Origin of the sequence: Pseudoalteromonas sp. SA25 (assembly GCF_011378705.1) — a bacterium.
Classification (GTDB): domain Bacteria; phylum Pseudomonadota; class Gammaproteobacteria; order Enterobacterales; family Alteromonadaceae; genus Pseudoalteromonas; species Pseudoalteromonas arctica.
Genome location: NZ_WTKV01000026.1, coordinates 1 through 57,671, shown reverse-complemented (window position 1 = coordinate 57,671; position 57,671 = coordinate 1). Strand labels below are relative to the sequence as shown.

50 protein-coding genes, 17 tRNA genes and 1 pseudogene (1 of these 68 running past the window's edge) are annotated in these 57,671 nt (G+C 39.9%); 45 read left to right on the top strand and 23 right to left on the bottom strand.

The genetic code is table 11. The features are described 5' to 3' along the window. Nucleotides 1–1,392, bottom strand: partial view of a LysM peptidoglycan-binding domain-containing protein gene (locus tag GQR45_RS18205; RefSeq protein WP_007586008.1) — the 5' portion only. 189 nt of this gene lie to the left of the window's left edge; the window shows 1,392 of its 1,581 coding nt (coding positions 1–1,392); it begins with the start codon at nucleotides 1,390–1,392; its stop codon lies beyond the left edge, outside the window. A 155-nt stretch (nucleotides 1,393–1,547) separates the two neighbouring features. Then, nucleotides 1,548–2,321, bottom strand: coding sequence for a hydroxyacylglutathione hydrolase (gene gloB / locus GQR45_RS18200; protein WP_165726661.1), 774 nt, complete (start codon nucleotides 2,319–2,321; stop codon nucleotides 1,548–1,550). A gap of 53 nt (nucleotides 2,322–2,374) precedes the next feature. Between gloB and GQR45_RS18195 the strand changes: the two genes are divergently transcribed. Next, nucleotides 2,375–3,160, top strand: coding sequence for a class I SAM-dependent methyltransferase (locus GQR45_RS18195; protein WP_101217180.1), 786 nt, complete (start codon nucleotides 2,375–2,377; stop codon nucleotides 3,158–3,160). 164 nt (nucleotides 3,161–3,324) lie between these two features. On the opposite strand, the gene rnhA is transcribed toward GQR45_RS18195, so the two are convergent. Further along, complete coding sequence (rnhA, locus tag GQR45_RS18190; protein ID WP_007378210.1) at nucleotides 3,325–3,789, bottom strand: ribonuclease HI; 465 nt, start codon at nucleotides 3,787–3,789, stop codon at nucleotides 3,325–3,327. A gap of 68 nt (nucleotides 3,790–3,857) precedes the next feature. Here rnhA and dnaQ point away from each other — a divergent pair, with 68 nt between their 5' ends. The 13 genes and pseudogenes from dnaQ to GQR45_RS18130 all read left to right on the top strand — a co-directional run bounded on the left by dnaQ (nucleotide 3,858) and on the right by GQR45_RS18130 (nucleotide 9,180). After that, nucleotides 3,858–4,571 carry a DNA polymerase III subunit epsilon gene (dnaQ, locus tag GQR45_RS18185; RefSeq protein WP_165726660.1) on the top strand — a complete coding sequence of 238 codons (714 nt, stop codon included), beginning with the start codon at nucleotides 3,858–3,860 and terminating at the stop codon, nucleotides 4,569–4,571. A gap of 9 nt (nucleotides 4,572–4,580) precedes the next feature. Further along, a complete protein-coding gene (locus GQR45_RS18180) occupies nucleotides 4,581–5,951 on the top strand; it encodes a TIGR03503 family protein (protein ID WP_165726659.1) in 1,371 nt (456 codons plus the stop codon). Nucleotides 5,952–6,048: 97 nt separating this feature from the next. After that, a tRNA-Asp gene (locus GQR45_RS18175) sits at nucleotides 6,049–6,125 on the top strand. A 27-nt stretch (nucleotides 6,126–6,152) separates the two neighbouring features. Continuing rightward, nucleotides 6,153–6,229, top strand: a tRNA-Asp gene (locus tag GQR45_RS18170). A 41-nt stretch (nucleotides 6,230–6,270) separates the two neighbouring features. Further along, nucleotides 6,271–6,347, top strand: a tRNA-Asp gene (locus GQR45_RS18165). A gap of 31 nt (nucleotides 6,348–6,378) precedes the next feature. Further along, nucleotides 6,379–6,455 (top strand) — tRNA-Asp (locus GQR45_RS18160). 37 nt (nucleotides 6,456–6,492) lie between these two features. Further along, nucleotides 6,493–6,569, top strand: a tRNA-Asp gene (locus GQR45_RS18155). A gap of 38 nt (nucleotides 6,570–6,607) precedes the next feature. Then, a tRNA-Asp gene (locus GQR45_RS18150) sits at nucleotides 6,608–6,684 on the top strand. A 37-nt stretch (nucleotides 6,685–6,721) separates the two neighbouring features. Next, a tRNA-Asp gene (locus GQR45_RS18145) sits at nucleotides 6,722–6,798 on the top strand. 54 nt (nucleotides 6,799–6,852) lie between these two features. After that, a tRNA-Asp gene (locus GQR45_RS18140) sits at nucleotides 6,853–6,929 on the top strand. 554 nt (nucleotides 6,930–7,483) lie between these two features. Beyond that, a pseudogene (locus GQR45_RS18135) lies at nucleotides 7,484–8,073 on the top strand (ATP-binding cassette domain-containing protein). Continuing rightward, a complete protein-coding gene (locus GQR45_RS21530; RefSeq protein WP_277344615.1) occupies nucleotides 8,070–8,366 on the top strand; it encodes a DUF6136 family protein in 297 nt (98 codons plus the stop codon). The pseudogene GQR45_RS18135 and the gene GQR45_RS21530 overlap by 4 nt, the downstream one beginning before the upstream one ends. A gap of 10 nt (nucleotides 8,367–8,376) precedes the next feature. Continuing rightward, the gene (locus tag GQR45_RS18130) at nucleotides 8,377–9,180 is read left to right on the top strand and encodes a DUF6136 family protein (protein WP_277344616.1); all 804 of its coding nucleotides are present in this window, start codon (nucleotides 8,377–8,379) and stop codon (nucleotides 9,178–9,180) included. A 5-nt stretch (nucleotides 9,181–9,185) separates the two neighbouring features. Here the strand turns inward: GQR45_RS18130 and fadE are convergent, their stop codons facing one another. Next, nucleotides 9,186–11,642 (bottom strand): acyl-CoA dehydrogenase FadE, encoded by a 2,457-nt coding sequence (fadE, locus tag GQR45_RS18125; RefSeq protein ID WP_007586946.1) that lies wholly within the window; start codon nucleotides 11,640–11,642, stop codon nucleotides 9,186–9,188. A gap of 324 nt (nucleotides 11,643–11,966) precedes the next feature. Between fadE and GQR45_RS18120 the strand changes: the two genes are divergently transcribed. Beyond that, the gene (locus GQR45_RS18120; protein WP_165726658.1) at nucleotides 11,967–12,731 is read left to right on the top strand and encodes a class II glutamine amidotransferase; all 765 of its coding nucleotides are present in this window, start codon (nucleotides 11,967–11,969) and stop codon (nucleotides 12,729–12,731) included. A gap of 38 nt (nucleotides 12,732–12,769) precedes the next feature. Here GQR45_RS18120 and GQR45_RS18115 read toward each other — a convergent pair whose 3' ends face one another. The 5 genes from GQR45_RS18115 to cmoA all read right to left on the bottom strand — a co-directional run bounded on the left by GQR45_RS18115 (nucleotide 12,770) and on the right by cmoA (nucleotide 17,117). Beyond that, entirely contained in the window at nucleotides 12,770–13,504 is a 735-nt protein-coding gene (locus GQR45_RS18115; RefSeq protein ID WP_007586948.1) for a DUF3108 domain-containing protein, read from the bottom strand. A 16-nt stretch (nucleotides 13,505–13,520) separates the two neighbouring features. Further along, entirely contained in the window at nucleotides 13,521–14,168 is a 648-nt protein-coding gene (gene purN, locus GQR45_RS18110; RefSeq protein ID WP_007586949.1) for a phosphoribosylglycinamide formyltransferase, read from the bottom strand. Then, nucleotides 14,168–15,220 (bottom strand): phosphoribosylformylglycinamidine cyclo-ligase, encoded by a 1,053-nt coding sequence (purM, locus tag GQR45_RS18105; protein WP_002959993.1) that lies wholly within the window; start codon nucleotides 15,218–15,220, stop codon nucleotides 14,168–14,170. Before purM ends, purN begins: the two co-directional genes overlap by 1 nt. A gap of 190 nt (nucleotides 15,221–15,410) precedes the next feature. After that, nucleotides 15,411–16,379 carry a tRNA 5-methoxyuridine(34)/uridine 5-oxyacetic acid(34) synthase CmoB gene (cmoB, locus tag GQR45_RS18100; RefSeq protein ID WP_007586955.1) on the bottom strand — a complete coding sequence of 323 codons (969 nt, stop codon included), beginning with the start codon at nucleotides 16,377–16,379 and terminating at the stop codon, nucleotides 15,411–15,413. Between the two features lie 12 nt (nucleotides 16,380–16,391). Then, a complete protein-coding gene (cmoA, locus tag GQR45_RS18095) occupies nucleotides 16,392–17,117 on the bottom strand; it encodes a carboxy-S-adenosyl-L-methionine synthase CmoA (RefSeq protein WP_007378000.1) in 726 nt (241 codons plus the stop codon). A 116-nt stretch (nucleotides 17,118–17,233) separates the two neighbouring features. Between cmoA and GQR45_RS18090 the strand changes: the two genes are divergently transcribed. Beyond that, on the top strand, nucleotides 17,234–17,920 hold the full coding sequence (locus GQR45_RS18090; RefSeq protein WP_007586957.1) for a DUF3334 family protein: 687 nt from the start codon (nucleotides 17,234–17,236) through the stop codon (nucleotides 17,918–17,920). 152 nt (nucleotides 17,921–18,072) lie between these two features. Here GQR45_RS18090 and GQR45_RS18085 read toward each other — a convergent pair whose 3' ends face one another. From GQR45_RS18085 to GQR45_RS18060, 6 genes are all read right to left on the bottom strand, one after another. After that, complete coding sequence (locus GQR45_RS18085; protein WP_165726657.1) at nucleotides 18,073–18,750, bottom strand: response regulator; 678 nt, start codon at nucleotides 18,748–18,750, stop codon at nucleotides 18,073–18,075. Between the two features lie 4 nt (nucleotides 18,751–18,754). Then, a complete protein-coding gene (locus GQR45_RS18080) occupies nucleotides 18,755–20,113 on the bottom strand; it encodes an ATP-binding protein (RefSeq protein ID WP_240920271.1) in 1,359 nt (452 codons plus the stop codon). A 222-nt stretch (nucleotides 20,114–20,335) separates the two neighbouring features. After that, nucleotides 20,336–20,842: a hypothetical protein gene (locus GQR45_RS18075; RefSeq protein ID WP_165726655.1), complete on the bottom strand. Its 507-nt coding sequence runs from the start codon at nucleotides 20,840–20,842 to the stop codon at nucleotides 20,336–20,338. Between the two features lie 37 nt (nucleotides 20,843–20,879). After that, the gene (locus tag GQR45_RS18070; protein ID WP_206008707.1) at nucleotides 20,880–23,063 is read right to left on the bottom strand and encodes a YHYH protein; all 2,184 of its coding nucleotides are present in this window, start codon (nucleotides 23,061–23,063) and stop codon (nucleotides 20,880–20,882) included. Between the two features lie 231 nt (nucleotides 23,064–23,294). Then, nucleotides 23,295–23,795 carry a YgjP-like metallopeptidase domain-containing protein gene (locus tag GQR45_RS18065; RefSeq protein WP_165726654.1) on the bottom strand — a complete coding sequence of 167 codons (501 nt, stop codon included), beginning with the start codon at nucleotides 23,793–23,795 and terminating at the stop codon, nucleotides 23,295–23,297. A gap of 24 nt (nucleotides 23,796–23,819) precedes the next feature. Next, nucleotides 23,820–24,668 carry a DUF72 domain-containing protein gene (locus tag GQR45_RS18060; protein ID WP_165726653.1) on the bottom strand — a complete coding sequence of 283 codons (849 nt, stop codon included), beginning with the start codon at nucleotides 24,666–24,668 and terminating at the stop codon, nucleotides 23,820–23,822. Nucleotides 24,669–24,915: 247 nt separating this feature from the next. Here GQR45_RS18060 and aspS point away from each other — a divergent pair, with 247 nt between their 5' ends. The 3 genes from aspS (at nucleotide 24,916) to GQR45_RS18045 (ending at nucleotide 27,656) form a co-directional block, all read left to right on the top strand. Then, complete coding sequence (gene aspS, locus GQR45_RS18055) at nucleotides 24,916–26,694, top strand: aspartate--tRNA ligase (protein ID WP_165726652.1); 1,779 nt, start codon at nucleotides 24,916–24,918, stop codon at nucleotides 26,692–26,694. Nucleotides 26,695–26,812: 118 nt separating this feature from the next. Continuing rightward, a complete protein-coding gene (locus GQR45_RS18050; RefSeq protein ID WP_007586979.1) occupies nucleotides 26,813–27,043 on the top strand; it encodes a hypothetical protein in 231 nt (76 codons plus the stop codon). 16 nt (nucleotides 27,044–27,059) lie between these two features. Beyond that, nucleotides 27,060–27,656: a pentapeptide repeat-containing protein gene (locus GQR45_RS18045; protein ID WP_165726651.1), complete on the top strand. Its 597-nt coding sequence runs from the start codon at nucleotides 27,060–27,062 to the stop codon at nucleotides 27,654–27,656. Nucleotides 27,657–27,728: 72 nt separating this feature from the next. Here GQR45_RS18045 and GQR45_RS18040 read toward each other — a convergent pair whose 3' ends face one another. After that, a complete protein-coding gene (locus GQR45_RS18040; protein ID WP_010555318.1) occupies nucleotides 27,729–28,052 on the bottom strand; it encodes a hypothetical protein in 324 nt (107 codons plus the stop codon). A 129-nt stretch (nucleotides 28,053–28,181) separates the two neighbouring features. On the opposite strand from GQR45_RS18040, the gene GQR45_RS18035 reads away from it, so the two are divergent. Next, entirely contained in the window at nucleotides 28,182–28,952 is a 771-nt protein-coding gene (locus GQR45_RS18035; protein WP_165726650.1) for an alpha/beta hydrolase, read from the top strand. Between the two features lie 12 nt (nucleotides 28,953–28,964). Continuing rightward, nucleotides 28,965–29,483, top strand: a complete 519-nt coding sequence (locus GQR45_RS18030; RefSeq protein WP_165726649.1) for a hypothetical protein — start codon at nucleotides 28,965–28,967, stop codon at nucleotides 29,481–29,483. Between the two features lie 60 nt (nucleotides 29,484–29,543). On the opposite strand, the gene GQR45_RS18025 is transcribed toward GQR45_RS18030, so the two are convergent. Then, entirely contained in the window at nucleotides 29,544–30,746 is a 1,203-nt protein-coding gene (locus GQR45_RS18025; RefSeq protein ID WP_165726648.1) for a bifunctional alpha/beta hydrolase/OsmC family protein, read from the bottom strand. A 580-nt stretch (nucleotides 30,747–31,326) separates the two neighbouring features. Here GQR45_RS18025 and GQR45_RS18020 point away from each other — a divergent pair. Both GQR45_RS18020 and GQR45_RS18015 read left to right on the top strand, forming a co-directional pair. After that, on the top strand, nucleotides 31,327–32,166 hold the full coding sequence (locus tag GQR45_RS18020; RefSeq protein ID WP_007586986.1) for a 2OG-Fe(II) oxygenase family protein: 840 nt from the start codon (nucleotides 31,327–31,329) through the stop codon (nucleotides 32,164–32,166). Nucleotides 32,167–32,366: 200 nt separating this feature from the next. Beyond that, a complete protein-coding gene (locus tag GQR45_RS18015; protein WP_165726647.1) occupies nucleotides 32,367–33,761 on the top strand; it encodes a DEAD/DEAH box helicase in 1,395 nt (464 codons plus the stop codon). Between the two features lie 137 nt (nucleotides 33,762–33,898). Here GQR45_RS18015 and GQR45_RS18010 read toward each other — a convergent pair whose 3' ends face one another. Then, nucleotides 33,899–34,642: a DUF3307 domain-containing protein gene (locus GQR45_RS18010; RefSeq protein ID WP_165726646.1), complete on the bottom strand. Its 744-nt coding sequence runs from the start codon at nucleotides 34,640–34,642 to the stop codon at nucleotides 33,899–33,901. Then, nucleotides 34,642–35,265, bottom strand: a complete 624-nt coding sequence (locus tag GQR45_RS18005) for a hypothetical protein (RefSeq protein ID WP_165726645.1) — start codon at nucleotides 35,263–35,265, stop codon at nucleotides 34,642–34,644. The genes GQR45_RS18010 and GQR45_RS18005 overlap by 1 nt, the downstream gene beginning before the upstream one ends. A gap of 150 nt (nucleotides 35,266–35,415) precedes the next feature. Here GQR45_RS18005 and GQR45_RS18000 point away from each other — a divergent pair, with 150 nt between their 5' ends. The 8 genes from GQR45_RS18000 (at nucleotide 35,416) to GQR45_RS17965 (ending at nucleotide 42,920) form a co-directional block, all read left to right on the top strand. Beyond that, on the top strand, nucleotides 35,416–35,919 hold the full coding sequence (locus GQR45_RS18000) for an NYN domain-containing protein (protein WP_024594121.1): 504 nt from the start codon (nucleotides 35,416–35,418) through the stop codon (nucleotides 35,917–35,919). A gap of 174 nt (nucleotides 35,920–36,093) precedes the next feature. Then, on the top strand, nucleotides 36,094–37,014 hold the full coding sequence (gene nudC / locus GQR45_RS17995) for an NAD(+) diphosphatase (protein WP_165726669.1): 921 nt from the start codon (nucleotides 36,094–36,096) through the stop codon (nucleotides 37,012–37,014). A gap of 9 nt (nucleotides 37,015–37,023) precedes the next feature. Further along, the gene (locus GQR45_RS17990) at nucleotides 37,024–38,205 is read left to right on the top strand and encodes a cystathionine beta-lyase (RefSeq protein ID WP_024608065.1); all 1,182 of its coding nucleotides are present in this window, start codon (nucleotides 37,024–37,026) and stop codon (nucleotides 38,203–38,205) included. 143 nt (nucleotides 38,206–38,348) lie between these two features. After that, complete coding sequence (locus GQR45_RS17985; RefSeq protein WP_165726644.1) at nucleotides 38,349–39,176, top strand: ABC transporter permease subunit; 828 nt, start codon at nucleotides 38,349–38,351, stop codon at nucleotides 39,174–39,176. Further along, nucleotides 39,173–40,081: an ABC transporter ATP-binding protein gene (locus GQR45_RS17980; protein ID WP_165726643.1), complete on the top strand. Its 909-nt coding sequence runs from the start codon at nucleotides 39,173–39,175 to the stop codon at nucleotides 40,079–40,081. The genes GQR45_RS17985 and GQR45_RS17980 overlap by 4 nt, the downstream gene beginning before the upstream one ends. Next, the gene (locus tag GQR45_RS17975; protein ID WP_007377979.1) at nucleotides 40,081–40,455 is read left to right on the top strand and encodes a PH domain-containing protein; all 375 of its coding nucleotides are present in this window, start codon (nucleotides 40,081–40,083) and stop codon (nucleotides 40,453–40,455) included. The genes GQR45_RS17980 and GQR45_RS17975 overlap by 1 nt, the downstream gene beginning before the upstream one ends. 201 nt (nucleotides 40,456–40,656) lie before the next feature. Then, on the top strand, nucleotides 40,657–41,451 hold the full coding sequence (locus tag GQR45_RS17970; RefSeq protein WP_024591302.1) for a putative porin: 795 nt from the start codon (nucleotides 40,657–40,659) through the stop codon (nucleotides 41,449–41,451). Between the two features lie 665 nt (nucleotides 41,452–42,116). Further along, entirely contained in the window at nucleotides 42,117–42,920 is an 804-nt protein-coding gene (locus tag GQR45_RS17965) for a putative porin (RefSeq protein ID WP_165726642.1), read from the top strand. A gap of 67 nt (nucleotides 42,921–42,987) precedes the next feature. Here GQR45_RS17965 and GQR45_RS17960 read toward each other — a convergent pair whose 3' ends face one another. Next, nucleotides 42,988–44,835 carry a M2 family metallopeptidase gene (locus tag GQR45_RS17960; RefSeq protein WP_165726641.1) on the bottom strand — a complete coding sequence of 616 codons (1,848 nt, stop codon included), beginning with the start codon at nucleotides 44,833–44,835 and terminating at the stop codon, nucleotides 42,988–42,990. Between the two features lie 167 nt (nucleotides 44,836–45,002). Between GQR45_RS17960 and GQR45_RS17955 the strand changes: the two genes are divergently transcribed. After that, on the top strand, nucleotides 45,003–47,279 hold the full coding sequence (locus tag GQR45_RS17955; RefSeq protein ID WP_165726640.1) for an acyl-CoA dehydrogenase: 2,277 nt from the start codon (nucleotides 45,003–45,005) through the stop codon (nucleotides 47,277–47,279). A gap of 76 nt (nucleotides 47,280–47,355) precedes the next feature. Here GQR45_RS17955 and GQR45_RS17950 read toward each other — a convergent pair whose 3' ends face one another. Together GQR45_RS17950 and cysK are read right to left on the bottom strand one after the other, a co-directional pair. Continuing rightward, nucleotides 47,356–47,790, bottom strand: coding sequence for a hypothetical protein (locus GQR45_RS17950; RefSeq protein WP_007587009.1), 435 nt, complete (start codon nucleotides 47,788–47,790; stop codon nucleotides 47,356–47,358). 142 nt (nucleotides 47,791–47,932) lie between these two features. Further along, nucleotides 47,933–48,901 (bottom strand): cysteine synthase A, encoded by a 969-nt coding sequence (cysK, locus tag GQR45_RS17945; protein WP_002963138.1) that lies wholly within the window; start codon nucleotides 48,899–48,901, stop codon nucleotides 47,933–47,935. A gap of 362 nt (nucleotides 48,902–49,263) precedes the next feature. Here cysK and GQR45_RS17940 point away from each other — a divergent pair, with 362 nt between their 5' ends. The 13 genes from GQR45_RS17940 (at nucleotide 49,264) to GQR45_RS17880 (ending at nucleotide 54,827) form a co-directional block, all read left to right on the top strand. Further along, entirely contained in the window at nucleotides 49,264–50,415 is a 1,152-nt protein-coding gene (locus GQR45_RS17940; protein WP_007587010.1) for a dicarboxylate/amino acid:cation symporter, read from the top strand. Nucleotides 50,416–50,523: 108 nt separating this feature from the next. Then, complete coding sequence (gene uvrY / locus GQR45_RS17935; protein ID WP_002963136.1) at nucleotides 50,524–51,174, top strand: UvrY/SirA/GacA family response regulator transcription factor; 651 nt, start codon at nucleotides 50,524–50,526, stop codon at nucleotides 51,172–51,174. 9 nt (nucleotides 51,175–51,183) lie between these two features. Continuing rightward, nucleotides 51,184–53,007: an excinuclease ABC subunit UvrC gene (gene uvrC / locus GQR45_RS17930; protein WP_165726639.1), complete on the top strand. Its 1,824-nt coding sequence runs from the start codon at nucleotides 51,184–51,186 to the stop codon at nucleotides 53,005–53,007. Nucleotides 53,008–53,049: 42 nt separating this feature from the next. Next, nucleotides 53,050–53,595, top strand: coding sequence for a CDP-diacylglycerol--glycerol-3-phosphate 3-phosphatidyltransferase (pgsA, locus tag GQR45_RS17925; protein WP_165726638.1), 546 nt, complete (start codon nucleotides 53,050–53,052; stop codon nucleotides 53,593–53,595). Between the two features lie 212 nt (nucleotides 53,596–53,807). Then, a tRNA-Gly gene (locus GQR45_RS17920) sits at nucleotides 53,808–53,883 on the top strand. 32 nt (nucleotides 53,884–53,915) lie between these two features. Continuing rightward, nucleotides 53,916–53,989 (top strand) — tRNA-Cys (locus GQR45_RS17915). 37 nt (nucleotides 53,990–54,026) lie between these two features. Next, a tRNA-Leu gene (locus GQR45_RS17910) sits at nucleotides 54,027–54,113 on the top strand. A 64-nt stretch (nucleotides 54,114–54,177) separates the two neighbouring features. Further along, nucleotides 54,178–54,253: transfer RNA gene (locus GQR45_RS17905), tRNA-Gly, on the top strand. 32 nt (nucleotides 54,254–54,285) lie between these two features. After that, a tRNA-Cys gene (locus GQR45_RS17900) sits at nucleotides 54,286–54,359 on the top strand. A gap of 38 nt (nucleotides 54,360–54,397) precedes the next feature. Further along, nucleotides 54,398–54,484, top strand: a tRNA-Leu gene (locus GQR45_RS17895). A 49-nt stretch (nucleotides 54,485–54,533) separates the two neighbouring features. Continuing rightward, a tRNA-Gly gene (locus GQR45_RS17890) sits at nucleotides 54,534–54,609 on the top strand. A gap of 19 nt (nucleotides 54,610–54,628) precedes the next feature. Further along, a tRNA-Cys gene (locus GQR45_RS17885) sits at nucleotides 54,629–54,702 on the top strand. A 38-nt stretch (nucleotides 54,703–54,740) separates the two neighbouring features. Continuing rightward, nucleotides 54,741–54,827 (top strand) — tRNA-Leu (locus GQR45_RS17880). A 926-nt stretch (nucleotides 54,828–55,753) separates the two neighbouring features. Here GQR45_RS17880 and GQR45_RS17875 read toward each other — a convergent pair. After that, nucleotides 55,754–57,169, bottom strand: a complete 1,416-nt coding sequence (locus tag GQR45_RS17875; protein ID WP_165726637.1) for a sodium:alanine symporter family protein — start codon at nucleotides 57,167–57,169, stop codon at nucleotides 55,754–55,756. Between the last annotated feature and the right edge of the window lie 502 nt (nucleotides 57,170–57,671).

Below are 57,671 nucleotides of genomic sequence, written 5' to 3'. Positions count from 1 at the left end.
TTTATTAGCTGACTTATACACAGTTAGTTTTTGATTTAGGCGCAGTACAGAGTTTTTCTTTAGCTTATTCCATTTAGCCAGCTCATCCATAGTTACGTCATATTCGCGGCTAATGTCCCATAATGTATCGCCACTTTTAACTGTGTGCGAAAGCTTTGTGCGAGTTGCTTTATTAGCAGCTAAACGCATCTGCTTTGGTAAATGCTCGCTATTTATAGCGCCATCAGTAAGCGGGACTAATAACTCTTGGCCTACTTTAATCGTATTTGATTTGAGTTTATTAAGCGATCGGATTGCACTTGAGCTTGTTGTAAACTTTTTGGCAATTACCGATAAGCTGTCGCCTCGAGCCACAATATAACGCTGCCAGCGTAATCTGTTTTTAACATCAGTGTTTGCTAGTTTTTGGCTAAATTCCTCTGCTTTATCAACAGGCAATAATAAAGAATGAGGGCCATTAGGATCAGTTGCCCAGCGGTTAAAACCAGGGTTTAATCTGTATAACTCAGTAAGCGTCATATCAGCCATATCAGCAGCAAGCGCTAAATCTATTTGCGATCCAACATCAACCACTTCAACCACTTGTGCATTAATTACTGGTTGCCATGTAACGTTAAAATCATCTGAGCGTTTTAATAAATCGGCAAGTGCTAATAACTTTGGTACGTAGGCTGTTGTTTCGCTAGGTAAATCAAGAGACCAAAAATCGGTAGGTAAATGCTTTTTACGATTCTTTTTAATAGCGCGCATCAAGCGCCCTTCACCCGAGTTGTAAGCAGCAATCGCATTTAGCCAATCGCCTTCAAGTGTTTTATGTAAATACGATAAGTAGTCAAGTGCTGCGCGAGTCGATTGCACTATGTCGCGACGACCGTCGTACCACCAGTTTTGTTTTAAATCGAATCGCTCACCGGTTGCAGGCATAAACTGCCAAATGCCCGATGCGCTGCGATTAGAATAACCAAACGGGTCAAATGCACTTTCTACAATAGGCAGTAGTGCAATTTCGATTGGCATTTCGCGCTTTTCTACTTCTTCAACTATAAAGTGTAAGTAAGGTTCTGCACGTTTAGAAATACGATCTAAATAGGCTTGGTGGCGAGCGTAATAATTACGTTCAGTAACAACAGGGCGGTTTTGCGGTATTTCGATAGAAAGTTGGTAGCGAATTCGCTCCCACACATCATCAAACACGGGAGCTTCTTGCTCATCAGGGTCAACTTGCTGATATTGTGCGTTTACCATCAATGCATTGTTAATGTCGTTAGGACTTGCGCCTTCGAGTTGTTGGTTTGCTTGCGTGGCGACTTGAGAGTCTGAGTCTAGAGTTGTCACAGTTTGACAACCACTTAGCGCTAACGCCAAGGCTACTAATAGGGGAGATTTATTCATAAATACCAATACATCGGGTAAAAAACTCGGCGAATACTACCTGTTATGAGTTAACATTGCCACTTAATGACTTTTTAAAACGCAGAAATAGAATCATCACTATATCTTAAGTTAATGATTCTAATAAAATAAATATTAAAGTATTAGTTTGTGCATTAAAAATTGTCTTTGAACTGTCTCAGACTAGCAAAGTTTCCCCAAGGTTCATTGTTTTTTGTAACCGAGATGAATTTTTCTGGCACTAACTCTGTAATGGTTGGCAAATCGCTACGCATAAATGGATTTATTTTTAGCTCCTGTCCAATAGAAGTGGGTAGGGAGATTTGGTTATTACTGCGTAATTCGTCTACTTTTTTACTGTACGCAAGGAGTTCTGGGTTACGTGGTTCAACCGCTTTGGCAAAGGCAAGATTAGCTTGCGTGTATTCGTGCGTGCAATACACACTGCAGCTTGCAGGCAGCTCTCTTAGTTTATTAAATGATCCCCACATTTGCTTTGGCGTGCCTTCAAATAAGCGCCCACATCCACCGCTAAACAATGTATCGCCTGTAAAAGCAAGTTCATCATTTGTATAGCAAATATGATCAAGCGTGTGCCCAGGAGTTGCCAAAATATTAAAGTTAATATTAAGCACACTGATGCTTTGACCATCCGTGAGTGCGTGAGTGACGCCTTTAAATGGACTATTTGCGGGGCCATAAACCGATATATCTGGATAGGCGACAACTAATGCAGCTACGCCATCAGTGTGGTCGTAGTGATGATGCGTAATTAAAATACCACCAAGCGTTAGTTTGTGCTCAGCTAGATACGCTAATACGCTCTGTGCTTGGCCTGGATCGACTACCCATGCTTGGTTACTATTATCGGTAGTTAAACACCAAATGTAATTATCAGAAAAGGCTTTAATTGCTTTGACTTGCACCATGGTAAATTGCTCTATAAAGTGACACTTACCGCATAGTATAACGAGCTCAAAAAATGAAACCAGCCCTTAGTTTTCAAGAAGGACCCAAACCACTGTCGTGGCAACAGTTTCCTCATGGGGATTATTTGCGCAAAGATATTGAACGCAAAATGGAGCAATGGCTGCCGCGTATGTTTGGCTATCATATGCTTAAGCTAGGTAATTTAAGTGGCGAATTAAATACAAGTATAAGTACGATTAAACACCAGGTGTGTGTTGCAGAGCCTGGGCCTTACACTGGGGTAGTTGCTGACATAGATGAACTGCCATTTTACGAGCACAGTATTGATGCATGCATACTAAGTCACTGCTTAGAGTATCATTCAGACCCACATCACATTTTACGAGAAGCACATCGCACACTTATTCCGGGCGGCTATATAGTAATTACGGGATTTAACCCGTTTAGTTTGTGCGGACTTGCACAAATGCTGCCTTTTAGTGGTCAGAAATTACCATGGACGGGGCGCTTTTTTACACCTGCGAGGGTTAAAGATTGGCTAAACTTACTTGGTTTTGAAATTGTAAGTGACGAACGTTTTATTTATTCATCACTGGCAAGAGGTAATAGGCTATCAAGGTTTGAGTTTTGGCGGACTTTTGCAAAACAGTATTTAAAACCGATGGGCAGTGTTTATATGCTGGTGGCACGAAAAAGAGTTGCGCCACTTACGCCAATAAAACCTAAGTGGCATGCAAGGCCGCAGTTTGCGCCAGTAAAAGGGGCAGGGCTTAGACAAACGTCAAAGCAACACTTTAAATCGTGCGAGCAAGAAAATAATACCAATTGCATTAAATAAGTGATTTATTATAGCGCTAAGAAAATAGCACATTAACAAGGCGAAATTGTGACATATAGTTGTTCTATATGAATAATTTTTAACGCAGTTAGTGAGTTATATAATGCGATAGAATGAACATGTTTTTAATAAAATTGGTATAACAGCAACTAGCTTAGAATAAATTAAGGCTGGTAGCCTACATCTTCTAGTAAATCTTTACTGCCAGCGGCATCGCGCGCTAAATCGTCAACTATTTCGTTGTACTTATGGCCGCTATGCCCTTTAACCCATTTCCAGGTTACATTGTGCTCGCTACAGGCTTTATCTAGGCGTTTCCATAAATCGACGTTTTTAACCGGCTTTTTAGCTGATGTTAACCAGCCACGTTTTTTCCAGTTAGTGATCCACGATTCAATACCTTGCTTAACATATTGGCTATCGGTTGTTAGATTTACTTCGCATTCTCGAGTGAGTGATTCTAGGGCTACAATAGCCGCGAGCATTTCCATTCGGTTATTCGTTGTGAGTTTATAACCTTGGCTCATTTCTTTTTCGTGGCCGTTATAAATCATAAAAATACCATAACCGCCGGGGCCTGGATTACCTAAACATGAGCCATCGGTGTAAATCTCTACGGTTTTTTGCACTGTTTTACCTTGATCTTATGTACAATAAAGTGATTATAGAAAGATACCAGAATCAGGCAAAATTCGATATGGCACGTAGACAAATAGTTTTAGATACAGAAACCACCGGCATAGACCCTAAACAAGGGCATCGTATTATAGAAATTGGGTGTGTAGAGTTAGTAAATCGCCGTTTAACAGGCAATAACTTTCACGTTTATATAAACCCACAACGCCCAAGTGAAGAAGAAGCAATCGACGTTCACGGTATCACTAACGAATTTTTACGTGATAAACCGTTGTTTCATCAAATTGCCCAAGAGTTTTTCGACTATATTGAAGGGGCAGAGTTAGTTATTCATAACGCACCGTTCGATGTTGGTCATATGGATAACGAATTTGCGCTGCTTAATCAGGGTTATCCTAAAACAGATACTTTTTGTCAAGTTCTCGACACGCTTAAAATGGCGCGTGACTTGCATCCAGGTCAAAAGAACAACCTTGATGCATTATGTCGTCGTTACGATGTAGATAACGGTAAACGAACGCTTCACGGCGCGCTACTGGATTCTGAGATTTTAGCCGATGTGTACCTTGCCATGACGGGTGGTCAAACAAAGCTAAATTTGAATCAAAATAAAGATGACGGCAGCGAGCAACAGAAGGGCGGTATAAAGCGTTTAAATAGTGATAGAACCCCATTAGTTGTATTACGAGCAAGCGACGCTGAGCAAAGCGCACACGAAGCACGATTAGATCTTGTAAACAAAGAAGGCGGCCAATGTATATGGCGCGCTGAATAAGGCGATTTAATGAAAACGATGTATTTTGTAACAGCGTTATGTGCAGCTAGTTTATTTACTGGCAATGCATATGGCGTAAAACAAGTAGAAGTGCTCAAGCGCGATGGGCATCAAAATGAGATCCCTTTACTTGATAATCGTTTTCGCATAGATAGCAAAATAGATGAAATAACACTGCTTTTTTTTAGAAAATCAGGTGCACATGCTGTTATTTTAGTGAGGCCCGATGGCAGTAAGTACTTTGCTACTGACTCAGTTAAAAACCCTAACTTAGATTGGTTTGATGAACTCAGCTACGATTTAGTAACCATAAAAAAACCTATGGCAGGTCCTTGGCAAGTAATAGGCAGTATTTTACCCGACAGCAGAATAGTTGTATTAGGCGAGATATCTCTTGAAGCAGAGCCTCTTCCTTCAATGTTGTTTAGGGGGGAGACAATAAAAATCACCGGAAAAATACTAAATGACGGTGAGCCAATTAATACAAACCTATTTAGAGATGTTGTTAGCCTTAATGTTGACTTTGTAAGTACCAACAATGAAAACTTTGCTAACTTTGGCGCAGGCATTCAAGAAGTAGCTGAATTTAAAGACGATGGACGTGGATTTGATGAGCGCCCTAAAGATGGTGTATTTACCGGCGAGTTTACTTTAGATTTCCCTGCGGGTGAATGGACACCAGAGCTTTACGTGGCAACACCTCTGCTGCAGCGTCGCATTGTGCAAAATACAATAGAAGTGCACGAGCCACCTTTTGTAACCGAAGTCGCGTTAGCAGAGCAAGACACAGACGAGCATCTGTTAACTATAAATATAGACCCAATTATTGTTAAGCCAGAAACAGTCATCATCCAGGGAAAAATCTACTATCCCAATAACGAAGAGCAAATGTTTACCATAGATGCTGCTGCTAAAGACTCACGACAACTTAGTGTTAAAAATTATGATTGGGGTAGATATAGTGTTGAACTGTCTGTTTTTGGCACTAATATTAACGGTCGTGAATTTATGGCAACGCTACCAACGTATAAATTTGAGATAGAACGACCCATAGAAGCGGTGCCCGAAATTGATCCTGCAACGATTATTACGCCAGATAAAATGATTGAGAGTGAGCCTGTTGAAGAAAAAATGGCCACATCTACAATTATTAGTTTAATTGTAGGCTGCAATACGCTCATTTTATTACTCGGTTGGTTGTTAATTCGTATATTTGTTCAGAAAAAACCGATTAAATTTAAAGTGAAGCTGCCTTTTTTAAAGAAAAAGAAAACAAGTGAGGGTGATGTTGCCGACACAGAAAAAAATCAAGTCGGTAAAAATGGCTCAAAAAATGACAGATCAGGTGAAATTTTAAACCTTTCGATGACAGATGACTAAAAAACCTATAAAAAAACAAAAAAGCCCTTGACGAAATAGGGGTTGGTTCGTATTATTCACGCCGCTGTCAGGGAGACCTAAACAGCAACGGAAATATGGAGTGGTAGTTCAGTTGGTTAGAATACCGGCCTGTCACGCCGGGGGTCGCGGGTTCGAGTCCCGTCCACTCCGCCATTTTCGTAAAACTTGTAAGTAAAAGCTGGAGTGGTAGTTCAGTTGGTTAGAATACCGGCCTGTCACGCCGGGGGTCGCGGGTTCGAGTCCCGTCCACTCCGCCAACACTTACACAACGTATGGTTGTAAAACATATTCTTATTATGGAGTGGTAGTTCAGTTGGTTAGAATACCGGCCTGTCACGCCGGGGGTCGCGGGTTCGAGTCCCGTCCACTCCGCCAATAAGAAAAAATAACAGTTTAAATATGCGCTGGAGTGGTAGTTCAGTTGGTTAGAATACCGGCCTGTCACGCCGGGGGTCGCGGGTTCGAGTCCCGTCCACTCCGCCAACTAATTAAGTAATAACAAGTATAATGATATCTCTGCGGAGTGGTAGTTCAGTTGGTTAGAATACCGGCCTGTCACGCCGGGGGTCGCGGGTTCGAGTCCCGTCCACTCCGCCAACTATTTAAACAATGTTATATTACAAAATTTGTATGCTGGAGTGGTAGTTCAGTTGGTTAGAATACCGGCCTGTCACGCCGGGGGTCGCGGGTTCGAGTCCCGTCCACTCCGCCAACAAATTAAGTAATAACAAGTATAATGATATCTCTGCGGAGTGGTAGTTCAGTTGGTTAGAATACCGGCCTGTCACGCCGGGGGTCGCGGGTTCGAGTCCCGTCCACTCCGCCATTTGATATCATGATTAAAATTAGTAAGTGCATTACCCCATGCACATACCACTGCGGAGTGGTAGTTCAGTTGGTTAGAATACCGGCCTGTCACGCCGGGGGTCGCGGGTTCGAGTCCCGTCCACTCCGCCACTTGTTATTTCCTCAATAACAAGTTTATAAAATCCTTGATTAAATAATTTAGTAAAACATTCTTTGTCTATAAGCTAAAAAATCGACTTTTTAATATTCCTCTTATTCCTAAATATTCATCTTCTTCTATCTCCATGAATAGTTAAACACTCAGCACTGAATACCGCTCCAGTCTTAAATTGCCCCAGGTGTCACACAGGACGTAATTAGCTATTATCGGGTATAACGGCTAGTTAAAGTATTTACTCGTGCCAGAAGCTATTTCAGCGATTTTAACAACCTTAATTTTTTCATGGGTGGTATGCAGTGTGAGCTAGAGCACCGCTCCAATCATTATACCAATCCGCAATAATACTTAATCATTTTGCGGGGCTAAACGTGTCGCTACCTGTGTTAAAAAATTCTCATTTAGAAAAACTAAATAGCGAATTTTTTTCCTAGCTATCAACACGTTTCTCCATCCTCAAAATAGATCACTTAATTAAGCGAATTGGTATTAGTTGTTTCTCATAACAGAATTCTTATAATGAATAGTCAGTTTAGAGGGATATTTTATGATTGAAGTCATAAGCTTAAATAAGCAATTTTCAGGCAATGTTGTTTTTAAGGATTACAACAAAGTTTTTTCAGATCAAAAGGGGTGTATTGAAGCGCCTAACGGCCAAGGAAAAACGACATTACTGATGATGCTAGCAGGACTTGAAAAGCCGCAAAGTGGTTCACTTTTATTTGCTGGTAGCCGATTGAACACTTCAACAAAAACCGTAGCAATTGCCAGTGACCGTATTGCGTTACCAGATTTTTTAACTGCAAATCAAATTATTGATTTATCTGTTAACACATTAGGTTGCGATTGGCCCCATTCGCTGGTTAACGGGTTTAACTTTAATGCATTTTTAAATACGCGATTCGAAGCACTGTCGTCGGGCAATCAAAAAAATGCCAGCTAATTTTAGCATTAATGCGTAAATCACCTTATTTATTATTAGATGAGCCGAGTGCTGCGCTCGATCAAACCAGTATTCACACTCTTTTAAGCCAACTCGATGCTTATTTGGCTGACAAACCCAATGGGCAAATTATCATTACTTGCCATGAGCCCGCTGTGTTTATTGAGCATGGTTTTAAGTGTGTCTCGCTATGAGTATCATAAGCATAAAAAGCAAACTTAATAAGTATCTCGCGTTTATAGGTTACCGGTATTTAGCGTACACGTTTGAGCTTAAGCAATTGCTTCAACAGCTAAAAAACTTTGGTTTGTTATTTTTAGTGGTGTTGGGATCATCCGCTCTTGGTTTTGTATTATTGCTTTTTTTAGGCTTAGGGAAAATTATAGATAGTGCAGATACGCCTTTATATGGCGCGCAAATGGCACTATTTTACTTGTTATTGCAAAGCGTGATGATAAGCGCAATGAAACTGGCGATTAAAAAATAGTAACCAACGGCTGTTTCAACTTACGATCGCTCACCCTAGCTGGCTTCACCTTGCCGATATTAAATTGTTATTTATCAGCAATGGCTGGCTTATCGCTAGTTTGTTGATAGCGCTTGATCTTACCTTTGAACAGTGGTTAAAGGTGCCGCATTTTATAGTATTTATGTTTATTCAGTTAGGATTAGGCATTGTGTGTTTATACAAACCTAGCGCACTAGTTTATGGTTTTATGTTAAGCGGCCTTTTTTTATTCACTCCCATCAACATATCGCCGCTTATTTATCATATTGGTTTTTCAATCATCTTTAGCATTAGCTTGCTTATACCTAGAGTTAATATAAATGGGCGTGTTAGTGTTCGGTCACTGTTTGGTTTTTGGTCTTGCTACTTTATAAATCACAGCTGGACACTGGTATGGCGTATGTCGTTACTTTTATGTGTGTTTATGGCCTCGACTACGTTAGTCGCTGAGCGTGCTGATCTCGTTAATATACTTGATGCTGTGGCGATGGCTTTTATTGTATTATTTTGCAGCTCATTACAATTTGATTGCGCTAAAATTTATGCACAATATCGCTTGTTTTTTAATACATGCCAAAAAGCACGGACGTTTTATATTAGCCAGTTTATACCTAGTATGCTGTTGTTTTTAGAGACCTTTGTAACTTACAGCATTACGTTTGAGAGATTAAACATTATTTTGTTGAGTTTAGGTTTACCGTGGTGTTTGTTGCAGGTTAATTTTGCACAAAAAAACCAGCGCATTATGCGCTGGTTTGGATTTTTTTTACAGCTGGGGTGCTTGCTTTACTAAATTAGTTAAGCAGCATCAGCTTCTTTTTTAACGCTATTACGTGCGGCTTTGCCTGCAAGTAAGTCAGCAGGGTCAAAGTCATCAACGTTAATAACATCTAAACGAGATTGCTCAACAGCAGCTAGTTTATCAGCCTCTGCTTGGCTTAATATGCCAGCTTCAAGCCCCATTTGCGCTACTTTATCAAGCTGGAAGAATGGCAGTTTAAGACCTTTTTCTTTGCATACACGGTCAAATAATGGCTCAACAGCAAGTACGTCTTTAAGCGTTTGCTCTTGACGACCTACAAGGTTAAGCGGCTCATTTGTTAAGTATACATAGCTTGCTAAACGGTTACGCGTTTCACTAGGTACTTGTAGTAGTTGCGCAAGTTTATGCTCAAGTTGGTCAGTTGGTTTACGAACCGGGCGACCAAACGGGAATAACAATACTTTTAACACGGCACGTAGTGGAGCCGAAGGCATGTTATTAATTAAATCAGCAAGTGCACGTTGGCAATGGTAAAGGTGATCTTGGCAACTCCATTTTACTAGAGCAAAATCTTCTTTTTTACGGCCTTCATCGTTGTAACGCTTAAGCGTTGCAGACACTAAGTATAAGTAACTAAGTAAGTCACCTAAACGTGCTGAAATACGTTCTTTACGTTTTAGTGAACCACCAAATACTGCCATGCTAATGTCTGACATAAGAGCAAGTGATGCACTAAAGCGTGACGCTATACGGTAAAACTCAGCGGTTTCGTCGTTGTACGGCACACTTGTAAAACGAGCGCCGGTAAGAGCAAGCCACTTAGTACGTACAAGGTTCGACATAGTAAAACCAATGTGACCCATCAGCGCTTTATCAAATACGTTAAGCGCTTCTTCACGGTCTTCAATTTCGCACGCACCTAGCTCGGTAAGTACAAATGGATGACAGCGAATAGCACCTTGACCATAAATAATCATATTACGGGTCAAGATGTTTGCACCTTCAACGGTAATGGCAATAGGTGCACCTTGATAGCCACGACCTAAATAGTTATTTGGCCCAAGCATGATGCCCTTACCGCCAAGTACATCCATTGCATGAATAGTTGCATCACGCATTTGCTCTGTCAGGTGGTATTTAATAATGGCAGAAACAACAGATGGCTTTTCGCCTAAATCAACAGCACCCGTAGACATACTAACCGCAGCATCAGAGCTGTAAGCGTAACCAGCTAATTTAGCTAGTGACTCTTCAACACCTTCCATTTTACCTATAGGTAAACGGAACTGACGACGAATGCGGCTATAAGCACCTGTCGCAATAGCAATCATTTTAATGCCACCGGCAGAGTTTGACGGCAATGTAATTGCACGACCAACCGATAAACATTCAACCAACATGCGCCAGCCTTGACCAGCCATATCTGGACCACCAATAATATAATCAAGTGGTACGAAAATGTCTTTACCGCGAGTAGGGCCATTTTGAAATGGTACGTTTAGTGGGAAGTGTCTACGACCAATTTCTACTCCAGGAGTATCCGTTGGAATAAGTGCACATGTAATGCCTGGCTCTTTATTGTCGCCAATTAGGCCGTCTGGATCTTGTAATTTAAACGCAAGTCCAAGCACGGTAGCCACTGGGGCAAGTGTAATGTAACGCTTATTCCACGTTAAACTAACACCCACAACCTCTTCACCATTCCATTGCCCTTTACATACCACACCGTAGTCTGGAATTGAACTTGCATCAGAACCCGCTTCTGGCGAAGTTAATGCAAAACATGGAATTTCTTGACCGCTCGCTAGGCGCGGTAAGTAATGATCTTTTTGCTCTTTTGTACCATAGTGTTGTAATAATTCACCTGGGCCTAAAGAGTTCGGTACACCAACAATTGACGAAAGTAATGTTGATTTACTTGTTAGTTTTTGAAGTACACAAGACTGTGCAAATGCAGAAAACTCTAAACCGCCGTATTCTTTTTTGATGATCATGGCAAAGAATTTATTATCTTTTAGATATTGCCATACATCTTGAGGAAGGTCGGTTAGTTCGTGCGTTGCTTCCCAATCGTCCAACATGCTACATACTACTTCAACAGGGCCATCAACAAAGGCTTGCTCTTCAATAGTAAGTTTAGGAACTGGGTATTGGTGAAGTTTTTTCCAATCTGGGTTACCGCAAAATAAGTCAGCTTCCCACCACGTCGTACCGGCATCAATAGCTGATTTTTCAGTATCAGACATGCTTGGCGTTACTTTTTTAAACGTAGCAAAAATAGGCTTGATGATATATTGCTGACGAAGGCCAGTAACAGAAAGAGGAACTGCGATGATCAAAAAGATCAACCAGCTAATTAAACCAAAAGCACCTGCAAAGGTACCAATTAATAAAGTTATAGCCGAAACACCAAGTGCTGTGTTCCAACTTGCTCTGTGGTAAACCGCAGTGCAAAGCAACGCGATTAGAACCAGTGTAAATATGAGTGTCATTTTTATTCCTTAATAGAGGTCAGACCACCTCACTTAGAGTAGCGCTAGTAACAGTAATTTTCAAGTACATAACGATGTTAAATTGTAGTAGAAAGTAACTTAAATACGATATTTAATTACCCGATAGAGGAACGCACAATAACTATCGTATAGTCAAAGCATTAACCGTAAGTAGTGTTAACGTAAAAATAAATAAATCTAATAGCAAAATGACACTTTTTAAGTAAGTATAGCCGTTATAGCGGGCTGCAAATTAGTGTACGCTTAATACACAAATATAACGCTATTTATTTTAATGTATGGTTTTTAAGGGTTATTTTATTAATGTGTGAATTACTTGGCATGTCAGCCAATGTGCCTACCGATATTTGTTTTAGTTTTTCAGGCCTTTTAGAGCGTGGCGGAAACACGGGACCACATAAAGATGGTTGGGGTATTACATTTTACGAAGGTAAAGGCTGTAGAACCTTTAAAGATCCGCAGCCGAGCTATCAATCTGAAATTGCAAAGCTCGTTAAAGCATACCCCATTAAAAGTGTCTCGGTTATTAGCCATATTCGCCAAGGTAACCGCGGGAGAGTATGCCTTGAAAATACTCATCCTTTTACGCGAGAGTTATGGGGGCGCGAGCTTACTTACGCTCATAACGGTCAGCTATCTAATTATCATGATTTAAAACCGCAGTACTATCGCCCAGTAGGTAACACCGATAGCGAACTCGCTTTTTGTTGGTTACTTGATAAAATTCGTGAAAAATACCCAAAGCGTCCAAGTAATATGGCGTCGGTTTTTAGATACGCCGCTAAGCTTTCGCATACCCTTCGTGAAAAAGGGGTGTTTAATATGTTATTGACCGATGGGGTGTTTGTTTTAGCGTATTGCACTAATAACTTACATTACATAACGCGCCGCGCACCATTTGGTAAAGCAACGTTGATTGATGCCGACATGATGGTTGATTTTCAACAAGAGACTACACCAAACGATGTAGTAACAGTTATAGCTACAAGGCCTTTGACGAATGATGAGCGTTGGCAAAAAATGGAGCCGGGGGAATTTGCATTGTTTAAAATGGGTGAGCTAATTTAGCCCACCTATTTTAAATATTAACTTTAGTTTAATTAAATTTAGTTAGCTTCTTGAGGTTGTTGTGCTGTTGCAGGCGCAACAGCTGTAGGCGCAGTAACAGTAAATGAATTCATTTGAACTTCAAACTGCTCCATACCTTTTTCGCCTTTCCACATACGTACCAGCATGTAATCCATTTCTGGCGCAAACCATGCAATTGCTTGGCGTTTATCGTTATCGTATAAACGTTTTACTTTAATGGCTTCTACATTACCGATAGGTAGGGAGATCATCTCTTTTTCAACAACTTCAAAGTTGTAGTCGCGGCGGTTACCTTTTTTGTCTATAAGCGGGAATGAAAAGCTCGTTTCGCCTTTTTTCAATCCTTCGCGCACTTGCACTTGGTATGAAATAGCATCCTGAAATTCATCAGTCCATTCGCATTTAAGTGGGTATTCGCTAGCGCTGCTAGTCACTACTTTGTTTGTTGTATCAAAATCAATTTTATAATCTTTATCTGGGCCTGTACCGGTGCGGATCATATTGTAATGATGCGGGGTAACCTTGCCATCTTTAAAGGTAAACTTTGATGTTTCTTCACGAGAATCAGAGAAAATCATCCACTCAATATTGCTGTGGTATGTTAGTTCATAAGTATCGTCGCCCATTTTTTTGAGCTCACGAACAGCCTCACCATGATTTTTACCTTTGCGTAAAATATCGTAGTTAGCTTGATATTGGGTCAATTCGCCTGCAATTAGGCTAGTTGGAAGTAAAGCGCCCGCACATAACAACAGGGCACTTATTTTTTTATTGTGAGTAGTGCGCGCCGTGTGCAGGAAGTTGTTTTTTGTCAAGAACTGCATAATCTGCTTCCATAGTAAGTCTGTGTTCACTGAACCACTTGACCACCAAAGGATAAATTATATGCTCTTGCTCATGCACGCGTTTTGCTAATGTTTCTGCTGTATCATCCTTGAGTACAGGTATTTGCGCCTGAAGAATAACGGGACCGCCGTCTAATTCTTCAGTAACAAAGTGAACACTTACGCCATGAACATCGTCTTTTGCATCAATTGCTCTTTGGTGGGTATTCAGCCCCTGATACTTAGGCAACAAAGATGGATGAATGTTCAACATTTTTCCAACATATTTTTGCACTAAGCCAGGAGTAAGAATACGCATAAATCCAGCTAATACAACTAGATTTGGCATAAAAGAGTCGATAACGTTCATTAATTGCGCATCGTACGCTTCGCGCGAGTCAAAATCTTTATGACTGAGCACTTTTGTAGCAATACCTGCTTTTTTTGCACGCTCTAGGCCATAAGCGTCTGCTTTGTTACTAATAACAGCCGCTATATGTCCGTTTATCTCGCCACGTTCGCAGGCATCTATGATGGCTTGTAAATTAGAGCCACTACCTGAGATTAAAACTACCAGACGAGTCGGTGCCATTACTTAGCACCACCTACAATTTCAACTTGCTCTTCGCCAGCTGCTGCATCTTGAATTTCACCAAGGTGCCATGCATTTTCGCCCAAGTCTTTTAGCATTGTTAAGCTTTGCTCAAGTTTGTCTGCAGGAACTACTAAAACCATACCTACACCACAGTTAAATGTACGGTACATTTCGTGTGTAGTAATATTGCCGTTTTCTTGTAGCCAGTTAAAAATAGGTGGCCACTGCCAGCTATCACCTTTAACTACAGCTTTTGCTGAAGCGGGTAATACACGTGGAATGTTTTCCCAAAAACCGCCGCCAGTAATATGCGAAAGCGCATGTACGTCAACGTTTTTGAATAACTCAAGTAAAGGTTTTACGTAAATACGAGTAGGCTCAAGTAAGGTTTCGCCTAATGTTTTACCTTCAAAGTCAGCGCTGGTATCAGCTTTTGATACTTCAAGTACTTTACGAATTAAAGAGAAGCCATTTGAATGAGGGCCGCTTGATGCAAGTGCAATAAGCTGATCGCCTGCTGCTACTTTTGTGCCATCAATAATTTTTGATTTTTCTACAACGCCTGTACAAAAGCCTGCCATGTCGTAGTCTTCACCATCATACATACCTGGCATCTCAGCTGTTTCGCCACCAATTAGGGCACAACCTGAAATTTCACAACCTTTGCCAATACCTGTAACTACGTCAGCTGCTGTGTCTACATCTAGTTTACCAGTTGCATAGTAATCTAGAAAAAACAGGGGTTCAGCACCTTGAACAATTAAGTCGTTCACACACATCGCAACTAAATCAATACCAACCGTATCGTGTTTTTTTAAGTCGATTGCTAAACGTAGTTTAGTACCAACGCCATCTGTACCTGCAACTAATACTGGTTGCTTGTAGCCTTCAGGAATTTCGCAAAGTGCGCCAAAACCACCAATTCCGCCCATTACTTCAGGACGACGAGTTTTTTTAACTACGCCTTTAATACGCTCAACAAGTGCATTACCAGCGTCGATATCTACGCCCGCGTCTTTATAGCTTAGAGACTGTTTTTGTTCGCTCACAGGTTTTCCTCAAAATAGTTGTTTTGGGTTGCTTAGAAACGCGCGTATTTTACAACAATTGCAAGGTCGCGGCTAGCTCAAATGTAATTTTGAAATAATTAACAAGGACACTTGTCCGCTGTCTGTTGTTTAAATAAACAAAAAAACGCCCGTAGGCGTTTTTTTAGTATTAAAGGCGTTAAATTAACAGCTATGCTTTTGCGGTTAATATGGCTCGAAGTGGAGCGGGGTAGCCTTCAATTGTTTTACTTGTATCGTTTGGATCTAAAAAGTCGATTAACGATTCGTTTTCCATCCAATCGGTTTTGCGTTGCTCTTCAAGCGTGGTAATAGCGCAATCTTTTATTTGCACATCTTTAAAGCCAACGCGTTCCATCCAGAGTTTTAATGCTGCAGTACTTGGAATAAACCAAACGTTGCGCATTTTAGCGTAGCGGTCGGTAGGGACTAATACTGTGTTTTCATCACCTTCAATTACTAGCGTTTCAAGTACGAGTTCGCCGCCGGGGCGAAGCTGCGCTTTTAACTGTGCTAAAAAGTCGATAGGTGAGCGACGATGATAAAGTACGCCCATCGAAAAAACCGTATCAAACGCTTTAAGTTCCGGTAATGCTTCAACGCCTAGTGGCAGTAAATGCACGTTTTCGTCTGGGTTGTAGTGTTTAATTGCCTGAAACTGACATAAAAATAAATCAGACGGATCAATACCCACTACAAACTCTGCGCCTTCACCGCGCATACGCCATAAATGATAACCTGAGCCACAACCAATATCTAAAACGGTGCGGCCTTTTAATGGCTCAATATGAGGTAGGAGTCTGTCCCACTTCCAATCACTGCGCCACTCTGTGTCTATTTCAATTCCGTGCACACTAAATGGGCCTTTGCGCCATGGCATCATGCGTTTTAATAAATGCATGGCTTGCTTTTGCTCGCCATCACTCATCTCCCCTGGTGCGCCAATTTCTACCTTAGTAGAAATATCAACGTGTGTTGTAGCCACCTCTGGCAAGTTTTTAAGTACTTTTTGCCATTTAGGTAAATCACCGTGGCTAGCCTCGTTTTGCCAATGTTTTAATTGTGCAGGCAAGGTTTCTAGCCAATGACTAAGTGGGCTTTGTGCGATAGATGCGTAAAATTGGTTAAACCATTGAGACATGGATGACTCTCTTTATTTAATTGCTACCATTGAGCAAAAATTAAAACATTGATACCACACTTGAGTTTGGCTAAAACCAATATCTTGTAAGCGAGTAAAGTGAGCGCTTAGTGTATCTGGGCGCATAACGTTTTCGATGGCGGTACGCTTTTGGCTTATTTCAAGCTCAGAGTAACCATTGTGTCGTTTAAAGTCGTGGTGCAAATCAATCAATAAATTGTCGCATTGCTCGTTTTCAGCTTTAATTTTTTCGCTAAGTAGCAGCACGCCACCGGGCTTTAAGTTAGCGTATATTTTTTCAAGCACGGCTTGGCGCTGTGCGTGTGGAATAAACTGCAGCGTAAAGTTCATTGCTACTACTGAGGCGTTTTGAATCTCAAGCTCGTTAATATCGCCTAAAGTAACAGTAACAGGCACATCTGATTTAAAACCTTGTAAATGTACCTTACAACGCTCAACCATAGCTTGAGAATTATCTACCGCTATTATATGGCAGTTATCGGTGCGAATATTTCGTCGCATGCTAAGTGTTACTGCGCCAAGTGAGCAGCCTAAATCATAAAGATTTGAGTTACTTTGTGCGTATTCACCGGCAAGTTTACCCATTGTACTGACAATCGTTGCGTAGCCAGGCACAGAGCGCTGGATCATATCTGGAAAAACTTCGACTACATTTTGGTCAAAGCTAAAATCTTTTACTTGTTGCTCAGAGGCATAAATACTGTCTTTTATGGTCACGAAGGCAGTCTCTTTGTAAATAATGGCGCTATTTTAACATTTTATACTGGATAGTCAGTGATAAATTCAGTAGCTTGACTAGAATTATGAATAATAAGTATAAAAGAGAAGATTAAATGAGCAAAAGTAAGGTCATCAGCACAGACGATATATTAGCAACCCTTTGTCATTCAGTGACAGGCGTACTCACATCAGCCAGCGGTAATGGTATTAGTTACTCAGCCATGGTGCAAAAAATAACACGTACATGTATGCGACCAGATATTGGCTGCTTTGTTTTATTTGACGGCGGTTTTACAGGGCTTGTAATTACCAACTTTACTTCGCAAGCGGCGATGGAAATTTATGGCGATTACATGCGTAACATGGGAATGCCAGAAGATGAAATAGCGCATAGCCATTTATCAGACGACGTATCAAACGTACTAGGCGAGTTGATGAATCAAATAGTTGGCGACTTTACGTCTAAAGTGCGCGAGCAATTACATACGTCTATTACGCAAAACCAGCCAAAAATGATGGCAATAAACAAGCAAGTGCAAATATCGGTAGATACCACGATGGATCGCCCGCAAGCTCGCCGCGTAACATTCACCACAAGTAAGCAAAATATCTTTTACTTGGAATTAGCGATGGATAAAACAGAGTTTATTAAATTACACGACTTTGATATTGCAGAAGCACTAGACCCAGATGACATAATTGAAAACGAAGCACGTAAAAAAGCGGATAAAGAAAAAGCATCTACAGCAGTAGAGCAAGACGATGCCGATGACGATTTCATGGCAGGCTTAGGGCTTTAAGTCTATTTACGTAGGTTGGGTTGAGTGAAACGAAACCCAACGTTTGCTCTGCTATTAATCTTTAGTTATGAGTGCTCAGGTTAGTGATTAAAATAAAAGCGCGATTTATATCGCGCTTTTTCGTCATGTTAGCTTTATTTGAATAAGTAAACCTACTCTTTAAACTTATAACCCACACTATAAACCGCTGCTATTGGGTTTAGTCCTGCTTGAATGTCGTTAATCTTTTTTCGTATATTTTTAATGTGTGTATCAATGTTGCGATCGGATATGTCGGTTGTGTCGCTGTATACGTTATTAATAATATCTTCGCGGGTAAAAACACGACCTACGTGGCTTATAAATAATAAAAATATTTTAAACTCGACGGCGGTAAAGCCAATACTTTTGCCGTTTAGGCGGGCTTCGTAATCGTCTTTGTGTAATTGGAAATTATTGTGATTGATGATGTTGGTTTTAGGCTGGCTGGTTCTTCTTAGTACGGCTTTTATGCGCGCTATAACTTCTTTAGGGCTGAAGGGTTTGCATATGTAGTCATCGGCGGCGAGCTCTAAACCCAGTAAGCGGTCTATTTCTTCACTTTTTGCGGTAAGCATAATAATAGGCACACTTGAAAAGGCTCTAATTTGCTTACATAGCTCTGTGCCATCAACATCTGGCAGCATTAAATCAAGAAGTATTAAATCTACAGCGTTTTGTTTTACAAAACTAACTACACCTTTGCCGCTATTAAAGTGCTCAGTTTCGTAATTTTGTTGCTTAGCATAGGCAATAAGTACCTCTGCAATGTTTTCTTCGTCTTCAACGATAAGTATTTTTTGTGATGCCATTATTTTAACCTAAAAGTGTCAGCGTTATTTTTACTTCTAGCCCACCAAGTGGTGAGTTGTGCAACGATATTTGACCGCCATGTGCTTCTACTATTTGTTTGCAAAGCGCAAGTCCTAAGCCCGAGCCGCCGTGCTCTCGGCTTCGAGATTTTTCAACGCGATAAAAACGCTCAAACAATTTTTGTAAGTCGTTTGGTAAAACACCTGGGGCTGAGTCTTGTAAAATAAGCTTAATTTTATTAGGTGTTTTGTTGGCAAGTATTATTACTTGCCCACCTTTATGCGTGTATCTGCAGGTATTTTCTAACAGGTTTGAAAATAGTTGCACAAGGCGTTCTTTATCGCCATTTATTATACATTTACCGGCTTTGGCTAAGCTTTTGCTATCTACATTTAATTCACGCTCTTTAAAGCGAGCGGTGTAGTTTTCAATTGATTGCTCAAAAATGCTTATTAAATCAATGCGTGCATTGTTATAGGTTAAATTAACACTATCTGTTTGTGCTAGTTGGGCTAGGTCGTCAACAATGTGACTTAAGTTATCTACTTGGTTTATGAGTAAATTAATGCGCTTTGTGTCGGCTGTAAATACGCCATCTTGTACGGCTAACAAATGCGAGCGTAGTACGGTAAGCGGGGTTCTTAATTCGTGGGATGTGTCTGACACCCATTGAAACCGCATTTGTTGGTTTTGCTCAAGCGTGTGGGCTAAGGCGTTAAAATTGTTGGATAGGGTACCTAGCTCATCTTTACTAGAGGGGATTATTCTGCTGGCAAAATTTCCGTTTGTTAACTCATCGGTGCCAGTTACTATTTGCTTTATTGGTTTTATTAAATGGCGAGATAACACAATAGCCATAATAAATGCGAGCACAATAACGAGTAACGTGATCATAAAATAGTTATGAAATTGCGCTGCTAAAAATGCTTTTGCTGGGCTACTTTGCACAAGTTTTGAAGGGACTAAACCTATCCAGCCTATAACGTTATTGTTTAATAAAATAGGCTCTATATGTGGGTTGTCGTTTAAATTAGCTCTACCAACAACAACCTTTTTATTTTGATCATATAAACTTATACGTTGCCCTGTTTTAAGGGAACCTGCAGGTAAGTGTACCCACAATAAAGAGGGCGTTGCATTGCTGCTATTTGGTTTGGGTGGGATGCTTGTGTGTTTATTCGTTTTAGGCTCGCCTGGCTTTTTTTGTGGCTCTACAATAGAGCGCCATAATTGTGTATTTTGCGTAATGGGTTGCCAACTGCCTAATTCGCTATAAAGCTCAATAAGTTGCTGCTTAACCATTGCTACATGCTTTGTTTCTTCTTGTTCAACAAAGTCGTTAAACCCTGACGAAAAGGTCATGTATATAAACACAAACATAAGCCCAACAAGGGCGATATTAGTGATAAAAAAAGCTAAAAAGAATTTATGTATTAATTTCACTGATTGGCAAATAGTAAAGATCATGACGTTAACGTACCAAGCAGTATTGCATATTGATTATGTGCCTACAATTAGCGTATTTAGGGAGTTGCTTACTAAAATCCTTTTTAAGTAAGCTTTTTAGGTATGTTGGTATTTGGACTAGAACTTTATTTTTGCGGTATCGCCAGCACCCAGTAACTTATATTGTGGTTTTACAAAGCTTGCGTGTACTGCACCTAAACTTTCAGGGAACGATATGGCAAGCTCATCTACTGTTGTAAATGTGTGCTTCGCTTGAAAAACAATTTCTAGGTCGTGCGCTTCGCTGTTGCTGGTGGTAAAAGCGACGCGTTCAAACACGATAACTTGCTGATTTACACGTAAGCTCGTTTTTTGTTTAAGCGCATTTTTTACAAACTCTTCTTGTTGCTCTGCACTTAAGTTTGTAGGCATAAGCTTATCAATATCGCCCATAAGCCATGCTTGCTCGCTTTGCAGCGTTGAAGTTAAATGCTCAGCATTAGTTAATACTTTAACCTCAACTTGCCCGTCTCTTAAAATCACTTGGGCTGTTGTGTTTTTTAATACATGGGCGCTCACTTGAGCGCTCATACTTGTTAAAATACACGCTAGCATTAGCCATTTTAATTTTTTTAAAAAATACATAATTACTACCTTTTATTGAGGCGGTTGACCTTTTTGTTTATTGAGGTTGCTCAATAGTTGCTTTACAAATAAGGGTGTTGTCGGTTTCTAAGTCTTCGGCCCATATGAATTTTGCGTTTTCATCCCAGTTAATATCATCGTAACCATCTTTTGGTCCTACATCGGCAAAGTTGTGCTCTACTGCATTAGCCCAGTTTGCGTTATCAAAGTTACTTTGCAGCCAGTTAGTTGGCGCTTCTTTTGACATAAACGTACAAACGCCTTCGCCTGCGACAGGGTTTGATTCGCTTTCGCATAATTTGTTAAGCGGCGCTTTGTGAAGTATTTCGCATTTAAAGCTTTGATCGCTTACGGCAACTACTTTATTTGTATCGGTGTCGGTAAGTTGCATAATGAAACCGCCATCACCCATTTGCTGATTTTTAGCACCGATGTATTCAAGCCCAGTGTCGTTTTGCTTAAAGTCTTTAATTATTAAATTAAGCTCAATAGGGTAGTTTGCAGAAAACGTAATGCTTTCGGCATTAAATGAGCGCTCTGTGGTTATAGGCACAGAATCTTCAACAAGTAACTGCTCGCCTATGTAGGCTGTAAACCAGTTATCAGCCCATGCATCTAGCTTTAAGTTATGCTTGCCTGTAATGGCAGAATTTGTATTTTGCTTAGTGACTGTAGGAGTAAGGTGATTTGGTTGCGGACCTCTACAAAATGTACCTGTTTGAACTTTGCCACCATTACTGATAGTTTTTTGTTTAAAGCTATAGCAGTCTTTTCCCTGTGATGCAGGGCTGTAGGTAGTAAAGTAGTTTTCACCTTTGTATGAATAGCTCATTGTACGGCTGCCGTTTTCAGAGATTGTGTGCGTTAAGCTTTCAACGCCTCCTTGTGGCGGGCGCAGATCGGCTCTTATACCTTGAGTATCGCCACTAAGTGGTGACACTCTTGGTAATTTTGCGGTATCTACTTCACCTACTAAGCACTGAATAATATACGGCGGCGTAGCTGATGTTTGGTAGCGATAGCCAAATGTGTCATCGGTTTGTCCGTTACATACATCAAGGTCACCTTTGGCAATTGCACTGCCGTCTGGGTTTTTACTGCCATACAGCGGGTAACCATCGTAAGCCCAACCAATAATGGCATCGCTTGATTGGTTTTTCATTGTGTCAATCATACACGTTGGCGATACATGATAATGGTAGTCATCACCTCGTCCTGCGTGTCCGCCACATATATCTAACTGTCCGAGTGCTAACGTGTCGTGTTTTTCATCGTAGCTATTTACGTCCAGTTCACCTTGCGAAGAATAGTCGTATATTGGTACGCCATTAACGGCAACACCTACGGCTGCATCAATTGTTGTTATTGTTTTTGCTTTTTTAGGATTTAGCTTTATAGGTGCGGCGTAGTCTTTAGCTGGAACGGGTATTTGCTCGTTAGTACCTGTAATACCTGTCATTACGTCATGATCAGGGTAAGTAGATGAGGCAATATAAGCATATTGCTCATCGCACGTAACAGATACGCTTTGATCAAACCCTGCATTACTTACTGATTGTGTAATAGCATCACAACGAGGTGATTTTACGTTAGCGGTTAAATATGATTTGTCAGGCTTTGGTTGCTCGTTTGGTGTTGGTTTTGAATCCGGTTTTTGCTCGGCGCTATTAGCGCTTCGCGAGTATTTAACCGTCATACTTGCAGTATCGAGAGTAATATCTTTTACAGCGGCGAGTAATGCTGAGCGATCTACTTTTGTATCGCTATTAAAGGTAACCGGTGCAGATAATGCGTACACAGTATAAGTATAGCTTTTTTCACCCGGGCCTTTAGAGCAAGGTGGCGCGTATTGGTTTAAATCGTTTACGCTATTAGAGCCTACTTCACCGAGAGTTTCGCCTGCTTTAATTTGTGTTTTATCGGCGGCAATATTGTACATGGTCCAATACCAATGCATTCCCTCTGGCGCTTTATGATCCATAATTAACGCATAATATTTGGTTGTGTTAGGTGCACCGCTCCAGTTAAGTGGAGGGCTAATGCTTTGCCCATCGCACGTATAAGTAATAGGCAAGTTACCGCCATCGCTTACCTTTGAGCTTGTTAGAGTAAAATCATTGAGGTTTGATTGTTCAAGTGATTGGCTGTTTTTCTCGTTGCAGGCACTTAAGGTTACACAGCACAGTGCACTGAGTAAAAAGGCATGGGTATTTTTCATCATTTAAAACTCCAAAAATTAAGAGTACATAGAAAGAATTAGCTATTAAGAGTGTAGTTCTCAAATGTAGGGCAATTATGTAGTTTTAAACTTTTTTGTTTTTATTAAGCGACAAGTCGTTAAGTTGTGAGCTGCTTACGTGGATAAGAGATTGGGTATGTGCGCTTGGGCATGAAAAGAAATATTAACTTAAGCATGGCGTTATTTTCACTCAGTTAAATAACGCTAAAATCCTTATTTTAAATAAGGATTTTCACCCATTGCGACGACCACACAAAAAATTCTTAAATCTAACTCTAGCTGGTGGTAACTCGGTTCCATATGGCAGCAAAGTTGATAAAAGCCTTTGTTATGGTCTTTTTCTTTAAAGTGGGCGAGCTCATGTACCACTAACGCTTTTAATAACGGCTCGGGAGCGCGCAGCAAGTCGCTGTTTATCGCTAAATCGTGTTTGCGGGTTTTACCTTGCATTCGATACGTATGTGTACCGAGTGCGTTGGTGACCATATCGCCTTGCTTTTTAAATGCTGCGCGCCCAAACGGTGGCGCATTTTTTAAATATTGTTTTTTAAGTTCGGTTGCGTAGCTATAAAGTAGTTTATCGCTGGTAATAGTGTGTGCTTGCGGATACTTTTCAAGTAAGTAGTCACATACCTTTTTGTTATTTATAAGGCTTAATACTTGCTCAACAATGTTAGCTGGGTAGCCGGTAAAGTAACGTGCGTATTCACTCATTATTGCTTCTCTGTCGTTTTACTTTTAAAAAAGTGCTTGCTGGTGGGCTTCTTTTTCGCCAGTAAATGGGTTTAATGCTTTGTGATTATAACCAAGGTCTTTACAAAACTGCCTTGCTAATAATGGCGCTTCTCGGTTATCTGCCGTATGAAAAAACACATAAGGCGTTTTTCCTTCATCAAGCCATTGTTTTACTTTACTCAGCCACGGTTTATAAAAGGATTTATAGTCATTTTGTAAATCGGCGATAACAAAGCGCGCCATGGGTTGCGTGCTTGTAGCAATGGCATGCACGGGTAAATGCGGCTTTTTTTGCTGTGCATCTATTAGTGCTTCGGTTGTTGGTTTTACGGCAAATAGGGCGCGAGTATCCATCGATATGCGATTTATGTTGTTTGCCATTAATAACTGATTAAGCGCTATTTCGGCTTCGCCCTTTTGAAAAAACGCAGTATGACGTACCTCTACACCGTAATTAACCTCTTTTGGTAATAGGCTAATAAATTGTGCGAGTTTGGGTAAGTCACCAGGGCCAAATGCTTTAGGTAATTGCAGCATGATTTGCCCAGTTTTTTCTAAAATAGGGGAGAATAAGTTAAGCCAATCAGTAAGCTCGGTTTGAACATTAGTTAGGTGCAGCTCGTGGCTAAAGCGACGATTAAACTTAAAAGTAAATTTAAAATCTTCGGGTACGCTGTTTGCCCATCGCAATACGGTGCTTGGCGCAGGATCAGCGTAAAAGCTGGTATTGCCTTCAACAGAGTTAAAGTGTTGTGCGTATTGGCTAAGCATATCGGCGTTTTTACATTGGCTTGAAAATAAATTGCCTTTCCATGCATTACTCGACCACTGCGGGCATCCAATATATAACATACAAACTAGCGCCTTATTATAAAGTGGCGATAGTGTAGCAAATAACAAAACGAGCTGCTGTAAATTCAGGGGCAAAAGCGGCACACGCCCTAGCATCTTAATGTTAGTTGAGTATAATGCAGGGCTTAATTTGATTATTTTTAGATTGCTAGCGGCTTTATTTGTATTGTGGTGACCTGTTTTTTAAATCACACGCCTTAAAACAAATAAGTTTAGCCGTTTAAGCCTTTTATCTGACAGGAAACCTATGCGCTCTATATATTGCGGACAGCTAAATAAAACTCACGTAGATCAAGAAGTTGAACTATGTGGCTGGATCAACAAACGACGTGACCTTGGTGGACTTATCTTTGTCGATTTACGCGATAGAGAAGGTTTAGTACAAGTTGTATTCGACTCTGACATTGAAGAGTTAATGAGTTCAGCTAACACACTTCGCCAAGAATTTTGTGTTCAGTTAAAAGGTATTGTTCGCGCACGCCCAGACAGCCAAGTAAATAAAGACATGGCAACAGGGGAGATCGAAATTTTAGGTAAAGAGCTTAATATTATTAACCGCTCTGAGCCATTACCGCTTGATTTTAACCAAGTAAACTCTGAAGAGCGTCGTTTAAAATACCGCTACCTAGACCTACGTCGTCTAGAAATGAGTGACCGTATTAAATTACGCGCTAAAGCAAGCAGCTTTGTTCGTCGCTTTTTAGATGAAAACGGCTTTTTAGACATCGAAACACCTGTACTTACTAAAGCAACGCCAGAAGGTGCGCGCGATTATTTAGTACCAAGCCGCGTTCACAAAGGTAGTTTTTACGCTTTACCACAGTCACCACAGTTGTTTAAGCAATTGTTGATGATGTCGGGTTTTGACCGTTACTACCAAATTGTTAAATGTTTCCGTGATGAAGATTTACGCGCTGATCGCCAACCAGAATTTACCCAAATAGATATAGAAACCTCTTTCATGAGCTCTGATCAAGTACGTGGTATGACTGAAAAAATGATCCGCGAAATGTGGCAAACATTACTAAACGTTGATTTAGGCGATTTTCCAATCATGCCTTACAGCGAGGCAATGAGCCTTTACGGTTCTGATAAGCCAGATTTACGTAATCCAATGAAATTGGTTGATGTTGCAGATTTAGTTAAAGACGTAGAGTTTAATGTTTTCTCAGGTCCGGCTAACGACGAAAAAGGTCGCGTTGCTGTGTTAACTGTACCGGGTGGCGCTAAGCTTTCTCGTAAACAGCTTGACGATTACACTAAGTTTATTGGTATTTACGGCGCTAAAGGCATGGCGTGGATGAAAGTAAACGACCACACTGCAGGCGCTGAGGGTGTTCAATCACCAGTAGCTAAGTTTTTAAGCGAAGACGTAATTACTAAATTACTTGAGCGTACTAATGCACAGTCTGGCGATATCATTTTATTTGGTGCCGATAAGCGCAACACAGTAAATGAAGCAATGGGCGCGCTACGCGTTAAGATTGGTGTTGATTTAGAAATCACTAACCTTAATAGTTGGGCACCACTTTGGGTTGTAGACTTCCCAATGTTTGAAGAAGATGACGAAGGCACATTACATGCTGTGCATCATCCATTCACTGCACCAAAAGACATTAACGCCAGTGAGCTTGAAGCAAACCCAGCCGCTGCTATTTCAGATGCCTACGATATGGTATTAAACGGCTACGAAGTGGGTGGCGGTTCGGTACGTATTCATAATGCAGATATGCAAGAAACTGCATTTAGAATTTTAGGTATTAACGAGCAAGAGCAACAAGACAAGTTTGGTTTTTTACTTGATGCACTTAAATACGGCACACCACCACATGCAGGTTTAGCATTTGGTCTTGACCGTTTAGCAATGCTTTTATGTGGTACCGATAACATTCGTGACGTTATTGCTTTCCCTAAAACAACACAAGCGTCGTGTTTATTAACCAACGCGCCAAGCAAACCTAACCTTGATTCGTTAGCTGAACTTGCAATAAGTGTTGTAGAAAAAGTGATACCTAACGAAGAGTAATCTTGTTTCGCTTTTTTGAGCTAAATTTAAAAACCCTTAAGTTATATGCTTAAGGGTTTTTTTATGGTTAAATTTATAGCAGAGTGTGTTTTAAACGAACAGATGAAAAGGAATTATTATGTCGATCAATGCAACCTTATTTGGTGAGTTTTTAGTTTTTATTATTGTGCTGTGTATTCCTATTTTTGCTGTAATTAGCTACAAAATAGGTAAGCGTAAAAGTACTATGCCGGGTGTTTTAGCTTTTGTGGGTGGCTGTTTAGCGCTATTTCCACTATTTGCTTTGATTTTTATTGCAGTGCTTGCGCTTAAAAAAGATTTACCTAAAAGTAATGGCTACACGGGTTAAATTTAATAGGTGAATTGTGTTGTTAAGTAACAATAACCAGTATTTTGATGAGCAATTTAATGCTTTGCAGTACGCAGAGCAGCTAACTGAAAACTCTGAGTTTGAAGAATGTATATTTATCGATTGCGACTTTTCAGGCGGGCAGTTTAAAAATTGCCGATTTATAGAATGTAGTTTTAAAAACTGTAATTTATCGTCACTTAAATGGAACTACAGTTCGCTTGAAAATGTAAGTTTTAGCCACTGTAAATTAAATAGCTTGCAATGGGCTGATGTAGATTGGCCAGCGCTTAGTATTAACGCACCGGTGAGTTTTAATTATTGCGAGCTCAGTAATAGTTCTTTTTTTGAATTAACCCTCAAAGCCCTCAAACTAATACACTGCTTTGCCAAAAATGTTGATTTTAGACACGCTGATTTAAGCGGTAGTGAATTTACAGGAACAGATTTTCGCGATAGTGAGTTTTTTCAAACTAACTTAACAAAATGTGATTTTGTAGGTGCTACAGCGTTTAATATAGATTTGAATAATAATGTTTTAGCGAATGCTAAGTTTGATCGCTTTGAAGCACTTAATTTGCTTACCAGCCTTAATATAGAGCTGTGTGATTAATTTAGTTTAATATGATCACATATCTAGAAGCGACAGCTTGGCTGGGCTTCTAGATACTGCGTGACTGCGTAATTAACGGCTTGGGCCATTTTTATTACGTGCACTGGCAAGCTGTCTTGCGATTTCCAATAACGCTGGTGAAATATCTTCAGCGCCATCTTTAATTAGTTTTGTAACGTCACCTGACGAAAACAAACCGTCACGTGGTGATTTAATACCTAACTCACGAACAAAATCCTTCGTTTTACCTGTGCTGCCTGTTTCAATAAACTTAAAAATAATACGTTCATTGTTGTTTTTAGCAGGTGCTTTTAGTGTTTCGATTTCGTCATGTATTGCCGTTAGTTTGTCTTCTAGGATTTCTATACGTTCTTGAATGCTATTGTATGATTTCATTTATTGGATCTTTTACTAAATATATTTAAACAATGGCGGCTATTATCGCATAGTTTGACAATAGAGAATGCAAAGCTATAAAGTAAAAATTATTTTTAATTAAAAACAATAATTTATATAAATTTAAATATGCAAAAAACACTTAAAAAGCTTTTTATATTAAGCGCACTAGCTCTAAGTACATCAGTTATAAGTACATCAGTAATAGGCGCAACAAGCTATGCAAACGACGACGTTATAGCTGATGAAAGCCGCAATCGCACTATTCCTATCAATATTACATTGCCAAGTAACAATGCTAAGTGTACTGAGCAAGTAAAATGCCCTGTAGCGTTTATTAATGCGGGCTACGGAATTAGCCATAATGAATATACGTTTGTTAGTAATGCGTTTAATCAGCGTGGATATTTAACAGTAGCCGTTGCACACGAACTAAAAAGCGACCCTTACCTTAATCGTGAGCAGCCTTACTTAACCACTCGCATGGAAAACTGGCACCGTGGCGTAGTAACACTTAAGTTTTTAGTTAATGAGCTAGCGAGTAAATACCCAGCGTATGATTTTACAAAGCTCGCCTTATTTGGGCATTCTAATGGCGGGGATATTTCCGCATTATATGGCTCTATTTATCCAAACGAAGTTAGCACTATTATTACGCTCGATCATCGCCGCATGTTGATCCCGCGCAATAAAAGCATTCGCGTACTTACTCTACGCGGTAGTGATTACCCAGCTGATGCGAATGTGTTGTTAAACGATTCAGAGCTGGATGCGTTTCCTGTTACACAAACACTAATAGAAAAATCGCGCCATAACGATATGTACGATGGTGGACCAAAATGGCTGGTGGATAGAATGAGTAAAGAAGTAGGGGCGTTTTTAGATACTAATAAGCTTTAGGAACGAGTAACAATGGAATTATATGAGCAAGTAGGCCGTAAATTTGTAACTGGCATTTATACTTGTGATCTCAAAGGTTCAATTTGGACAGAAGCTTTTAAATTTATATTAAGATCATATGACGAGTTACATATTAAAAAAGATAAAGTTCATCTTATTTGGACTGAGAACGGAGGGCAATTAAGGCGTAAGCTTTCAAATGATAAACTCTTACTCAGTGTCTTAAAGTTGACTCTTCCAAAATACACCGGGAAAGCATTGGTACTATATCGTGGTGAGTGCCAATTTTTATATGATCAAAATAAGATTGGTTTCTGTTGGACTCCTTTGCAAAGTGTTGCAGAGATGTTTGGTAGTGATCTAAACGCAATTGAATCAGGAGGTGTTCTCTTAAAAGCTTATGCCCCAGAGTCCGCAATTCTCTCATCACCGAATAAGCACAGTACTGAGCAGATGGAAGAATTTGAGTATACGTGTGATCCTACAGCTTTGGTTAATATTGAAGCTATACAATTTTTTAATAAATTTTAATCAATCTTATATTTAAAAGCATAGCGCAGTGTTAGCTGCGCTATATTAATTTTATGGTAGTTACTCTACCAGTTCACTTACAATAACCGGGTTGTTATGCAGTGTTTTATGTACAGGGCATTTGTCGGCTATTTCGAGTAAACGCTGGCGCTGTGGCTCAGTTAAGTCGCCACGTAAGGTGATTTTACGGGTAATTGCTTCAAGGTTACCTGTTTGCTCACAATCGTCGCAATCTTTGTTGTAATCGCGAGTGTGATCAAGCTCTACTTTTACATGCTCCAGTGGTAAGTTTTTACGTGTAGCGTACATACGCAGTGTCATGGCCGTACAGGCACCAAGCCCCGCTAATAAGTGATGATACGGATCAGGACCTAAGTTTTTACCACCTACTTTTATTGGCTCATCTGCAAGCCAAGTATGATCTTTTGTACTTACGTGCTGAGTAAATACATGGTCTTTTTCTTCAACGAGTACATTGCCACCCGTTAAACTTGCCGTGTATTTAGTTGTGTCATACTTAACATAACGGTTTGCCCACGTTGCTATTATTTGTGCAGCGTAGTCGGCATCGTTTTTATTTGTTAAAAGGTGATCGGCGTTATCTAGGCTAATAAAGCTTTTAGGATGCTTGGCTGATGCATAAATTTTTTCAGCTTCACTAATATTTACCGTCGCATCAATAGGGGAGTGCATTACTAATAATGCGCGCTTAAGTTTACTTATGTGGCTTTTATCGTACTTGGCTATATCGTCAATAAATTGCTTTTTAATGGTAAATTCACGGCCGGCTAAGTTTACTTTAGCTTCACCTGCTGCGTTAATTTCATCAAGGTGTGCTTCAAAGTTATGCGCTACGTGCTGCGCATCTGACGGTGCACCAATGGTTGTAATAGCCGATACTTCAGGAATATGCTCCGCAGCAGCAAGAACGGCAGCCCCGCCTAAACTGTGGCCAATGAGTAGTTGCGGCGCCGCAAAATGCTCACGTAAATGATTTGCCGCAGATACTAAATCTTGAATGTTTGATGAAAAGTTACTGTTAGCAAAGTCGCCATCGCTATTACCTAAACCGGTAAAGTCGAAACGTAGTACGGCAATGCCTTGTTGTGTTAAAGCTCGGCTAATACGGGTGGCTGCTGCAATGTCTTTACCGCAGGTAAAGCAGTGTGCAAATAGCGCGTAAAACTTAACGTCACCAGAGGGAAGTTCAAGTTGGCCGGCAAGTTCTAAATCGCCGCTTTTAAAAGATACTTTTTGTCGCATGGGGAGCCTTATTTACACAAATAAAATACATTATATTAGGGCGTGTTGACCGTTGTGGATTGAAATTTGTTCAATCTAGGGGCGATTAAATCGCGGCGCGAGGTTTGTAACCTAGTGGACTAAGTAAAAACCGAGCAAAGCTTCCGCGTCCTGCTCACGCCCCTTACCTACATCCATGTAGGCAACAAAGATTTAATCGTCCCTAGAAAGAACCCAAAGGGTAGCGCATGTTTGGCATTTATGCTGCGTTATCGCCTATTTATGGGGAACAACCACATTACATAGGCTCTGCCTTGCTTAAATACCAAACAGTCTGCTGCAAATTCACCCACCAAAGGTCAGCACGCCCTAGTAGACCAGATATAAGTACTAAACCTTGCAAATTCAACGTTTTTTTATAAGTTGATCTTGATCAAGCAAAGTGGCGGTGGCTATGCTTTGCGGACATATGTCCTTATGTTTTTGAGGTCATTTGTCTATCCTCGCGTAGCGCTATAATGAAGGCTTTGCTACTTTATATAAGTAATTTAGCACTATTAAAAGCAACTCACTTCACACAACCTATTCACTGGAACGTACAATGCAATTACCTACTGTTGATTATAAAGCTCCCGATGCGGCTGCACAATTTGTTGAATCGTTAAGAAATACTGGATTTGGCGTTTTAAAAAACCACCCAATCCCACAGTCTTTAGTTGAGTCTATTTACAAAAATTGGCAAGACTTTTTTAACTCAGAGCAAAAGCACGACTTTTTATTCTCTAAAGACACTCAAGACGGTTACTTTCCGCCTTCAGTATCTGAAGTAGCGAAAGGCTTTACAATAAAAGACATTAAAGAGTACTTCCATGTGTACCCTAAAGGTCGCGTTCCTGCAGAGCTTGAAGCTGATGTACGTGAATACTACCGTTTAGCAAGTGAATTTGCTGGCACGTTATTAAGTTGGGTTCAGGCTGAATCTCCGGCTGATGTACGTGCTAAGTTTTCGATTGATTTAAAAGACATGATTGCAGGCTCTGAGCAAACATTGTTACGTATCCTACATTATCCGCCTATGACGGGTGATGAAGAGCCAGGTGCTATTCGCGCAGCAGCCCATGGCGATATTAACTTATTGACTGTATTACCAGCTTCTAATGAGCCTGGTTTACAAGTTCAAAAAACAGATGGCGGTTGGTTAGACGTGCCATGTGATTTTGGCAGCTTAATTATTAATATCGGCGACATGTTACAAGAAGCGTCGGGCGGGTATTTCCCATCGACAATTCACCGTGTAATTAACCCAACGGGTAAAGCATCTACTAAATCGCGTATTTCACTACCGTTATTTTTACACCCGCATCCAGATGTTGTGCTTTCAGAGCGCTACACGGCAGATAGCTACTTGCAAGAACGCCTGCGTGAGTTAGGTGTTAAGTAACTCTTATACTTAGAGTAATTAAGTATAAATATAAAACGGCTTATGGCCGTTTTTTGCATTTTTAAGCAACTTGAGCACAGGTTTAATTTTATTAAGCTATGCTCAATTGCTCGCAACGTAAATAATGGCATGCATTCTTAGCTACTACAGGTATAATGCGCGCAACTGGCTAACGTAGCCTAATTTAAAAGAGAGTTTATATGAGTTTTGAAGGTTTAGGTTTATCACAGTCTTTGGTTAATGCGGTTTTAGAAAAGGGCTATGAAACGCCAACGCCGATTCAGGCTCAAGCAATTCCTGCAATTATTGAACGCCGTGATGTTATGGCAGCAGCGCAAACAGGTACAGGTAAAACAGCGGGTTTTACATTACCACTTATTGAGCGTTTGTCGTCAGGCCCTAAAGCTAAAAGTAACCACGTACGTGCACTTATTTTAACGCCTACACGTGAGCTTGCTTTGCAAGTAAGCGAAAACGTTGAAGAGTACGCTAAGCATTCGGATGTGAGCTCATTTGTAGTTTACGGTGGCGTTAAAATTAACCCACAAATGCAGCGTCTTCGTAAAGGTGTTGATATTTTAGTAGCAACGCCGGGTCGTTTAATCGACTTACATAATCAAAATGCAGTTAAATTTGATAGCGTTGAAGTGCTTGTACTCGATGAAGCTGACCGCATGTTAGACATGGGCTTTATTCACGACATTAAACGCTTAATTGCTAAAATGCCTGCTAAACGTCAAAACTTGATGTTTTCGGCTACATTTTCTGACGAAATTCGTGCATTAGCAAAAGGGTTAATTAATGACCCTGTTGAAATTTCAGTTGCTGCAAAAAATACCACTGCAAAAAGTGTTACTCAGTGTGTTTATGCGGTAGATAAAACACGTAAAACAGCATTGCTAAGCCACTTGATTCGCACTAACGATTGGCAACAAGTGTTAGTGTTTAGCCGCACAAAGCACGGTGCTAACCGCTTAGTTAAACAACTAGAGCGCGATGACATTGTAGGCGCGGCTATCCATGGTAATAAATCACAAGGCGCACGTGTTAAAGCACTTGATGGTTTTAAAAGTGGTGAAGTACGCGTACTAGTAGCAACAGACATTGTTGCACGTGGTTTAGACATTGTTGAATTACCGCATGTTGTTAACTACGACTTACCAAATGTATATGAAGATTACGTTCACCGTATTGGCCGTACAGGCCGTGCCGGTGCGTCGGGTCATGCGATTTCGTTTGTAACAACAGAAGATGCTGTTGATTTATACGGTATTGAACGCTTTATTGGTGAGCTTATCCCACGTGCTGAAGAAGACGGTTTTGAGCCTATTAACCCAGTCGCTGAACGCGCATTAGATGCTCGCCCACTGCCGGCTAAAAAGCCTAAGAAAAAGCAGCCTTTTAATAAGCCTAAATCTGATAGCAGCAAGCCTAACAGTAAAAAGCCGAACAATGGTGGTAATGGTACCGGCCCTCGTCGTGGTGGTTCTAAAAAGCCAGCAGCTAAAACAGATGATAATGCGCAAAACCCATGGGCAAAGCGTGAATCTGTTGGCGGTAATGGCCAGCGCCGTCGTCGCACAAGTAACGATTAATCATTATTAATGATTATATTGGCGTTTAATTAATTTAGAACTTGATTAAAGGTTGATACAAAAAACGCGCTCCCTTCTTTTTAATCGATAGAAGTAGCGCGTTTTTTATTGTCTGTAATTTGTACTTACTGTATTGCCTACCTGATTAAATAGTTAATACCCAAGCCGACAAATAAAGTAACACTTACGCTAAGTAATGTGCCGAGCATAACGTACTCGGTAAGTTTTTTATCTTTACTTGCACTTAAATCGCCAAACCTAAATACTGACTTTGCTGCAAGTAAAAAACCAAGCCCTGCAAATTGGTCAAGCAATATAAAGCTCAGCATAAGTACGCGCTCAAGCATACCAATGCTTTGCCCTGCAAGCGGTAAGCTACCAGTACTTGAAAAGTTACTTGTTAAACGCTCTAACATCATTCTTATAAATACGGCGCTAGGACTTAAAATAATTAAATAACCGCATACCACCCACAGTATTTTGGGATCAGTGAGCATATTATTAATTGCTGTCATAAAGCTATTGTTATCAGTTAGCCAAATACTGAGCGCAATAATAACGAGTATGTGCGCTATTTGATCAAGTAAAAAAGGCACCACGCCTTTATTAGAATACGATTTAGCTATATCAATAAAATAATGGCTCAACATAATGCTCGCCGTGGCAATTAAAATACTGCTTAGTTGCTGCCACCCGAATGTGTATTCCCACACGGTAATAATGAGTGCACTTGTTATACCATGCACTAGTACATGAAAATAAAGCTTACTGGCTTTAAAGTGACGGGTGTTTCTGTCGTTTACCCAACTCATAGGTTGCCAGTAAAAATCAGCGAGTAAGTGGCCAATAATAAGCGCGACCAGTAAAAGTGCAAACTCCATTATTCACCTCCTTTAATTATATTTTTTATAAAGTGTTGTGTGTGTTTAATAAAGCGTTCTATAAGTTGGTAGTGCGCTAAATTTAGTAGTTTGGTTACATTTTCGCGACTTGTTTTAAGCTCTTTAGCCAGTGCCGCGTGGCTGTTGTCTGATGATGTTAAATAGACATACAGGGCATTTGCTTGTTTTTGCGTGATTTTAGTGAGTAATACGTCGGCAAAGGCTAAATTAAGATTTAAGCTTTCATCAAGCTGCTGCTCATTAATATTAAAAACAAAGCGTTGATTACCTATTTTATCAAGGCCTTGCCCCGAAAGGGTAAAAGCAGAACCGGTTGCTGTTTTTATATCGCTGCGTGGGTTATCTATTTGCCCAAGTGCCAAGCTTTGGCGCAGCTCATAACCTGACGATTTAAGGTGTAAATATACAAGTATGGCATTTTTAAAAAGGAGCTCAGGATTATTAACTTGTAACTGAAAGGCATCGCCTCGGTATATATTCCAAAGTGTTTGCTCCCCCGAAATGTTTCGCAAACTTTGCTCTAGTTGATAAAGCATGGCATCGTATTGCTGCTTAGGGATTGTTTGCGATTTAATAATATCGCCGCTGATCACACCAATCATAAAAATCTCAAAATGGTTACTTTTTAATATGTAACCAATATTGGTTACATAAGGGTATGTAACTAATTTAGGTTACTTAAATATAAATTGCAAGGTACACTTATTTTATAACGTTACTTTTATTGCTATTAATCCTCACTAGGACACTAAATGACTTTACAAAACGAGCAGCAAAGCACGAAACCACGCGTAGGTATTTTTGTTGATGTGCAAAATATTTATTACACGTGCCGCGAGAGTTACGGAAAAAACTTTGACTACAATGCGTTTTGGCGGGTAATGCAGGCGCAATACAATATTGAATGTGCTTTTGCGTACGCTATTTATCGAGGTGATGAAAAGCAAAATCAGTTTCAAAATATTTTGCGTGCGATTGGCTTTGACGTAAAGCTAAAGCCATTTATTCAACGTCGTGATGGCAGTGCAAAAGGTGACTGGGATGTAGGCATAACAATAGACATGTTAGAGCAGGGTAAGAATCTTGATAAGGTTATTTTGCTCTCTGGCGATGGTGACTTTGCTTTGTTACTTGGGCATTTAAAAAATCAATATAATGTACCGTGCGATGTTTACGGTGCTGACCGGTTAACTGCAGAGGTATTAAAACAAAGCGCTGAGCAATTTCATTTAATTGATAATACCTTGCTCCTTTAACAGCAAAAAATAGTTAAAAAGGTGCAAGCTAAGTGCCTGCAACATGAGAGATTTTAATACAAAGCCGTAATAGATGAATTAAGCCTTATATAGGCTTTTTTTATTACTGTAATCAATTGGGTTTGCTAAATGATTATGGTAATTTTAAAGCATAACGAGTTACCAAGGACTTACATGCTTCATTACAGCAACATGCCACTAGATAGAGGCTCAAATTTTCGTAAAGACCCATCGTGGCTTAAAGCGCAAATGTCGGCGCAAAGTAAATGGGTTTTAGTTAAAAATAATCAAACCCTATTTATTAAAGATACCCCTAAAGTAAGCTATTTAACGTATCAACAAGTGGCGCATTTAGATTTAACGAGTGCTATTTTTGTTGGTTTAAACAATGCTAAACATGGTGTGTTTGCATTGGATGTTTCTGATCTGGATGAAAGCGTACTTACGCCTTTAATAGAGGGCGCTCAGTTTTTTGATATTCGCCAATATGGGCCTCAAGTAACCATTAAATATGCCTCAATAGCCGCCCTTGCGAGAGGTTTATGTTATTGGCATGCCACGCACCGTTTTTGTGGGCGCTGCGGTAGTAAAAACCGTTCAGTGGAAGCAGGGCATTCTCGTGTATGTGAAAACGAAAACTGTAAGCATCCTACATTCCCGCGTACCGATCCTGCGGTAATTATGGTGGTTACTAAAGTCTTTGCTGACGGAGTAGAACGCTGTTTATTAGGTCGCCAAGCCGCGTGGCCTATTGGTATGTATTCGTCGCTTGCTGGATTTGTAGACCCAGGGGAGACACTGGAACAAGCTGTTGCGCGTGAAGTTAAAGAAGAGGCAGGTATAGAGGTTGATAACGTACGTTATGTTGCATCTCAGCCATGGCCGTTCCCATCGTCCATTATGCTTGGTTTTTTTGCAGAGGCGACATCTGAGGAAATTAACGTAGATAAAGAAGAGCTAGACGATGCAAAATGGTTTAGCCGTGAAGACTTAGAGCAATTTGGTAATTGGCACGAAGAAGGGGATCATTTAAAGCTGCCTAGAACCGACTCTATTTCTCGTTATTTAATTGAGCATTGGCGCACAAACCCTTAAGGATTAACAATGTCGAGTAAAAGTAATAAAAACACTCAACTGGTATCATCAGGGCGCAAAAAAGCCTATACACATGGCGTAGTAAATCCCGTTGTACAGCGTGCATCTACCATTGTATTTGATACCGTAGCAGATTTAAAAGAAGCTGCTAAAACCCGTGGCGATAAAACGTTATTTTATGGGCGCCGGGGAACAACAACACACTTTGCGCTACAAGAAGCGATTACAGAACTTGAAGGCGGCGAAGGCTGTGCACTATACCCTTGTGGCGCGGCGGCGATTAGCCAAGTATTTTTATCGTTTTTAAAAACCGGTGATCATATTTTAATGGTTGATAACGTGTACGAACCAACTCGCGATTTTTGCGATAAAATTTTAGTGGGGCTGGGCATTACAACAACCTACTACCCGCCAACCATTGGCGCAGGTATTAAAGACTACATTCAGCCAAATACCAAAGTATTGTTTTTAGAATCCCCAGGTTCTATTACGATGGAAGTGCAAGATGTGCCTGCTATGGTAAAAGTAGCCAATGAGCATAGCGTAATGACCATACTTGATAATACCTACGGCAACGGTTTGCATTATCGTCCGCTAGAGCACGGTGTTGATATTAGTATTCAGGCTGCAACGAAGTATATTGTCGGCCATTCAGACGTGATGATGGGTGTGGCTGTTGCTAATAAAAAGTACTGGCCAACCTTGCGCGAAAACTCGTACTTACTAGGGCAATGTACCAGTGCCGATGATGCGTATTTAGCGCTTAGAGGCCTGCGTACAATGGGTGTGCGTTTGAATCAACATGAAAAAGCAGCAATAGAAGTAGCTAAATGGCTTGAACAACATGAGCTTGTTGATCATATTCGCCACCCTGCATTTGAAACCTGCCCAGGGCATGAGTTTTTTAAACGTGATTTTGATGGCAGTAATGGGTTGTTTTCATTTGTGATGAAAACCGGTAATCAAAAAGCGATTGATGCATTTTTAGATAGCCTTGAGCATATTAAAATGGGCTTTTCGTGGGGCGGTTTTGAAAGTTTAGTAACGGCTAATTTAACTATGAAAGGGCTGCGTTCAAATACAGGTTGGGATTTAGGCCCGGTTATTCGCCTGCATATTGGCCTTGAAGATGTTGAAGATTTAATTAGCGATTTAAGCCAAGCACTTGAGGTTTATAAGCAGCATCTATAATTTATATCGCAATTTATGCTGTTACATTTAAATGTATTGTTACAAAGCTCACTATAGGTGAGCTTTTTTTTGCTGGTAATTCAAGGTGTTTACACTTAGTGTGGATAAATACACAGAAAATAAAAAGTCATTAAGGATAGTCAATGGCAACACCATTACCGATAAACGTAGGGCGATTAACGCAAATAGCGGGATTTGAGCTTGTACGTATGTTTTTAACTAAACGTGGACTTATTGCATTAGCTGCCTTTGCATTGGTGTGGCTGATAATACTGCGCTACCCAATAGGGCAGGCAGTAGGCATTGTAAGTGCGCCCGATTTTGAGCAAATAGCCCGTGATATATCAGGTTCTATTGGTTTAAGTAAATTATTGGATTGGCCTGAGGCCGAATTTGCTATGTACTGGTTAATAGCCCTGTATAGCTTTCCCGTTTTTGGTTTATTTATTTGTAGCGACCAAACGGTAGGCGATAGAGAGCGCGGCACACTAAGGTTTTTATCACTGCGCTCCACTCGCTTTGAAATACTGTTTGGTCGTTTTTTAGGACAATTAGCGGTATTAGCCTGCTTAGTGGGCATTACTCTTGTGGCTACGCTTGCTGTACTAGGGTTTAGAGATCCAAGTTTACTGGCTGGTGGTTTTGCTCGTGCGCTTTCTATATTTTTAATATTGGTTGTTACTTTATGTCCATTTGTAGCACTTATGACGTTAATAAATACCTTTGCTCGCTCATCGCGTTTATCTATTGTATTGGCAATTTTATACTTTGCAGCAGGCGGTATTGTAGTTGGTATATTGCAATGGCAAATACCCGCATTAGGCGTGCTTGATTATTTATTTCCGGGTGTGCAAATAGAGTTATTAGCGGGGCAAAATTTACCATTATTAAGCGCTGTGGCTATTCCCCTAGTGCAAACAGCGGTGTTACTAAGCGTTTCTCAACGTATTTTTGCAAGGAGCTCACTATGAGACCATTAATTACAGCCAGCGGTCTGAGTAAATCGTATGGTGCAAAGCTTGCGCTTAATAATGTGGACTTTGAGATTAATAAAGGCGCGCCAGTGGCACTTGTTGGGCCAAATGGTGCGGGTAAAACCACCTTATTTAGTTTGTTGTGCGGCTATATAGCGCCAAGTAAAGGCTGCCTTGAAATATTAGGGCATAAGCCAGGGAGCGCTGCTTTATTTAATAAAGTAAGTGCATTACCACAAGATGCACAACTTGACCCTCGTTTTAATATAGATAAGCAACTCGCTTTTTATGCAAAACTGCAAGGTATGGGTGCTAAGCAAAGCCAAACTGAGGCGCTACGTGTACTTGACTTGGTTGGCTTAAAAGAAATTGCAAAGCAGCGTGCGGGGGACTTATCGCACGGCATGCGCAAGCGCGTTACGATAGCGCAAGCACTTATTGGCGCACCACAAATTGTAATGCTTGATGAAGCAACCGCAGGGCTTGATCCGATTCATGCCAGAGAAGTACGCGAGCTAGTATCTGAATTAAGTGAACAGGCTACGTTTATTTTAAGCTCTCACGATTTAACTGAGCTTGAGCGACTATGCTCACAGGTGCTTCATTTAGATAAAGGCGTATTAAGCGAGCATCAAACAAAAACAAATAATACTGATAAACACTTTTATACATTAATGCTAAGCGAAGCTTATCAAAATGTTGAGCAACAGCTTCAAGCAATTGCAGGGGTGAGCCGAGTGTATATGAGCCAGCATAAAGAATATGTTGTTGAGTATCAACCAACGAGCGATCCACTTGATATTGCACTACTGAATTTTTGTCATCAACAACACTGGCAGTACAGGCAGTTAGTTAATGGTCACACATTAGAGAATCAAATATTTAAACAGGAGAAAGTATAATGGGTTTACTTAGCGGACTTATGGGTAATGCAAGCGAAGTTGACGATTCTGATTTAGAGAAAATTCTCGCCAATACATTAATTGACGGCGAGCAAGTAGAAAAAGCATATAAAGTAGTACGTGATATGTTTATTTTTACTAATAAGCGCTTAATCTTAATTGATAAGCAAGGTATGACCGGTTCTAAAATGGAAATGGTGAGTATTGCTTACTCTAAAATTACCAAGTTTAGTAAAGAAAGTGCAGGCCATTTTGACTTAGATGCCGAGCTAAAAATATGGGTTGGCTCAGATCCAACACCAATTAGTAAAGAGTTTAAGTCTGGCGATAATATTAACGATGTTTACCGTATTATTAGCCAACACGCGCTTTAAGCTGCGGTACATGTTTTAAGTAGTTGTTGACTAGATGTTGCAACTACTTTAATTTTACAGTTTACAACACTTCCTTACAATTAACTTAATAAATACAACTGGTTAGTTAAGTTTTCATTCAGTTTCCTAACGTTAGCATGTGCCTCGACTTTAGCAATACAGCTAGAGCATAAAAAGCAATGTACATAGGGAAGTCTTACAATGAAAAAATTAGCAGTTATTATTTCGAGCATTTTATTATCTAGCACTGCGGCTGCTGCAGACAGCTATAATTCAATTAGTAACCTAAGCTATAAAAATAGCGATAACAACGACACCGTTGCTGTAGATTCTATTTACTACTTATCTCCTAAAAAAACTTTAGGTCCGTACGATCAGTTTGAATACATCAATAAACAAACTAACGTATATGGTGGCTACGCAGATGACGACTTTGGCGATTTAACATCAGTTGGTGGTGAATACTTCATTAATGAATTTGTTGTTGGCGCATCTTACGAAAACCTAGATCCAGATTCAGGTTCTAACAGTGAGCTTTATAAACTGACGGGTGGTTACTTTTTCAACCCTGATTTACTTGCAAAAGTAACACTAGTTGAAAACAAAGACGGCGATGATTACGCATTATTTGATTTAGCTTACAACTACATGCTAAACAGCACAGATTATGTAGGTGTTACACTTACATCAGACGACGATTTTGATTACCGTGCAGTAGCTGCTAAATACTTTATTGATTTACAGCAAGGTAATTACCTTACTTTTGAAGGTAAATACGAAAGCATTGATGATGCCCAAAACCAATGGGTAGCAGAAACTAACTACTACTTTTCAAAGGCAACATCTGTATTTGCTAACTACAATAAGCAAGATACTTATAGCTTTGGTGCTCAACACTTCATCAATAAAAATATTGGTGTAAAGGTGGGTTACGAAAACAACGCTGATGATTCTGATAACGATGCGTACTTTGCTAACATGCGTTTTCAGTTTTAATTAAGTCCCGTACTTAGTTAATACAAAAGTAATATTAAAAAGCCCGCTAAATTTAGCGGGCTTTGTCGTTTTAAATGTTTGAGCTTTTAACTATAAACTTTTACCAGTCATAATTACGGACTTTATTTTGCTCATCTAAATAACTCCTTTAAGTTATAAATAGAGCGCCATGAATGGCTAAATTGTTATTAAAGCCATTAAGTGCAGTCGATGATAATAGCTATAAAATAGTAAGTATTGGAGTTGTTTTTGCTAGTAAACAATGGTTATTGGAAAAAACAGATAAAAATATGCACTGATACAAACCTATTTTTCATTATAAATACAGAAATAATGAATTAAACAGAGTAATTTTTTTGAGAAATTAAAAAAATTTAGTGAGAGGAAATTATATTGATGAGGTTTATCGAATAATTAAGTTGTGTTCAATTTAGCGACAGTTTGTACCGTATTTGTTACTTTTTAAATTTAAATGATGACATGATATTGTCTTGTAGATTTAATGGATACTTTGTATTTACATTTACGTATAAATTATTACAATTCCACTGAGTTTAATCTGACCTTTTATTCAGTTTTTGTTCATTTTTTTTTGGCGTTAGGATGCGCCCCGACTTTGGCTAGACAGCTGAGGCATAAAAAGTAATATTTATAGGGAATTTAAAATGAAAAAATTAGCCGTTATCATTTCGAGCATTTTATTATCAAGTGCTGCAACCACTGCAATAGCCGCAGATACTTACCAATCAATCAGCCATGTAGGATATGTGGATGTAGATGGTGATGACACAATAACTGTTGACTCAACATATTATTTTTCTCCAAAAGCGACTTTAGGTCCTTACGATCAATTTGAATACATCAATAAGCAAACAAATGTTTATGGTGCATACAGTGATAATGATCTTGGAGATGTTACTAGCATTGGCGGTGAGTATTTTGTAGAAGATTTTGTATTAGGTGCACAGTACAATAATCTCGATAGTGATTTTGGCTCAAGCACGGATGTAATTGAACTTTCAGCTGGTTACTTCTTTAATCCAAACCTTGTATTAAAAGCTACGTTTGTTGATGTAGAAGATGCTGACAATCAGTTTGTGTTTGACTTAGCATATAACCATCAGTTAAACAGCACTGATTATATCGGCTTTACAGTAACATCAGATGATGAGTTTGATTACCGTGCAGTAGCAGCTAAGTACTTTGTTGATTTACAGCAAGGTAACTACTTGACTGTTGAAGGTAAGTTTGAAGATGTTGATGGCGGTTCAAGTAACTGGGAATTAGCATCTAACTACTATTTCAGCAAAGCAACATCGGTGTTTGTTACAGTTAATAAAAATGATGACTACACTCTTGGTGGCCAACACTTTTTCAACAACAATGTTGGTTTAAAAGCAGGTTACGGCAATAACTGGGATGATTCTGATTATGATGCTTACTTTGCAAATGTAAGCTTACAGTTCTAATTTAACAGAAAATTAGAATATGAATAAAAAGCCCGCTCATTTGAGCGGGCTTTTTGTTCAGCGCTATTTACCAGCCGCAGTTGCGGCCTTCGTTTTGTTTATCTAAATATGTTTGTAATGGTGCAAAGTAATCGAGCATTGCTGTTGCATCCATTTGCGGCTTACCTGTTACAGTTTCAAGCGCCTCTTGCCAAGGGCGAGACGAACCCATTTCAAGCATAGCGTTTAGCTTATCCCCTGCTTCTTTTGAGTTATAAATAGAGCAGCGATGAATGGCTTTATCGTTACCGGCAATTTCACATAAGCTGCGATGAAACTCAAATTGCAAAATATGCGCTAAAAAGTAACGTGTATAAGGCGTGTTACCCGGGACGTGGTACTTAGCACCCGGATCAAAATCATTTTCGCTACGTGCGATAGGAGCTTGCACTCCTTGGTATTTTTCACGTAGTTCCCACCATGCTTTATTGTAATTTTCCGGTGCTACTTCCCCTGAAAATACCTGCCAGCGCCACTGATCAACCATTAAGCTAAACGGCACAAAGGCGACTTTATCAAGTGCCATTTTCATTAATAAACCAATATCTTTAGATTCATCAGGTACTTGTTCAAGTAAGCCGATTTCTTTTAAGTAACCCGGTGTAACCGATAAGGCAATGGTGTCACCAATGGCTTCATGAAAACCATCGTTTGCACTTTCTTGATAAAATAAAGGTTGTTTATTATATGCGCGTTGATAAAAGTTATGACCTAATTCATGGTGAATAACTGAAAACTCTTCGCCTGTGCGCTGAATACACATTTTAATGCGTAAATCGTCTTTGCTATCGATATTCCATGCTGATGCATGACACTGCACATCTCTGTCTTTTGGTTTTACAAACAGTGAACGCTCGTAAAATGTCTCTGGTAGTGCGTCAAAACCCATTGAGGTAAAAAAGTTTTCAGCCCCTTTTACCATTTTAAGTTCGTCGTAATTATTTTGAGCTAATAACTCGGTTACGTCGTAACCCGGATCGGCGTTTTCTGGTGCAACTACATCGTAAATATTACCCCATGCTTGCGCCCACATATTACCAAGCAAGTGCGCTGGTATTGGCTGATCTTGAGGTACTTTTTCGGTGCCGTACTTTTCACCTAACTTTGCGCGAACATGACAGTGTAGCGAGTTATACAGTGGTTTAACTTGGCCCCAAATACGGTCAAGCTCAGTGGTGAAGTCATCAGCAGGCATATCGTATTTACTGCGCCACATAGCGCCCGTATCGGCATAACCAAGCTCCTTTGCACCTTCGTTGGTAAGTGCTACTTGTTGCTCGTAAAGTGGGCGCATGGGTTTTGATATTTCACGCCAGCCTTGCCATAAATCAAGTAGTTCGTTGTAATCTCGGCTGGTGGCCATTTTTGAAGTCATGTCGCCAAGGCTTAAACAGGTGCCGTCTTCTTTACAGTATTTACCTTTACCATATAGCCCGCCAAGCTCTGCGACAATTTGTGAAAGCTTCGCTGTTTTATCAGCGTCTTGTGGGGCTGGAAGTGTAAGTGCTAGTTTTAGTTTATCAAGCTTACGGCGAACATCGTAATCAAGCTCTAGTTCGTCGTATTTTGCAGCTTCATTTGCTAAACGCACGACTGTTTCGGTCATTTTACGGTTAACTTCAGCCGATAGAGCCGACGTATCATGAGTAATAAAGTTTGCGTAAATCCATTCTGCACGGCTCGATTCTAAATAAAGTGCACTTAGTTCTTTTTCTGTGTTTGTTATAAATGTATTTGCATCTTTAGCTGTTACAGCTTTTTTAGTGTGTGCTGAATTGGTAGTGTCTATCGTTACTTGCGCATCGCAGGCTGTTAAAGCAAGAGTACTTGCTACCATTAAGGCGCTCATACTTAGTTTAAATCGAAAGGGGGTCATGCTATTCCTTTAATTTATTGTTATTAAAACGTTGATAATAGCAGTGATGTTTAAAACAATAAAATGAATGCGTTAAGGCTCACGACTCGTCGTGCAATGATTGTATTTAAATTAAGATGGGTCATAATTAAGTTACTATTTTCATTCAATGTGTAAGGAATGTGCGCATGTTAATATTTATAATATTGCTGGTCGTGGTGGTGGTTATTTTTGCGGTTAAAGATATTCGCCTAAACTTGATTAGTCGTCCTACGTTTAAAATGTTCAAAAAGGTGCTTCCGCCATTATCGCAAACAGAGCGAGAGGCGATGGAAGCAGGTGATGTTTGGTGGGATGGTGAGTTATTTAGTGGTAACCCAGACTGGCAAAAACTGCACCGTTTTCCTAAACCAGAGCTTAGCGATAAAGAAAACGCATTTATGGCTAACCAAGTAGAGACCTTATTGGCGATGCTTGATGATTATCAAATTGTACAAAAAGACAAAGACTTACCAAAAGAAGTGTGGGATTACCTAAAAACAGAAGGTTTTTTTGCGCTGATCATTCCTGAAAAATTTGGCGGTCGTGAGTTCTCGGCAATTGCTAATTCAACGATAGTGTCAAAAATTTCGACTAAAAGCTTAACAGCCGCAGTCACTGTTATGGTGCCTAATAGCTTAGGTCCGGGCGAGTTACTTCTTCACTATGGTACTAAAGAGCAGCAAGATCGTTGGCTGCCAAGTTTAGCTAATGGTACAGATGTTCCTTGTTTTGCATTAACGGGACCAGAGGCGGGCTCTGATGCTGGCAGCATTCCTGATTCGGGCGTGGTGTGTATGGGTGAGCACAATGGCGAGCAAGTAATGGGCCTGCGTTTAAATTGGTCAAAGCGTTACATTACGCTTGCACCTGTGGCTACTGTACTCGGCTTAGCATTTAAAATGTATGACCCTGATGCTTTATTAGGTGATAAGAAAGAGCTAGGCATTACATGTGCACTAATACCAACCGATCATCCGGGTGTCGAAACGGGTGAGCGTCATTATCCGCTTAATATGGCCTTCATGAATGGTACCACTTACGGTAAAGATGTATTTATACCACTGGACTGGATCATTGGCGGTCAAGAGTGTGCAGGGCGTGGCTGGAGAATGCTTGTTGAGTGTTTAAGTGCAGGGCGTGGTATATCACTACCAGCATTGAGTGCAGCAACTGGACATTTAGCTTCAAAAATGACATCGGCATATGCCATGGTACGCCAGCAGTTTGGTGTATCTATAGGGCAATTTGAAGGCGTGCAAGAGGCACTTGCGCGTATTGGTGGTTTAACTTACACACTTGAGTCATGCAGATTAATGACCGCAGGTGCGATTGATTTAAAATTAAGCCCGTCGGTTGTAACAGCGATTGCTAAATACCATATGACTGAAATGGGTCGTACGGTAATGAATGATGCAATGGATATTCATTCAGGTAAAGGAATTCAAGTAGGGCCTAATAACTATTTGGCGCATGGCTATATGGGTATTCCAGTATCAATTACGGTTGAAGGCGCGAATATTTTAACGCGTAACTTAATGATATTTGGCCAAGGTGCAACACGCTGTCATCCATTTGTTTTAAAAGAAATGGAAGCCGCTGCAATGGAAGATGCCGACGCAGCACTTGAACAATTTGATGGTTTATTAATGAACCATATAATATTTGCAGCAAGTAATGCAGGTATGGCATTTGTGCATGGCTTAACACGTAGTTATTTTGCTAAAGCGCCTGTAGGTGGTGAAACGGCTGTTTATTATAAGCAACTGAGCAGAATGAGCCGAGGCTTAGCTATTTGCACAGACGTGGCTATGTTAATGCTTGGCGGTGAGCTTAAACGAAAAGAAATGATATCGGCACGTTTGGGTGATGTATTAAGTCATTTGTACTTAGCATCAACTGTTTTAAAACGTTATGAAGACGAAGGGCGCCAACAAGCTGATTTACCATTTGTAAAATATGCTATTGAGAACTCATTATTTGAAATTGGCCAAGCGTTTAATGGCTTCTTTAAAAACTTTTCAAACCCGGTTGTTAATTTTACCCTTAAACGTATCGTCTTCCCGCTTGGAAATCATTACCACAGACCAAGTGATGAAATTGCACAAAGTATTTGTGAGCGTATGACTCAACCGGGTGTATTTAGAAACCGCTTAACGCATTTATGTTATGTAGATGAAAATGCAGGTACAGGGGTCATGGAAAGCGCATTTTTAGCTATGCATGATATGCAGGCGCAGTTTAAAGACCTAAAACAATGGCAGCGTAAGGGCAGTGTGCCTGCAACGCTTGATATTGAAGGCGCTATAAATTATGCACTTGAGAATAAGTTATTAGAGCAAACGGATGCTGATGCAATGCATCACGCTAATAAGTTACGAAAGAAAGCCATTGCAGTTGATAATTTTCAACCAGGTGAGCTGTAGCGCAGTACTTTAAATACTAACTAAAGCGAAAAAGGCCTTACAAATGTAAGGCCTTTTTATGTTTAATTCATTTATTTTAACGAGCGTAAGGGTCGGCAACTATTTTATCTATGTACCATTTGCCCTTTTTACGAAGCATTTTTACACTGCGCATTTCGTCAATTTTATCACCATTTAAATAGCCGGTAAAAATAAGGTTTATTTTGGCGTTATCACCGTATTGTTCACGGATGCTCATATTGGTCATATCAACTTCAATGGTTACTTCATCATATTGCATATTTACTAAGTTACGGGAAAACTGTTTTGCAGTGCCGTAGGATTTCATGATGCGCGTAAGATTGGGTGTTGCCATGGTGCTGGCTTTTTGAAGGTCTTGCTGGTTATAAAGCGCATCAAAATAAGCGGTTGCTGTATCGCCAGGAGTGTCGCCAAGTGTTTTGGTATCGTCTCCACAGGCTGATAAAAATAAACAGATAACCAAACTTAATAAACTCGTGATTTTTTTCATATTAGTTATTATTAATTAGTTTTTTTAAAGTGTGTGGTTTATCTAGGAAGATGTAAAGGTATGGGGGGCAATAAATAGAAAATTGGATAATAAATAATAAAAAAGGATGCCTAAAGCATCCTTTCAAAAATCTTAAAATTACTTATTGCACTAACTCTTGCTCACTAAATTCTTCATCAAACATTGGGCTTGATAAGTAACGCTCAGTTGCACTAGGTAGGATAACAACAATATTTTTATCTGCGTTTTCAGGTTTTTCAGCAATTCGCTTAGCTGCAACAACCGCAGCACCTGACGAAATACCGACTAAAATACCTTCTTTTTTCATTAACTGATGCGCCATTGCAATTGCGTCTTCGTTAGATACAAGCTCGGCACCATCAATTAAGTCCATATCTAAGTTGCCAGGGATAAAACCAGCACCAATACCTTGGATTTTATGAGGGCCAGGTTTAATTTCTTCACCGGCAAGCGTTTGGCTAATAACAGGAGAGTTAGTTGGCTCAACAGCAATAGACTTAACGTTCAAACCTTTTTCTGTTTTAAGGTAGCGGCTAACACCTGTAATAGTACCACCAGTACCTACACCTGCTACAAAAAAGTCTACTTTGCCGTCAAGCGCATCGTAAATTTCAGGGCCTGTTGTTTCAAAGTGAATTTTTGGGTTTGCAGGGTTTTCGAATTGTTGTAATAAAATATACTTATCAGGTGCAGTTGCTTGAATTTCTTTTGCTTTTTCAATTGCGCCATTCATACCTTTAGCACCGTCGGTAAGTACTAGATTTGCACCTAATGCTTTTAATAGCTTGCGACGTTCTAGGCTCATGGTGTTTGGCATAGTAAGTGTTAACTTGTAACCACGTGCTGCTGCAACAAATGCAAGTGCAATACCGGTGTTCCCCGATGTTGGTTCTATAAGTTCTTTACCTTCAACAAGCTGACCTGACTTTTCAGCTTCCCAAATCATCGATGCACCAATGCGGCATTTGATACTAAAGCTTGGATTACGAGATTCAACTTTAGCGTATACATTCCCACCTGTAACACGGTTAAGTTTTACCAGCGGTGTATTACCGATGCTTAGTGAGTTATCTTCAAAAATAGTAGACATAATGTTCCTTTGGATGCAATCTGATCAACGTGTTAATAGCCTTTGCTACTAACTATATAAACACACTTTACTGTGAGTTTAAAAAAACTAAAGTAAAGTTTGGCTATAACATATATCTATTGGGCTTATAACCAGCCGAAATAAAAATCAATTATTAACGGTGCTTTAGTTATTATAGGTGCGGGCTTAATTTGAAATTTAAAGAGTAAAAACTCGTTTAGTCAAAAAATGTTCGAAAGAGCATTGGATCAAGCTGTATTTGTTCGTTATTTGTGCATATGAATGTAACTTGAATAGTTTTATCACACAATGCGTCTAAAACATGATAAAAACACGTATCTAAATTCAATTAAGCAATCACAATGAAGTTAATCTTAAAATTAATTGCCGGTATTGTGGCCGGTATCTTAGTCGGACTATATGTACCTATAACTGGTGTTGAACTTTTATTTACAGTAAAAGAGCTGATTGGTCAAATTATCTCCTTTACCATCCCTCTTATCATTTTATTTTTTATTGCATCGGGTATTGCTGGCCTACCAAAAGGGTCTGGTCACTTACTTGGTAAAACAGTCGGGTTTGCTTACAGCTCTACCATTATTGCAGGTACGCTTGCATTTTTATTAGTAAGTGCTGTTATCCCTTTTTTAAGTGGTGGCATAACATTTGAAGCAGAAGTTGCTACTGAAATAGGTAGTTTTATTGATTTAGAAATTCCACCTCTGATGGGTGTAATGACCGCATTAGTGACTGCTTTTGTATTTGGTATAGGCATGAGCCAACTAGAACTTGATACGCTTAAAAAGGTGTCTGATCAGGGTCGTGATGTAGTGGACGGGTTATTATCGAAAGTAATTATTCCAGCTTTACCATTTTACATTGCTGGCGTATTTGCCGAAATGACGGTGGCAGGCACTGTGGTAGATACGTTGCAAACATTTGGTGTAGTACTAATTGCAGCGCTTGTTATGCATTGGTTATGGTTAAGCGTTTTATATATAGCGACAGGTATATTGTTAAAACGTAATCCAATCGAATTAGTTAAAAATATGCTACCAGCTTACTTTACAGCGTTAGGTACTATGTCAAGTGCAGCAACGATTCCAGTATCGCTTCAATCAAGTAAAGCAAATAACGTTAAAGAAGATGTAGCTAACTTTACAGTGCCACTTTGCGCGACTATTCACTTATCTGGCTCAACTATCACTATAGTAACCTGTGCAATGGCTGTTATGTTTTTATCGCCAAGCATGGAAGTTCCTTCATTAATGGGTATGCTACCGTTTATTATGATGTTAGGTGTAGTAATGATTGCAGCACCGGGTGCGCCAGGTGGTGCAGTCATGTCGGCGCTTGGTTTATTAACAAGCATGCTTGGGTTTAATGAAGGTGCTGTTGCATTAATGATTGCACTTTATTTAGCACAAGATAGCTTTGGTACTGCGTGTAATGTAACGGGTGATGGTATCATTGCGTTATGGGTTGACAGATTTAGCGAAAAATCGTCATCTTAAACTATTAGAGCGAGGCAATAATATTAATTATTGTTTCGCTTTATGTATGTTACTGTGGCAAATTAATTTAATTAAATTGCATGTTGTTAGGTAAGTGAGGATGTTCCATTGATTAATGTACTTTTAGTTGATGACCATGAACTTGTACGAACAGGAATCAAGCGTATTCTTGATGACGTACGAGGGTTTAAAGTAATTGGCGAAGCTAAAACTGGCGAAGAGGCTGTGCAGTTTTGTCGTCAGCATGCGCCAAACATAGTATTAATGGATATGAATATGCCAGGCATGGGCGGATTAGAAGCGACTAAAAAGATTTGTCGTTACTGCCCAGATGTAAAAATTATTGTGCTTACTGTTAATTGTGAAGACCCGTTTCCGAGCAAGGTAATGCAAATTGGTGCACATGGCTTTTTAACTAAAGGTGCAGGCTCTGACGAAATGGTTCGTGCCATTCGTTGTGTTCATGCTGGTCAGCGTTACATTGCACCTGAAATTGCACAGCAGATAGCGCTTGCACAAGTGACAGGCCGCACAGATGAAAACCCTTTTCAGAGTTTATCTGAGCGCGAGCTGCAAATTATGCTTATGATCACCAAAGGTGAAAAAGCACAAAATATAGCTGAACGCTTAAATTTAAGCTCTAAAACAGTAAATAGCTATCGTTACCGTATGTTTGAAAAGTTAAATGTAGGTGGTGATGTTGAGCTTACCCATTTAGCTATTCGTCATAAAATGATTGATATAGACGTTTCGTACTAACTATAATTTATGTCTGAATTCGATCACGTACATTTTCTCAAAACGCTATCAAGTGAGCCGGGCGTATACCGCATGCTTGATAGTGACAACCAAGTTATTTATGTTGGTAAAGCAAAGCATCTAAAAAAGCGTGTGAGCAGTTACTTTAGAAGTAACATTACCGATAGCAAAACACGCGTTTTAGTGAGTAATATTTGTAACATTGAAGTCACCCTCACCAATACTGAAACCGAAGCGCTGCTGCTTGAAAATAATCTAATAAAAAAATATCAGCCTCGGTACAACATATTATTACGCGACGATAAGTCGTACCCCTATATTTTACTCACTAGCCATAAACACCCTCGTTTAGCATTTCATCGTGGCAGTCGTAAAATTAAAGGCGAGTACTTTGGGCCTTTCCCAAGCGCAGGAGCGGTATCTGAAAGCTTGCGCTTAATGCAAAAAATATTTCCTGTTCGTCAATGTGAAGATGCTTATTACCGCGCAAGAAGTCGCCCGTGTCTGCAATATCAACTTAAACGTTGCTCAGCTCCATGTGTAAATAAAGTAACTGATGATGATTACAGTGAGCAAGTTGACTATGTTCGTAAATTTTTAACGGGTAAATCTCACGAAGTTATTGCTGATTTAATAAAAAAAATGGAAGCAGCCAGCCTGCAATTAAACTTTGAATTGGCGGCAAAAGTTCGCGACCAAATAATGCTACTTCGTAAAATGCAGGAGCAACAGTCTATTTCTGGTAACTTTGCAGAAATGGATGTTGTCGGTTTTGCGCATTTAAACGGGTTAAACGGCATTCATTTATTAATGATCCGCGATCATAAAGTACTGGGTAGTAAAACCTATTTTCCAAAAGTACCTAAAGATTCGAGTGAGCAAGAAATATTGACTTCATTTTTAGGACAGTACTATTTAGCGCCAGGAGCAACAGGGCGTATCGCAAAAGAAATCATATTACCGTTTGAAATAGAAGAGAGCGGGGCACTCGGCGAAGCGCTTACACAAATAAGTGAGCGCAAAGTAACCCTTAAAGTAGTTACCCGTGGTGAGCGTGCTCAATACTTACAACTGGCCAATAAAAATGCATTAAACAGTATTGCAGTTAAGCAAAGTACCCAAGACTCTATTAATAAACGTTATGCACAATTAAAAGCAACACTGCGACTTGATGATATTACCCGAATGGAGTGTTTTGATATAAGCCACACCATGGGGGAGAACACCGTTGCAAGTTGTGTTGTATTTGACTCACAAGGCCCAAATACAAAAGAGTATAGGCGCTACAACGTAACAGGTATTACAGGTGGCGATGATTATGCTGCAATGGAATTTGCACTTAATAAGCGCTATAACAAGTTAGTAGACGAAGACAAAATTCCAGACGTTATCTTTATTGATGGCGGTAAGGGGCAGTTAGGACGCGCTGAGCAGTACTTTTCTAATTGGCCGCACACTAAAATGCCTTTATTAGTCGGTGTTGCAAAAGGAACGAGTCGTAAACCCGGTCTTGAAACACTATTGATTGACGGTGGACGCAAAACCATTCCGATGGATTCAGATGCGCCTGCGCTTCATTTGATTCAGCATATACGTGATGAGTCTCACCGTTTTGCTATTGCAGGGCATCGTAATAAACGACAAAAACAACGTACACAATCACTACTAGAAGAAATAAATGGAGTAGGTTCTAAGCGTCGCCAAACATTATTAAAATATTTAGGGGGCATGCAGGGTGTAAAAGCTGCTAATATAGAACAGTTAAAGAAAGTTCCTGGGATCAGCCCTGACATGGCTGAGAAGATATTTAACCATTTGCATGACAAGGGCTAGCCCTACATGCGAATATAGCAAAAAAGACATATCCAAGTAGTTATGTGGAATATTCCAAACACACTCACAACATTTAGACTTTTTCTTATCCCCGTTTTTTTGGTGATATTTTATTTGCCTTATAGCTGGGCTTTTTTTGCTGCCGCCTTTATTTTTTGGCTTGCATCGATCACCGATATATTAGACGGTTATTTGGCAAGAAAGCTTGAGCAATCAACTCCTTTTGGTGCTTTTTTAGATCCTGTTGCTGACAAAGTAATGGTATGTGCTGCACTTGTAGCGTTATCTGATCAGTACCAGTCAATGTATATGACAATACCTGCTCTTATTATAATAAGCCGTGAAATTATTATATCTGCACTTCGTGAATGGATGGCAGAGCAGGGTAAGCGTGGTAATGTAGCTGTATCAAATATGGGTAAAATAAAGACGGCTGCACAAATGTTAGCCATTATCGGTTTGATTTGGCAATATGATACGTGGATGAGCTATTTAAGTTTTGGACTACTGTACATTGCGACCTTTTTAACCTTGAGTTCTATGATGCAATATTTACGTGCAGCATGGGGTGAATTGACTAAAAATTAACTCTAAATGTATAATAACGCACCGTTTTAGATAAAAAACAAGCAAACAGTTCAAAACTAGCATTTTTTGTATTGACGCGTTTAATAATCTCTGTAGAATGCGTCCGTGTTGAGAGGGCATAGCCCCCGAGATAAACAAAACGGTAATTAATCAGTTACCTGAATGTTCACATAAATCATCATGTGTTGATTCAAATAACTGATAAATAAAATGCGGTACTAGCTCAGTTGGTAGAGCGCGACCTTGCCAAGGTCGAGGTCACGAGTTCGAGCCTCGTGTACCGCTCCAAGTTTATCTCAAGGTTATTACTCCAGTATTGGGGCGGAATGGCAGAGTGGCCATGCACCGGATTGCAAATCCGTTTACCTCGGTTCGACTCCGGGTTCCGCCTCCATTTCAACACTCCACACGCTTTAATTAGCAAACTCGATGCCCGAGTGGTGGAATTGGTAGACACAAGGGATTTAAAATCCCTCGACTAACAAGTCGTGCCGGTTCAAGTCCGGCCTCGGGCACCACTTTGTGGTTTAATTACATTACCAAGTGTAATTTATAAAATGGTTAATTTAGAATTAATATGATGCGGTACTAGCTCAGTTGGTAGAGCGCGACCTTGCCAAGGTCGAGGTCACGAGTTCGAGCCTCGTGTACCGCTCCAAGTTTATCTCAAGGTTATTACTCCAGTATTGGGGCGGAATGGCAGAGTGGCCATGCACCGGATTGCAAATCCGTTTACCTCGGTTCGACTCCGGGTTCCGCCTCCATATAATTTACTCCACACGCTTTAATTAGCAAACTCGATGCCCGAGTGGTGGAATTGGTAGACACAAGGGATTTAAAATCCCTCGACTAACAAGTCGTGCCGGTTCAAGTCCGGCCTCGGGCACCACTTTAAATTATTTTACCAAGATGATTTGAAGTTGATAAAACAGTATTTTGCGGTACTAGCTCAGTTGGTAGAGCGCGACCTTGCCAAGGTCGAGGTCACGAGTTCGAGCCTCGTGTACCGCTCCAAATTATTTGGATACATTTAGGCGGAATGGCAGAGTGGCCATGCACCGGATTGCAAATCCGTTTACCTCGGTTCGACTCCGGGTTCCGCCTCCATATAATTTACTCCACACGCTTTAATTAGCAAACTCGATGCCCGAGTGGTGGAATTGGTAGACACAAGGGATTTAAAATCCCTCGACTAACAAGTCGTGCCGGTTCAAGTCCGGCCTCGGGCACCATCTATCTATTAAGCGCTCTGCTTAAAAAATATCTAATAAATCTTCTAATATCTATAAAATATCCAGTAAAAATCCTGATTTATCATTTTTATGTTTTCTATGATTTATATTATCTTGATATGCACTATTTTATGCATGGTCTACCCAATAATAGCGTTGTGTGATAGTTCATTAAGAGTTTGTATATCTATCGTATTAAAGATATATATGAGTAAGCATAATTTAATATTTCCAAACCCAATCCTATAGCGCCTCAAATAAACCAGCCATGCAATCCTTAGCGACACACAGTACTTTATGCTAATGAATACACTTTGAACTGAACTAAGCGTCATAGACTTATGATAACAACCAGTAAAGTAGGCCATTAGCTTTAAAAAATTCAAAACAGTAAAGCAATCTACACCTCGAGAGCAAATAACCTTGAAAGCAAAGTTCAAACACCTATGTGCTGGTAGCATAAAGTAATACCAATCTGCTTATATATGGGGTCTATTTAAGGTTAAGGAAATTACGCTAGATTTAGGCAAAAATTTTTGTATCTAGTGTTCTAAATAAAAATTTTTAACGACGTTATAGTGCAATTTAATTCGTTAAATTGCTCAGAGATTTATGCAGGTTGGTATAGTTGTCGAATTGGTTGCTAACACATGCTCATTGGAAGTTAAAAATCGCGGGTAAGAGTAAGTCTAGAGTTATGGTGAGAACTTCAAATAGGTAAACAATAAAGTGCTTATACATAATGCAGAGCTATGGGCATTAAACATCTGTTTTTGTAGGTTGTCTTATCTAGGCTGATAATCAGATAATGTCTATACAGTTCTTATCGTCCGTAACAGCTTTTACTTATAAATGATCGAGTGTTATGTGTCAGGACTTTTTATTTTTAGAACTAAAAAAGCGAGCCGTAGCTCGCTGTTTATTGTTTATTTCCAGGCCTCGGGATCGACCTCTTTAGCAAGTTTAGGATGCTTACTTTTGTCAAAGGTGGGTATTAAGCCCTTTTTGCGTTGTTCGTTGTAATCTTTAGAGAGCCATACAACAACACCTGAAAGCATAAATAGCGCTATAACGTTTACAATGGCCATTAAACCCATTGATATATCTGCCAGCGTCCAAATTAAACCAAGCTCACCAACAGCACCAAACATCACCATACCTAAAACAACAAGTCTAAAGGTAAACATACCTTTATTAGAGTTGTGCTCTAAAAACATTAAATTTGTTTCAGCGTAAGAGTAATTAGCCACAATAGAAGTAAAAGCAAAAAACAATATAGCAATGGCAATAAAGTAAGTACCCCAGTCGCCGACATGTTCTTGTAATGCTGCTTGTGTAAGTTCAATCCCCATAACACCAGATTCAGGTACTAATTGCTGCGATAGTAAAATAAGAGAAGCAGTCGCTGTACAAATAACAATAGTATCAATAAATACACCTAGCATTTGCACATAACCTTGTGATGCTGGATGAGGAGGGTAAGGTGTCGCAGTGGCTGCGGCATTAGCTGCACTACCCATACCAGCTTCGTTTGAGAATAAGCCACGCTTTATACCTTGGATCATAGCTTGTGTAACACCATAACCAATTGCACCTGCACCAGCTTGTTCAATACCAAAAGCACTTTTTATTATAAGTACAATTACATCAGGTAATGCAGTAAAGTTAATAGCGCATACATAAAGAGCCACTAACAAGTAAGCTAATGCCATAAATGGGACAACCATTTCAGCAAAACGAGAAATCGTTTTCAAACCACCAAAAATAATAATACCAGAGCCAATAACCAAGCAAATGCCTACTATATACTTAGGTACATCAAACGCTACTTCAAATGCTGCAGCAATAGAGTTTGACTGTACGGCGTTAAATACCAAACCAAAGGCTAAAATTAAGCATAACGAGAATAAAGTCCCCATCCAGCGTTTACCTAAGCCGTTTTGCATATAATAAGCAGGGCCACCTCTAAAATTGCCATCAGCATCTTTTGTTTTATAAGCCTGAGCCAAAGTACTTTCAGCAAAGCTTGTAGCCATACCTATTAATGCAATAAGCCACATCCAAAAAATAGCACCTGGCCCACCTAGGTATAAGGCAACAGCAACACCAGCCATATTACCTGTACCAACACGTGCAGCTAACGAAGTACAAAAAGCCTGAAAGGATGAAATTTCATTATCGGCACATTTACGAGAGCCAAACATAACTTTGAACATATGTGGAAATTGCACAAACTGAATAAAGCCTAGTCGAAAAGTAAAAAAGAGGCCTGCTGCTATTAATAAGTAGACGAGAACTTGGCCCCATAGAAGGGCACTTATACTGTTTATTATGTCTGTCATGGATACTGCCTAAATACATGAGTTAAAAAAAGTGACCGCAACTTATCACATCAGGATAAAAGTGTTTAGTTTTAAAGTTCAAAAACAGAGTTATCAACAGGGTTTTGTGGGTAACTTGTGCTTATCATGTGTGCTTGCTTGGGGCTTAATTTTAATTACTATTTTATGCAAATAACGCTTGCGTAAAATCCGCCGCTCCCTATAATGCGACCCCACTGAGACAGGAAACGCCAACGCATAGCGAAGAGCGAACTACTCAGAGAGTTAAATAAAACTTCGGTTTTAAATTGTCGAAAGAAAGTTTAAAACTAAGTGTTGACTCGAAAAATAAAGGGTGTATTATTCGCATCCCTTGAGACGCTAAAGCGACTCAAAACGTTCTTTAACAATATAAAGCAATCATCTGTGTGGGCACTCGTACAGATTGAGTTCTAACAGCCAACCTACTTAGGTAGCGAGGCAAACAAATTAGAGTCTCAATTGAAAACTGAGTGACCAACAG

Excerpts from the sequence above, each read along its gene's own strand:
- gloB (WP_165726661.1), bottom strand. The coding sequence starts at position 2,321 with ATGGTGCAAGTCAAAGCAATTAAAGCCTTTTCTGATAATTACATTTGG.
- GQR45_RS18195 (WP_101217180.1), top strand. The coding sequence starts at position 2,375 with ATGAAACCAGCCCTTAGTTTTCAAGAAGGACCCAAACCACTGTCGTGG.
- dnaQ (WP_165726660.1), top strand. The coding sequence starts at position 3,858 with ATGGCACGTAGACAAATAGTTTTAGATACAGAAACCACCGGCATAGAC.
- GQR45_RS18180 (WP_165726659.1), top strand. The coding sequence starts at position 4,581 with ATGAAAACGATGTATTTTGTAACAGCGTTATGTGCAGCTAGTTTATTT.
- GQR45_RS21530 (WP_277344615.1), top strand. The coding sequence starts at position 8,070 with ATGAGTATCATAAGCATAAAAAGCAAACTTAATAAGTATCTCGCGTTT.
- fadE (WP_007586946.1), bottom strand. The coding sequence starts at position 11,642 with ATGACACTCATATTTACACTGGTTCTAATCGCGTTGCTTTGCACTGCG.
- GQR45_RS18120 (WP_165726658.1), top strand. The coding sequence starts at position 11,967 with ATGTGTGAATTACTTGGCATGTCAGCCAATGTGCCTACCGATATTTGT.
- purN (WP_007586949.1), bottom strand. The coding sequence starts at position 14,168 with ATGGCACCGACTCGTCTGGTAGTTTTAATCTCAGGTAGTGGCTCTAAT.
- cmoB (WP_007586955.1), bottom strand. The coding sequence starts at position 16,379 with ATGTCTCAATGGTTTAACCAATTTTACGCATCTATCGCACAAAGCCCA.
- GQR45_RS18090 (WP_007586957.1), top strand. The coding sequence starts at position 17,234 with ATGAGCAAAAGTAAGGTCATCAGCACAGACGATATATTAGCAACCCTT.
- GQR45_RS18085 (WP_165726657.1), bottom strand. The coding sequence starts at position 18,750 with ATGGCATCACAAAAAATACTTATCGTTGAAGACGAAGAAAACATTGCA.
- GQR45_RS18080 (WP_240920271.1), bottom strand. The coding sequence starts at position 20,113 with ATGACCTTTTCGTCAGGGTTTAACGACTTTGTTGAACAAGAAGAAACA.
- GQR45_RS18075 (WP_165726655.1), bottom strand. The coding sequence starts at position 20,842 with ATGTATTTTTTAAAAAAATTAAAATGGCTAATGCTAGCGTGTATTTTA.
- GQR45_RS18070 (WP_206008707.1), bottom strand. The coding sequence starts at position 23,063 with ATGATGAAAAATACCCATGCCTTTTTACTCAGTGCACTGTGCTGTGTA.
- GQR45_RS18065 (WP_165726654.1), bottom strand. The coding sequence starts at position 23,795 with ATGAGTGAATACGCACGTTACTTTACCGGCTACCCAGCTAACATTGTT.
- GQR45_RS18060 (WP_165726653.1), bottom strand. The coding sequence starts at position 24,668 with ATGTTATATATTGGATGCCCGCAGTGGTCGAGTAATGCATGGAAAGGC.
- aspS (WP_165726652.1), top strand. The coding sequence starts at position 24,916 with ATGCGCTCTATATATTGCGGACAGCTAAATAAAACTCACGTAGATCAA.
- GQR45_RS18050 (WP_007586979.1), top strand. The coding sequence starts at position 26,813 with ATGTCGATCAATGCAACCTTATTTGGTGAGTTTTTAGTTTTTATTATT.
- GQR45_RS18040 (WP_010555318.1), bottom strand. The coding sequence starts at position 28,052 with ATGAAATCATACAATAGCATTCAAGAACGTATAGAAATCCTAGAAGAC.
- GQR45_RS18035 (WP_165726650.1), top strand. The coding sequence starts at position 28,182 with ATGCAAAAAACACTTAAAAAGCTTTTTATATTAAGCGCACTAGCTCTA.
- GQR45_RS18030 (WP_165726649.1), top strand. The coding sequence starts at position 28,965 with ATGGAATTATATGAGCAAGTAGGCCGTAAATTTGTAACTGGCATTTAT.
- GQR45_RS18025 (WP_165726648.1), bottom strand. The coding sequence starts at position 30,746 with ATGCGACAAAAAGTATCTTTTAAAAGCGGCGATTTAGAACTTGCCGGC.
- GQR45_RS18020 (WP_007586986.1), top strand. The coding sequence starts at position 31,327 with ATGCAATTACCTACTGTTGATTATAAAGCTCCCGATGCGGCTGCACAA.
- GQR45_RS18015 (WP_165726647.1), top strand. The coding sequence starts at position 32,367 with ATGAGTTTTGAAGGTTTAGGTTTATCACAGTCTTTGGTTAATGCGGTT.
- GQR45_RS18010 (WP_165726646.1), bottom strand. The coding sequence starts at position 34,642 with ATGGAGTTTGCACTTTTACTGGTCGCGCTTATTATTGGCCACTTACTC.
- GQR45_RS18005 (WP_165726645.1), bottom strand. The coding sequence starts at position 35,265 with ATGATTGGTGTGATCAGCGGCGATATTATTAAATCGCAAACAATCCCT.
- GQR45_RS18000 (WP_024594121.1), top strand. The coding sequence starts at position 35,416 with ATGACTTTACAAAACGAGCAGCAAAGCACGAAACCACGCGTAGGTATT.
- nudC (WP_165726669.1), top strand. The coding sequence starts at position 36,094 with ATGCTTCATTACAGCAACATGCCACTAGATAGAGGCTCAAATTTTCGT.
- GQR45_RS17990 (WP_024608065.1), top strand. The coding sequence starts at position 37,024 with ATGTCGAGTAAAAGTAATAAAAACACTCAACTGGTATCATCAGGGCGC.
- GQR45_RS17985 (WP_165726644.1), top strand. The coding sequence starts at position 38,349 with ATGGCAACACCATTACCGATAAACGTAGGGCGATTAACGCAAATAGCG.
- GQR45_RS17980 (WP_165726643.1), top strand. The coding sequence starts at position 39,173 with ATGAGACCATTAATTACAGCCAGCGGTCTGAGTAAATCGTATGGTGCA.
- GQR45_RS17975 (WP_007377979.1), top strand. The coding sequence starts at position 40,081 with ATGGGTTTACTTAGCGGACTTATGGGTAATGCAAGCGAAGTTGACGAT.
- GQR45_RS17970 (WP_024591302.1), top strand. The coding sequence starts at position 40,657 with ATGAAAAAATTAGCAGTTATTATTTCGAGCATTTTATTATCTAGCACT.
- GQR45_RS17965 (WP_165726642.1), top strand. The coding sequence starts at position 42,117 with ATGAAAAAATTAGCCGTTATCATTTCGAGCATTTTATTATCAAGTGCT.
- GQR45_RS17960 (WP_165726641.1), bottom strand. The coding sequence starts at position 44,835 with ATGACCCCCTTTCGATTTAAACTAAGTATGAGCGCCTTAATGGTAGCA.
- GQR45_RS17955 (WP_165726640.1), top strand. The coding sequence starts at position 45,003 with ATGTTAATATTTATAATATTGCTGGTCGTGGTGGTGGTTATTTTTGCG.
- GQR45_RS17950 (WP_007587009.1), bottom strand. The coding sequence starts at position 47,790 with ATGAAAAAAATCACGAGTTTATTAAGTTTGGTTATCTGTTTATTTTTA.
- cysK (WP_002963138.1), bottom strand. The coding sequence starts at position 48,901 with ATGTCTACTATTTTTGAAGATAACTCACTAAGCATCGGTAATACACCG.
- GQR45_RS17940 (WP_007587010.1), top strand. The coding sequence starts at position 49,264 with ATGAAGTTAATCTTAAAATTAATTGCCGGTATTGTGGCCGGTATCTTA.
- uvrC (WP_165726639.1), top strand. The coding sequence starts at position 51,184 with ATGTCTGAATTCGATCACGTACATTTTCTCAAAACGCTATCAAGTGAG.
- pgsA (WP_165726638.1), top strand. The coding sequence starts at position 53,050 with ATGTGGAATATTCCAAACACACTCACAACATTTAGACTTTTTCTTATC.
- GQR45_RS17875 (WP_165726637.1), bottom strand. The coding sequence starts at position 57,169 with ATGACAGACATAATAAACAGTATAAGTGCCCTTCTATGGGGCCAAGTT.